The organism is Promicromonospora soli (genome assembly GCF_014653785.1).
GTDB lineage: Bacteria > Actinomycetota > Actinomycetes > Actinomycetales > Cellulomonadaceae > Promicromonospora > Promicromonospora soli.
In genome coordinates this window covers 344693-401903 of sequence record NZ_BNAS01000001.1, presented here as the reverse complement: position 1 = coordinate 401903, position 57211 = coordinate 344693, and the positions used below count along the sequence as shown (strand labels likewise).

General features: G+C 72.5%; 52 protein-coding genes (2 of these 52 cut by a window edge). 29 read left to right on the top strand and 23 right to left on the bottom strand.

From position 1 onward, the window contains the following. The 3 genes in view from IE250_RS01800 to IE250_RS24760 are tightly spaced (at most 32 nt apart) and all read right to left on the bottom strand, a layout consistent with a single transcriptional unit that may run on beyond the window. Positions 1-919, bottom strand: the 5' portion of a protein-coding gene (locus tag IE250_RS01800) for an FAD-binding oxidoreductase (protein WP_189667550.1). The gene continues 497 nt to the left of window position 1, outside the view; only the first 919 of its 1416 coding nucleotides appear in the window; its start codon is at positions 917-919; its stop codon lies beyond the left edge, outside the window. 32 nt (positions 920-951) lie between these two features. Beyond that, positions 952-1653 (bottom strand): Crp/Fnr family transcriptional regulator, encoded by a 702-nt coding sequence (locus tag IE250_RS01795; protein ID WP_189667549.1) that lies wholly within the window; start codon positions 1651-1653, stop codon positions 952-954. A 27-nt stretch (positions 1654-1680) separates the two neighbouring features. Next, complete coding sequence (locus tag IE250_RS24760) at positions 1681-1803, bottom strand: hypothetical protein (protein ID WP_268247765.1); 123 nt, start codon at positions 1801-1803, stop codon at positions 1681-1683. Between the two features lie 453 nt (positions 1804-2256). On the opposite strand from IE250_RS24760, the gene IE250_RS01790 reads away from it, so the two are divergent. Next, positions 2257-3540 carry an MFS transporter gene (locus tag IE250_RS01790; RefSeq protein ID WP_229872048.1) on the top strand — a complete coding sequence of 428 codons (1284 nt, stop codon included), beginning with the start codon at positions 2257-2259 and terminating at the stop codon, positions 3538-3540. A 93-nt stretch (positions 3541-3633) separates the two neighbouring features. On the opposite strand, the gene IE250_RS01785 is transcribed toward IE250_RS01790, so the two are convergent. Then, the gene (locus IE250_RS01785) at positions 3634-4638 is read right to left on the bottom strand and encodes a PDR/VanB family oxidoreductase (protein WP_189667548.1); all 1005 of its coding nucleotides are present in this window, start codon (positions 4636-4638) and stop codon (positions 3634-3636) included. Further along, positions 4635-5765: an aromatic ring-hydroxylating dioxygenase subunit alpha gene (locus tag IE250_RS01780; protein WP_189667547.1), complete on the bottom strand. Its 1131-nt coding sequence runs from the start codon at positions 5763-5765 to the stop codon at positions 4635-4637. Before IE250_RS01780 ends, IE250_RS01785 begins: the two co-directional genes overlap by 4 nt. A 251-nt stretch (positions 5766-6016) precedes the next feature. On the opposite strand from IE250_RS01780, the gene IE250_RS01775 reads away from it, so the two are divergent. After that, positions 6017-6532, top strand: coding sequence for a hypothetical protein (locus IE250_RS01775; RefSeq protein WP_189667546.1), 516 nt, complete (start codon positions 6017-6019; stop codon positions 6530-6532). 272 nt (positions 6533-6804) lie between these two features. Here IE250_RS01775 and metH read toward each other — a convergent pair whose 3' ends face one another. Beyond that, a complete protein-coding gene (metH, locus tag IE250_RS01770) occupies positions 6805-10332 on the bottom strand; it encodes a methionine synthase (protein WP_229872171.1) in 3528 nt (1175 codons plus the stop codon). Between the two features lie 155 nt (positions 10333-10487). Between metH and IE250_RS01765 the strand changes: the two genes are divergently transcribed. From IE250_RS01765 to IE250_RS01750, 4 genes are all read left to right on the top strand, one after another. Next, positions 10488-11267, top strand: coding sequence for an SDR family NAD(P)-dependent oxidoreductase (locus IE250_RS01765; RefSeq protein ID WP_189667544.1), 780 nt, complete (start codon positions 10488-10490; stop codon positions 11265-11267). A gap of 36 nt (positions 11268-11303) precedes the next feature. After that, a complete protein-coding gene (locus IE250_RS01760; protein ID WP_189667543.1) occupies positions 11304-12113 on the top strand; it encodes a DUF554 domain-containing protein in 810 nt (269 codons plus the stop codon). Positions 12114-12336: 223 nt separating this feature from the next. Next, positions 12337-13473 carry a GNAT family N-acetyltransferase gene (locus tag IE250_RS01755; protein ID WP_189667542.1) on the top strand — a complete coding sequence of 379 codons (1137 nt, stop codon included), beginning with the start codon at positions 12337-12339 and terminating at the stop codon, positions 13471-13473. Between the two features lie 10 nt (positions 13474-13483). Next, positions 13484-14611, top strand: coding sequence for a GNAT family N-acetyltransferase (locus IE250_RS01750; RefSeq protein ID WP_189667541.1), 1128 nt, complete (start codon positions 13484-13486; stop codon positions 14609-14611). A 7-nt stretch (positions 14612-14618) separates the two neighbouring features. Here the strand turns inward: IE250_RS01750 and IE250_RS01745 are convergent, their stop codons facing one another. Both IE250_RS01745 and IE250_RS01740 read right to left on the bottom strand, forming a co-directional pair. Then, complete coding sequence (locus IE250_RS01745) at positions 14619-15431, bottom strand: TrmH family RNA methyltransferase (protein ID WP_189667540.1); 813 nt, start codon at positions 15429-15431, stop codon at positions 14619-14621. A gap of 37 nt (positions 15432-15468) precedes the next feature. Continuing rightward, the gene (locus IE250_RS01740; protein ID WP_189667539.1) at positions 15469-16239 is read right to left on the bottom strand and encodes an enoyl-CoA hydratase-related protein; all 771 of its coding nucleotides are present in this window, start codon (positions 16237-16239) and stop codon (positions 15469-15471) included. A gap of 67 nt (positions 16240-16306) precedes the next feature. Here IE250_RS01740 and IE250_RS01735 point away from each other — a divergent pair, with 67 nt between their 5' ends. Further along, the gene (locus tag IE250_RS01735; protein WP_189667538.1) at positions 16307-17476 is read left to right on the top strand and encodes an acyl-CoA dehydrogenase family protein; all 1170 of its coding nucleotides are present in this window, start codon (positions 16307-16309) and stop codon (positions 17474-17476) included. 1 nt (position 17477) lies between these two features. Here IE250_RS01735 and IE250_RS01730 read toward each other — a convergent pair whose 3' ends face one another. Then, entirely contained in the window at positions 17478-18062 is a 585-nt protein-coding gene (locus tag IE250_RS01730; RefSeq protein WP_189667537.1) for a TetR/AcrR family transcriptional regulator, read from the bottom strand. Positions 18063-18106: 44 nt separating this feature from the next. After that, entirely contained in the window at positions 18107-19495 is a 1389-nt protein-coding gene (gene melA / locus IE250_RS01725) for an alpha-galactosidase (RefSeq protein WP_189667536.1), read from the bottom strand. 207 nt (positions 19496-19702) lie between these two features. On the opposite strand from melA, the gene IE250_RS01720 reads away from it, so the two are divergent. From IE250_RS01720 to fgd, 5 genes are all read left to right on the top strand, one after another. Then, positions 19703-21343, top strand: coding sequence for a fucose isomerase (locus IE250_RS01720; RefSeq protein WP_189667535.1), 1641 nt, complete (start codon positions 19703-19705; stop codon positions 21341-21343). A 47-nt stretch (positions 21344-21390) separates the two neighbouring features. Further along, entirely contained in the window at positions 21391-22950 is a 1560-nt protein-coding gene (locus IE250_RS01715; protein ID WP_308434101.1) for a carboxyl transferase domain-containing protein, read from the top strand. Between the two features lie 5 nt (positions 22951-22955). Further along, complete coding sequence (locus IE250_RS01710; RefSeq protein WP_189667533.1) at positions 22956-25001, top strand: ATP-binding protein; 2046 nt, start codon at positions 22956-22958, stop codon at positions 24999-25001. Continuing rightward, entirely contained in the window at positions 24994-25968 is a 975-nt protein-coding gene (locus tag IE250_RS01705; RefSeq protein WP_189667532.1) for a hydroxymethylglutaryl-CoA lyase, read from the top strand. The genes IE250_RS01710 and IE250_RS01705 overlap by 8 nt, the downstream gene beginning before the upstream one ends. 83 nt (positions 25969-26051) lie before the next feature. After that, positions 26052-27053 carry a glucose-6-phosphate dehydrogenase (coenzyme-F420) gene (fgd, locus tag IE250_RS01700; RefSeq protein WP_189667531.1) on the top strand — a complete coding sequence of 334 codons (1002 nt, stop codon included), beginning with the start codon at positions 26052-26054 and terminating at the stop codon, positions 27051-27053. On the opposite strand, the gene IE250_RS01695 is transcribed toward fgd, so the two are convergent. Further along, on the bottom strand, positions 27040-27696 hold the full coding sequence (locus tag IE250_RS01695; protein WP_189667530.1) for a response regulator: 657 nt from the start codon (positions 27694-27696) through the stop codon (positions 27040-27042). The genes fgd and IE250_RS01695 overlap by 14 nt on opposite strands. A gap of 10 nt (positions 27697-27706) precedes the next feature. Beyond that, positions 27707-28885, bottom strand: a complete 1179-nt coding sequence (locus tag IE250_RS01690; protein WP_189667529.1) for a sensor histidine kinase — start codon at positions 28883-28885, stop codon at positions 27707-27709. A 132-nt stretch (positions 28886-29017) separates the two neighbouring features. Between IE250_RS01690 and IE250_RS01685 the strand changes: the two genes are divergently transcribed. The 4 genes from IE250_RS01685 to IE250_RS01670 are packed head-to-tail and all read left to right on the top strand — an operon-like array spanning position 29018 to position 32205. Further along, complete coding sequence (locus IE250_RS01685) at positions 29018-29449, top strand: hypothetical protein (protein WP_189667528.1); 432 nt, start codon at positions 29018-29020, stop codon at positions 29447-29449. After that, a complete protein-coding gene (locus IE250_RS01680) occupies positions 29446-30981 on the top strand; it encodes a multicopper oxidase family protein (RefSeq protein WP_189667527.1) in 1536 nt (511 codons plus the stop codon). Before IE250_RS01685 ends, IE250_RS01680 begins: the two co-directional genes overlap by 4 nt. Positions 30982-31001: 20 nt before the next feature. Beyond that, positions 31002-31691: an HAD hydrolase-like protein gene (locus IE250_RS01675; protein ID WP_229872047.1), complete on the top strand. Its 690-nt coding sequence runs from the start codon at positions 31002-31004 to the stop codon at positions 31689-31691. A gap of 13 nt (positions 31692-31704) precedes the next feature. Then, positions 31705-32205 carry a GNAT family N-acetyltransferase gene (locus tag IE250_RS01670; RefSeq protein ID WP_229872046.1) on the top strand — a complete coding sequence of 167 codons (501 nt, stop codon included), beginning with the start codon at positions 31705-31707 and terminating at the stop codon, positions 32203-32205. A 76-nt stretch (positions 32206-32281) separates the two neighbouring features. Here IE250_RS01670 and IE250_RS01665 read toward each other — a convergent pair whose 3' ends face one another. The 5 genes from IE250_RS01665 to IE250_RS01645 all read right to left on the bottom strand — a co-directional run bounded on the left by IE250_RS01665 (position 32282) and on the right by IE250_RS01645 (position 37601). After that, positions 32282-32809, bottom strand: a complete 528-nt coding sequence (locus tag IE250_RS01665) for an O-acetyl-ADP-ribose deacetylase (RefSeq protein WP_189667526.1) — start codon at positions 32807-32809, stop codon at positions 32282-32284. After that, the gene (locus IE250_RS01660) at positions 32806-33228 is read right to left on the bottom strand and encodes a GNAT family N-acetyltransferase (RefSeq protein ID WP_189667525.1); all 423 of its coding nucleotides are present in this window, start codon (positions 33226-33228) and stop codon (positions 32806-32808) included. Before IE250_RS01660 ends, IE250_RS01665 begins: the two co-directional genes overlap by 4 nt. A 174-nt stretch (positions 33229-33402) precedes the next feature. Further along, positions 33403-34638, bottom strand: coding sequence for a DUF6596 domain-containing protein (locus IE250_RS01655; RefSeq protein WP_189667524.1), 1236 nt, complete (start codon positions 34636-34638; stop codon positions 33403-33405). A 14-nt stretch (positions 34639-34652) separates the two neighbouring features. Next, a complete protein-coding gene (locus tag IE250_RS01650) occupies positions 34653-35033 on the bottom strand; it encodes a YciI family protein (protein WP_189667523.1) in 381 nt (126 codons plus the stop codon). 87 nt (positions 35034-35120) lie between these two features. After that, positions 35121-37601 (bottom strand): DNA gyrase/topoisomerase IV subunit A, encoded by a 2481-nt coding sequence (locus IE250_RS01645; protein ID WP_189667522.1) that lies wholly within the window; start codon positions 37599-37601, stop codon positions 35121-35123. 139 nt (positions 37602-37740) lie between these two features. On the opposite strand from IE250_RS01645, the gene IE250_RS01640 reads away from it, so the two are divergent. Further along, positions 37741-38196 (top strand): hypothetical protein, encoded by a 456-nt coding sequence (locus tag IE250_RS01640; RefSeq protein WP_189667521.1) that lies wholly within the window; start codon positions 37741-37743, stop codon positions 38194-38196. A 39-nt stretch (positions 38197-38235) separates the two neighbouring features. Beyond that, positions 38236-41040, top strand: coding sequence for a bifunctional acetate--CoA ligase family protein/GNAT family N-acetyltransferase (locus IE250_RS01635; protein ID WP_229872045.1), 2805 nt, complete (start codon positions 38236-38238; stop codon positions 41038-41040). A gap of 15 nt (positions 41041-41055) precedes the next feature. Here IE250_RS01635 and IE250_RS01630 read toward each other — a convergent pair whose 3' ends face one another. Together IE250_RS01630 and IE250_RS01625 are read right to left on the bottom strand one after the other, a co-directional pair. Further along, positions 41056-43572, bottom strand: a complete 2517-nt coding sequence (locus tag IE250_RS01630) for a substrate-binding domain-containing protein (RefSeq protein WP_189667520.1) — start codon at positions 43570-43572, stop codon at positions 41056-41058. Beyond that, a complete protein-coding gene (locus tag IE250_RS01625; protein WP_189667519.1) occupies positions 43572-43901 on the bottom strand; it encodes a CU044_2847 family protein in 330 nt (109 codons plus the stop codon). The genes IE250_RS01630 and IE250_RS01625 overlap by 1 nt, the downstream gene beginning before the upstream one ends. A 123-nt stretch (positions 43902-44024) precedes the next feature. On the opposite strand from IE250_RS01625, the gene IE250_RS01620 reads away from it, so the two are divergent. From IE250_RS01620 to IE250_RS01610, 3 genes are read left to right on the top strand one after another with little or no spacing between them, the layout of a single operon-like run. Continuing rightward, complete coding sequence (locus IE250_RS01620) at positions 44025-44603, top strand: DUF5998 family protein (RefSeq protein WP_229872044.1); 579 nt, start codon at positions 44025-44027, stop codon at positions 44601-44603. After that, positions 44600-45793, top strand: a complete 1194-nt coding sequence (locus IE250_RS01615; RefSeq protein ID WP_189667517.1) for an alkaline phosphatase family protein — start codon at positions 44600-44602, stop codon at positions 45791-45793. The genes IE250_RS01620 and IE250_RS01615 overlap by 4 nt, the downstream gene beginning before the upstream one ends. Positions 45794-45802: 9 nt before the next feature. Then, the gene (locus tag IE250_RS01610; protein WP_189667516.1) at positions 45803-46435 is read left to right on the top strand and encodes a thymidine kinase; all 633 of its coding nucleotides are present in this window, start codon (positions 45803-45805) and stop codon (positions 46433-46435) included. Positions 46436-46442: 7 nt separating this feature from the next. On the opposite strand, the gene sepH is transcribed toward IE250_RS01610, so the two are convergent. After that, positions 46443-47669 carry a septation protein SepH gene (gene sepH / locus IE250_RS01605; RefSeq protein WP_189667515.1) on the bottom strand — a complete coding sequence of 409 codons (1227 nt, stop codon included), beginning with the start codon at positions 47667-47669 and terminating at the stop codon, positions 46443-46445. 120 nt (positions 47670-47789) lie between these two features. Here sepH and IE250_RS01600 point away from each other — a divergent pair, with 120 nt between their 5' ends. Together IE250_RS01600 and IE250_RS01595 are read left to right on the top strand one after the other, a co-directional pair. Beyond that, the gene (locus IE250_RS01600) at positions 47790-48653 is read left to right on the top strand and encodes an inositol monophosphatase family protein (protein ID WP_189667514.1); all 864 of its coding nucleotides are present in this window, start codon (positions 47790-47792) and stop codon (positions 48651-48653) included. Between the two features lie 307 nt (positions 48654-48960). Next, on the top strand, positions 48961-49260 hold the full coding sequence (locus IE250_RS01595) for a DUF4193 domain-containing protein (protein WP_116675819.1): 300 nt from the start codon (positions 48961-48963) through the stop codon (positions 49258-49260). A 92-nt stretch (positions 49261-49352) separates the two neighbouring features. Here the strand turns inward: IE250_RS01595 and IE250_RS01590 are convergent, their stop codons facing one another. Further along, entirely contained in the window at positions 49353-49796 is a 444-nt protein-coding gene (locus IE250_RS01590) for a DUF3093 domain-containing protein (protein WP_189667513.1), read from the bottom strand. Positions 49797-49874: 78 nt separating this feature from the next. Here IE250_RS01590 and dut point away from each other — a divergent pair, with 78 nt between their 5' ends. From dut to IE250_RS01570, 4 genes are all read left to right on the top strand, one after another. Then, positions 49875-50351, top strand: a complete 477-nt coding sequence (gene dut / locus IE250_RS01585; protein WP_229872043.1) for a dUTP diphosphatase — start codon at positions 49875-49877, stop codon at positions 50349-50351. 130 nt (positions 50352-50481) lie between these two features. Further along, the gene (locus IE250_RS01580) at positions 50482-51207 is read left to right on the top strand and encodes a DUF3710 domain-containing protein (RefSeq protein WP_189667512.1); all 726 of its coding nucleotides are present in this window, start codon (positions 50482-50484) and stop codon (positions 51205-51207) included. A gap of 15 nt (positions 51208-51222) precedes the next feature. Then, entirely contained in the window at positions 51223-51603 is a 381-nt protein-coding gene (locus IE250_RS01575) for an OB-fold nucleic acid binding domain-containing protein (RefSeq protein WP_189667511.1), read from the top strand. Positions 51604-51658: 55 nt separating this feature from the next. Next, positions 51659-52426, top strand: a complete 768-nt coding sequence (locus tag IE250_RS01570) for a DUF3159 domain-containing protein (protein WP_189667510.1) — start codon at positions 51659-51661, stop codon at positions 52424-52426. On the opposite strand, the gene IE250_RS01565 is transcribed toward IE250_RS01570, so the two are convergent. Together IE250_RS01565 and IE250_RS01560 are read right to left on the bottom strand one after the other, a co-directional pair. Continuing rightward, positions 52423-53088 carry a potassium channel family protein gene (locus IE250_RS01565; RefSeq protein ID WP_189667509.1) on the bottom strand — a complete coding sequence of 222 codons (666 nt, stop codon included), beginning with the start codon at positions 53086-53088 and terminating at the stop codon, positions 52423-52425. The genes IE250_RS01570 and IE250_RS01565 overlap by 4 nt on opposite strands. Then, on the bottom strand, positions 53088-53741 hold the full coding sequence (locus IE250_RS01560; protein WP_189668275.1) for a potassium channel family protein: 654 nt from the start codon (positions 53739-53741) through the stop codon (positions 53088-53090). The genes IE250_RS01565 and IE250_RS01560 overlap by 1 nt, the downstream gene beginning before the upstream one ends. An 87-nt stretch (positions 53742-53828) precedes the next feature. Between IE250_RS01560 and IE250_RS01555 the strand changes: the two genes are divergently transcribed. Both IE250_RS01555 and IE250_RS01550 read left to right on the top strand, forming a co-directional pair. Continuing rightward, entirely contained in the window at positions 53829-55826 is a 1998-nt protein-coding gene (locus tag IE250_RS01555; RefSeq protein WP_189667508.1) for an APC family permease, read from the top strand. A 48-nt stretch (positions 55827-55874) separates the two neighbouring features. Then, positions 55875-57211, top strand: partial view of a class I SAM-dependent RNA methyltransferase gene (locus IE250_RS01550; protein WP_189667507.1) — the 5' portion only. It continues 64 nt past the right edge of the window; only the first 1337 of its 1401 coding nucleotides appear in the window; its start codon is at positions 55875-55877; its stop codon lies off the right edge, out of view.

Below are 57211 nucleotides of genomic sequence, written 5' to 3'. Positions count from 1 at the left end.
GGTCGAGCAGAGGCCGGCCGAACGACGTGAGCGGGCGCATGACCCGTTCGCCGTCGTCCACGGTGCCTGCGTGACAGACCACCACGGCGATCAGGTGTCGGCCGACCAGCTCGTCGGGTACGACCGGAAGCGCCGGAGCCCGCCGCTGCACGACGATCGTCGTGAGCTCGTCCGGGCTGTCGGCGATCCAGTCGCGGTAGAAGCGCAGCACCTCCGGCGCATCCTCCATCGCCCAGAAGATCGGTCCCGCGAAGACCTCAGGTCCGACCGGATGCAGCCGAAACTCGAACTCGGTCACGATCCCGAAGTTGCCACCGCCTCCGCGGACGCCCCAGAAGAGGTCGGTGTTGTGTGTTTCCCCGGCGGTCACGAACTCGCCGTCGGCGGTGACGAGGTCGACCGACAGCAGGTTGTCGATCGTGAGTCCGTACTTGCGCTGGATCCAGCCGAGGCCCCCGCCGAGCGTCAGGCCAGCGACGCCGGTGTGAGTGACGATGCCGGCGGTGACCGCCAGGCCGAACTCCTGAGTCTCCCGGTCGAGCTCGCCGAGGAGCACGCCGGCCTGGACCCGAGCGGTGCGCGCGTCGGGGTCGACCCGGATTCCCTTCATCAGGGACAGGTCGATCACCATGCCGGCGTCACAGACCGAGTAGCCGGGGAAGCTGTGCCCGCCGCCTCGTACGGCAACCAGCAGCCCATGCTCCCGGGCGAACCGGATCGAGGACCTGACGTCCGCGACGCCGGCGCAGCGGGCGACAAGCCCGGGGTGCCGGTCGACCGAGCCGTTCCACACCCTGCGGTGTTGCTCGTATCCTGGCTCGCCGGGCCGGGTGAGCTCGCCGCGAAGGGACGTCGCGAGCTCGTCGACCGCGAGCGGATCAAGGGAGCCCTGCTTAGCGTGCCTGGTCAAGATGGTCATGTCTTGGAGTGTTGCCCCGGGGGCCGCCGCTGTCAGGAACCTGGGTTCCATCCCTGCCCAGGGACGAGCCGGGCCGGGTCGAGGATCACGATCCGGTCGCGCTCGGTCCGTAGCACGCCCTCCTGGCGGAGCTCCCGCAGCACGCGTACCACGACCTCCCGCACCGTCCCCGCCGCGTCTGCCAGCTCGTGCTGGCTGACCGTCACGACGATCTCGCTTCCGCCGTCACGCCCCGGTTCCCGCTGCGCAGCGAGCTCGAGCAGGTGCCGGGCCACCCGCTGCCGCACGGTTGCGAAGGCGCTGCCAGGGATCTCGTCGATGAAGCTCAGGACCCTCTCGCTGAGCTCGCGGAGAAAGACCGCAGCGACGCGGGTGTCCCTGGCGACTGCCTGACGAGCGACGGCCGGAGACATCCTCAGCAGTTCGGCGTCCACCAGGGCCTGCACCGTCGCCGGCATGATGAAGCGATCCGCGAACAGTGACACAACACCCAGGAGGGCGCCGGGCCTGCAGTAGCGGACGGTCATCGTGCGCCCGTCAGGGGCAGTGACGAAGACCCGTACGACGCCGGCGACAACCAGCTCGAGGTGCGGAGCGGGCTCGCCTTCCCGGTGGGTGACCCAACCGGCAGGTGTCTTGGCGCGCACCGCGCCGGCCAGCAGCCCGTCGAGGACGTCGGGCGGCAGGGCGTGCAGGTGCGACTTGACGACGGCCGCGCGCACGTCAGCGTCCACGCTCCGAACGATACGGACCTCAGATCCTCAGGGCCATGTGCGCTGCTGCGTCTCGCTCAGCGAGGCGATCGTCAGTCGCTCCAGCTCGGCCCAGGCGTCGGCGACCTTCGTACGCAGGGCGAGGCTCGCCTCGGTCGCCTCGATGATCACGGCACGGCGGTCTGTCGGCGACGGCGCGCCAGACGAGTCCGGCCCTCTCCAGGCGGGCGATGCTGCGCGCCATGGTCGGGGCGTCCGCACGATCGGCGCGGTCCTGACAAGGGCCACTGACCGCCCGGGCGCGCCACAGACCGCCCCTCCCACCCGGCCGACGCCGAACCCACCCCGTCACCCCCAGCCCCTCCGTTTTCCGACTGCCGGGCTGTTGGCTCCCGGCCCCCGGCCGTCCGGTTCCGGCCGCGCGCGCCCTCGGTCCCTGACCCTGGGCCTTTCGCTCTTGGCTATTGGCTGTTGGCTCCTGGTTGCCCGGGCCGTCCGCTGCTGGCCGCCAGGGTCCCCCGTGTGGCCGTCGGTGTCCTTCGGCGGGTCGGTCCGGAGTTCTACGGTTGCTCCAATTCGCGCACGCCGGCCCGTCCACGGTCCGTGACAGGAAGAGGGTCTCCCATGACCGCATCCGTCGGAGCGACGGCTCCGCCCCGGTCCGCGAGCGGCGGCTCGCTCGCGGGAGCCCGTCGGGTCACGGCCACCGTGTTCGCCGCCCAGGGCGTGGCGGTGGCCGCCGTTTCCACCACTGTGCCCGCCGTGGCGAACCATCTGCGGCTGTCGTCCCTGGAGATGACCGCCCTCACGATCGCCCTGACGCTGGCCGCGGGCGCTGGCAGCTTCGCGGGTCTGGCCGCCGTACGCCGCTCGGGTCCCGTCGCCGTCATGCGCGCGGCGGTGTTGACCGCGGCCGCGACCCTGCTGTCCGTGGCGTGGGCACCCGGCCGGGCCGCCGCCTCGGCGGCCTACGTCCTCTTCGGGCTGGCGCTGGGCGCCATCGACGTGTCCGTCAATACCCGCGCGGCCACCGTCGAACGGCACTACGGGCGCAGCATCCTCTCCTCCTTCTACGCCGCATGGAGCGCCGCGGGCGTGGCAGCCGCGCTGCTGACGGCGGGCGTCTCCCAGCTGGGCTGGCCTGTCCAGTACGTCCTGACCGCGCACGCCGTACTCGTGGCCCTCCTGGCGCTGACCGTCCGGCCCCAGGCCCTCGCGCCCGTGCCCTCCTCATCCAGCGACCGACCGGCGCCGGACGACGAGATCCAGGGTCGGCGGGTGTGGTCGCGGCTCGTCCCCTTCGGTGTCGTTCTGCTCGTCGCCTACGTCGTCGACTCCACGGTCTCGGCCTGGTCGACGGCCTACCTTCACCAGACGCTCGGTGCGTCCCTGGCCGCCGCGCCGCTCGCGTACGCGGCCTACCAGGCGGGCACGGTGACCGGCAGGGCGGGCGCCGACCTCATGGTGCGCCGGGTGGGGCAGGTGGCGGTGGTCCGCGCCGCCGCCCTGCTCACGGCCGCCGCCCTGGCCTCCCTGGCAGCGGCCCGGAGCTGGCCGTACGCGGTCGTCGCGGCATGCTGCGCGGGCCTCGGAGTCGCCGCCCTCACCCCGCTGTGCGTCGCCGCCGCCAGCCGGCTGCGACCCGGCGCCCCCGAGACGGTGCTGGCCCGGCTCAACGTCTTCAACTACGTCGGCGTGCTCGTCGGAGCCGGCGCGAGCGGGGGACTGGGGGCTACGGGCCACTTCCGCATCGCCTACGCGATACCCGCCGCCCTCGCCCTGGCCCTGGTGACCACCGCATGCTTCTTCCGCCCGACGGCACCCGGGCCGCCGCATGCGTGGACAACCCGCCGCCCGGGCTCGGCCCACGTCCTCCCCGTGGCCGTGGACAGAGGTCGTAGGCCCTGACCGCGATTTCCCGCCCGGCCGGACGTTCCCGGACGCTACGCGCCTCGACTCGGTTGATGGTAGGCGCTAACTCACCCTTTCTCGTCGCGCTTGTCATGGAAGCGTTAGTGACACCCGCGGCCCGTTCGGCGAGCCCTCTCTGGCCACGACCCGCGAGACGCAGGTGGAGATCGTCCGTCCGTCGGCTTTCTGGGTGGTGCTGAGAAAGACGTCGCGGTGGTCGAGGGCGCCGTCGACCGCCTCGACGTCGAGAAGGCACAGTCCGCACTCACCCTTGCGGCAGTCGTACATCAGGTCGATGCCGGCGCGGGTCAGTGCCCCGAGTATGGTCTCGTCGCTGCGGACGGTCGCCTCCACCGCTCGTTCGGGGATGGTGACCACGAACTCCTCGGGCTGGAACCAGCCGCTGCTGCCGAAGGTCTCGTAGCGCAGGTTGACCAGCGGCAGGGCCGCACTCTCCCAGGCCCGGCGCACGGCGTCCATCAGCCGGATCGGCCCGCACATGTAGAGCTCGGTGGCCCCGCTCCGCGGATGCCGGCCGATCGAGCCCACCAGCTCGGCCACGTCCAGGGGCGTCTGCTCGGCATCGATGTGGACGACCAGCCGGTCTCCGTGGAGGCCGGCCAGCTCGTCGAGGTACGCCATCCGCTCCCGGCTGCGGCCGGCGTAGACCAGCGTGTAGTCGTCACCCGCGCGACGCAGCGCCTGCGCCATCGCCGCCACCGCGGTGATGCCGATGCCTCCGGCCAGCAGCACGTGTCGTGCGGCGGCCACGCTGAGCGGGAAGTTCTGCAGCGGCTGCGTCACTGGGAGCTCGTCGCCCGGGACGAGGGTGTGCATGAAGGCCGAGCCGCCGCGGGACTGCGGCACCCGGAGCACGCTGATGGTCAGCTGGGAGCCGTCGTCGTCGGACTCGACGATGGAGTAGGACCGGACGTCGGTCGTGTCACCGACCGGCACCCGGACGTCGAGGTGGCTGCCCGGCGCTGCGCGGCCGCGTGCGGGGCGCTGGATGGTGATCCGCTGGACGTCCGCTGCCACCGGGGCGGTGGCGAGGACCCGGCCAGTGCTCCAGTCGGGCTGGGCGCTGGTGGTCATGGTGCCGACCCGACTGCCGACCCGGCTGCCGACCGGACGGGGGCGCGGTCCTCGGCCTCGAGCATCCGGTCGAGGATCCGCCGCACCCACATGCCGCCGGCGTCGATGTTGAGGCTGTAGAACTCGTGGTCGGGGTTGGCGTCGATCGCCGCCTGCTGTGCGGCCAGCATCGCCTCGTCCTCGGCGAACACGTTCCGCACGCTCTCGCGCAGCTGCGTGGTGATCAGCTGGCTGTCGAGCCGGTAGTTGCGCATGAAGGCCCAGAAGTAGTGGGACGTCCGGTCGGTCTCTGGGGTGATCGTGTTCATGACGTAGCCGTTGACGCCGTGGCTGCGGTCGCCCTCGGGCGCGCCGGTGCCGGCGGGGGCTACGCCGACGTCGATGCAGATCGTCGAGGGCGCGTAGTAGTGGATGATCTGCCAGCGGTCGACCCGACCTTCGAAGTCCGGGAACCGGTCGCGGATGTTCTTGCGCCAGAACGGCGGCGGCTCGACGTCGAGCATCCAGCGCTCGACGGTCACGCTGCCGTCGGACTCGAGCCGGGTCCGGAACTCCGACTCGCTGAGCTCCTCCTGGCCGATGCTGCTGCCGTGCACGAACTCCTCGTGCGTGAGGTCCATCAGGTTGTCGAGGATCAGCTGGTAGTTGCAGGGTGCGTGGATGGTCAGCCCATCGCCCGCCCACTCCGGGTGGTCCATCTGGTGCATGTCCGGGATCAGGTCCGGGTCGGCCAGGGTGCTGTCACCCGGCCAGACCCAGACGTAGCGGTAGCGCTCGACCGTCGGGTACGACGGCACCATCGCGCTCGGGTTGACCGTCTCCTGGGCGGGCATCGCCGTGCAGCGACCGGCGGAGTTGTAGCGCAGCCCGTGGTAGGGGCACTGCACCTCGTCGTCGCCGACGAGCTTGCCCATCGACAGCGGTGCGAGCCGGTGCCAGCACGCGTCGGCGAGGGCGACCGGCCGGCCGTCCCTGGTCCGGTAGAGCGCCATGGGCCGGCCGGCGACGGTGCGCGACATCAGGGCCTTGCCGGTCACCTCGTGGTCCCATGCGACGGCGTACCAGGCGTTCAGCGGGTGCGGGAAGATCTTGGCTGTCACCTTCCCGCTTGGCATCAGGTCGGCCATCAGGGGCTCCTTAGTCGGTGTGGCTGTCGTGCACCACTGTGCGAGCCGCACCACCATCAGGGAAGAACAGATTGATGATCACCCCCATCCAGGAGGTTTATGGTGATGGGGTGACCGGGCCGACCCTCCGCCACCTCGACGTCTACCTGCTTCCGACGCTGGCTCGGCCTTCATGCACACCCTCGTCCCGGGCGACGAGCTCCCAGTGACACAGCCGCCGCAGAACTTCCCGCTCAGCGTGGCCGCTGGCCTTGGCCGGCGTCGTGCTGGGCGTCGTCAAAGCGACGCCGCACGTCAAGCGCTGGTGGAGCGAGACAGCGGTGCCCGCCGGGAAGTCTGCTTGGAAGCGTGTCACCGGGCCGCGCGGGGCGAGTGGCCAGGTCGCTGCTGCCGCGTCATTCCCTGTGAGCCAGGCGACGCTCGTGGCCTCCGCCGCTGGGGTGGAAGTCGCGCTCGCAGAATCCAAGATCAGCATGAGCCGAGCCGAGTGGGAGCACCGCTTCCACGCGATGCTCGCGGCCGGGGCATTCAAGGACGAACAGCAGCGCATCCTGGCCAACGCTCGAATCGAAGACGATGACACCGCCATGGACGCGTCGAGCGCGATCGAGGAGCTGACCCCTCAGCAGTTTGCCGAGCGCCTCAAGCTGATGCTTGAGGCCAATCCCTCGTTGCTCGACGAGGAGACTTCGGCCGAGTTGGTAAGAGTCTTCGGCCCGCGGTCAATGCCATCCGACGACCCGGGCCTCCTGGAACTGGGGCGCTGACGACGCGTCGGTACGGCAGCCTGCGGTGTCGATGCCCCTCTACGTCGTCCGAAACACCCGCATGATCGTCGAATCGCTCACGTCGAACAGCGCCATCAGCTCGTGTCGGGCTGCCCGTCCGCGAACAGGCGTGCCTCGACCTTCTGCTCCTCGCCCTCGACCGTCCCGATGCCGTCCGGCGATCAGGTTCCAGTACTCGTCCTCCAGATCGAGCCACCGCTTCCTCCCTGCGGGTCGTGGTCGAGCAGAGGGCGACGAAGCGGAAGCGCACCTCACACCGAGAAGTACTTAGCCTCCGGGTGATGGAACACAAACGCATCCGTTGACTGCTCCGGATGCAGCTGTAGTTCGTCCGACAGCGTCACCCCGACCCGCTCCGGCCGCAGCAGCTCCACCACCTTGCGCCGGTCCTCCATCTCGGGGCATGCGGGATACCCGAGAGAGAACCGCGCCCCCCGGTACTCCAGCTTGAACATCCCCTCGACTCCGGCAGGTTCCTCGGAAGCAAACCCCAGCTCCGACCGCACCCGCGCGTGCCAGAACTCGGCAAGCGCCTCGGTGAGCTGCACCGACAGCCCGTGCAGCTCCATGTACTCCCGGTACTTGTTCGCCTCGAATAGCCGACCGGTGTGAGCAGACACCGAGTCCCCGACAGTCACCAGCTGCACCGGCAGCACATCAAACCGCCCGGTCTCCTCAACCCATGACCGAGGCCGCACGAAGTCAGCCAGACACAGATGCCGGTCCCGCCGCTGCCGCGGGAAGTGGAACCGCAGCCGTTCGGTCCCGGCAGCACCACCAGAGCCGCCATCGGGCGCCCCGATCCCCGCCAGGTCGCCGTGGTGCGCCACAACAACGTCGTCGCCGTCAGACCACACGGGGAAGTACCCGTAGACCACCGTCGGGTCCATGATCTGGTCGGTGAGGATCCGGTCCATCCACTCCGCCAGCCGCGGCCGCCCCTCGGTCTCGACCAGTTCCTCATACGAAGCCCCGTCCTCCGAGCGTCCAGGCTTCAGCCCCCACTGCCCCATGAACGTCGCCCGCTCGTCCAGGAACGCCGCGTACTCGCCGAGCTGCACGCCCTTCACGATCCGCGTACCCCAGAACGGCGGCTCCGGCACGGGGTTGTCAGCAGCGACGTCCGACCGCGCCGGCAGGTCCTCCTCAGCCGTCTGTGTAACCGTCACCACGCCATGCCGCCGCTTCCGCAGGGCCGGCAGCCCGACCTCGTCCGGCGACTCGCCCCGGGCAACGCGCACCAGCGGCTCCATGAGCCGCAGGCCCTCGAAGGCGTCCTTCGCGTACCGCACCACCCCAGGGAACGCCCCGGCGAGATCGTCCTCGACATACGTCCGGGTCAGCGCGGCCCCGCCCAGCAGCACCGGCCACCTCTTCTCCAGCCCCCGGGAGACCAGCTCCTCCAGGTTCTCCTTCATCACCACTGTCGACTTCACCAGCAGCCCCGACATGCCGATGACGTCGGCGTCGTGCTCGAGAGCGGCGTCGATCATGGCGCTCACCGGCTGCTTGATGCCGATGTTCACCACCTTGTAGCCGTTGTTCGTGAGGATGATGTCGACGAGGTTCTTGCCGATGTCGTGCACGTCGCCGCGCACGGTCGCCAGCACGATCGTGCCCTTGGTCTGGTCGCCCTCGACCTTCTCCATGTGCGGCTCCAGCAGCGCGACGGCGGCCTTCATCACCTCCGCCGACTGCAGCACGAACGGCAGCTGCATCTCGCCCTTGCCGAACAGCTCGCCCACCACCTTCATGCCCTCCAGCAGGTGGTCGTTGACGATGTCGAGCGCCTTCATCCCGCCGCCCAGCGCCTGCTCCAGGTCCGGCTCCAGGCCCTTGCGAGCGCCGTCGATGATGCGCCGGGCCAGGCGCTCGCCGATCGGCAGCGCGGCGAGCTCGGCTGCCCGCTGGTCCCGGATCGCCGCGGCGTCCACGCCCTCGAACAGGTCCAGCAGCTTGGCGAGCGGGTCGTAGACGAGGTTGCCCTCGTCGTCCCAGATCCGCTTGTCCCACACGAGGTCCAGCGCGGTCTGCCGCTGCTCGTCGGGGATCGAGGAGAGCGGCAGGATCTTCGCCGCGTGCACGATCGCCGAGTCCAGCCCCGCCTCGGTGGCCTCGTGCAGGAACACCGAGTTCAGCACCGCGCGGGCCGCCGGGTTGAGGCCGAAGGACACGTTCGAGACGCCGAGCGTGGTGTGCACGCCGGGGTAGCGGCGCGTGAGCTCGCGGATCGCCTCGATGGTCTCGATGGCGTCGCGCCGCGTCTCCTCCTGCCCGGTGGCGATCGGGAAGGTCAGGGTGTCGACGATGATGTCGTCCACGCGCATGCCCCAGTCGTTCACCAGGGTGTCGATCAGCCGGGACGCGATGGCGACCTTGTGGTCCGCGGTGCGCGCCTGGCCCTCCTCGTCGATCGTCAGGGCGACGACGGCGGCGCCGTGCTCCACCACAGCGGGCATGATCCGCCCGAATCGCGACGTCGGCCCGTCGCCGTCCTCGAAGTTCACCGAGTTCACCACGCCGCGCCCGCCCAGCAGCTCCAGGCCCGCGCGGATCACCGCGGGTTCGGTGGAGTCGATGACGAGGGGCAGAGTCGAGGCCGAGGCCAGCCGCGAGACCACCGCGCGCACGTCCTCGACGCCGTCGCGCCCCACGTAGTCCACGCACACGTCGAGCAGGTGCGCGCCGTCGCGGGTCTGGGCGCGGGCGATGTCGACGACGTCGTCCCAGCGGCTCTCCAGCATCGCCTCGCGGAACGCCTTGGAGCCGTTCGCGTTGGTGCGCTCGCCGATGGCTAGGAAGCTCGTCTCCTGGCGCAGGTCCGTGGACGAGTACAGCGAGGCGACGGCGTTCTCCCGCACCGGTTCGCGCGGTGCCACCGGAAGACCGTGCACGGCCTCGACCACCAGGCGCATGTGCTCCGGCGTCGTGCCGCAGCAGCCGCCCACCAGGCCAAGGCCGAACTCGCGCGCGAACTGCGTGTGCGCGGCCGCGAGCTCCTCCGGCGTCAGCGGGTAGGAGGCGCCGTTGGGCCCGAGGACCGGGAGGCCCGCGTTCGGCATGCACGTCACCGGGATCTCGGCGTGGTGCGAGAGGTGCCGCAGGTGCTCGCTCATCTGCTCCGGGCCGGTGGCGCAGTTCATGCCGATCGCGTCGATGTCCAGCGCCTGCAGCGCCACCAGCGCGGCGCCGATCTCCGAGCCCATCAGCATGGTCCCGGTGGTCTCCACGGTGACGGACACGATGATCGCGACCCGCTGCCCGACGTCGGCCATCGCCTGCCGGCAGCCCGTCACGGCGGCCTTGGCCTGCAGCAGGTCCTGGCTGGTCTCGATCATCAGCGCGTCCGCGCCGCCCTCGATCAGGCCGGCCGCCTGCTCCGCGAACGTGTCCCGCAGGTGCGCGTACGTGGTGTGCCCCAGCGACGGCAGCTTGGTGCCCGGGCCCATCGAACCCAGCACCCAGCGCGGCCGGTCCGGCGTCGTGTACGCGTCCGCGCGGGCGCGGGCGATCGCCGCGCCCTCCCGCGCAAGCTCGCGGATCCGGTCGTCGATGCCGTAGTCCGACAGGTTCGACCAGTTGGCCCCGAACGTGTTCGACTCGATGGCGTCCACGCCGACCTCGAGGAACGCGTCGTGCACCCCGGCGATCATGTCCGGGCGCGAGACCGTCAGGATCTCGTTGCAGCCCTCCAGGCCCTGATAGTCGTCCAGGGTCGGGTTCGCCTCCTGGATCATCGTGCCCATCGCGCCGTCGGCCACGACCACGCGCGTGCGCATGGCCTCCAGCAGGGCGGCGGAGCGTTCGCCGAGAGCGGGCAGGGCGGCGGGAAGAGCGGTCACACCGGCAGCGTAAGCCTTGCCCGGACGACGGCGCCGCGCCTGCCCGGAGGTCGGTACCGAGGGCGGCGTCGAAGATAGGTATCGTCCCCGCCATGACAACGCGCGACTACCTGGCCTCCCTGTTCTCCCTGGAGGGCCGCACGGCGGTCGTGACCGGCGGCAGCTCGGGCATCGGGCGGGCCATCGCCGAGGCGCTGGCGCAGGCCGGGGCGCGCACGGTGCTCGTGGCGCGCGGCGCCGAACGGCTCGATGAGGTGACGACAAGCCTGCGCGAGCGCGGCTGCGCGGTCGAGCCCGTGGTCGCGGACCTCTCCACCCGCGACGGCATCCGCGCCGCCGCCGACGGGATCGTCGCGGCCGCCGGCGAGCCCGACATCCTCGTGAACAGCGCGGGCATCAACCTGCGCCCCCACATGAACCAGCTCGACGAGGCCGTCTGGGACACCACCATGACCGTCAACCTCGAGGCACCGTTCCTGCTCGGCCAGCGGTTCGGGCCCGGCATGGCGGATCGGGGCTTCGGCCGCATGATCCACATCTCGTCGCAGCAGGCGCACCGGTCGTTCGTCGACAGCGGCGCCTACGGCGTCTCCAAGGGCGGGCTCGAATCGCTCGCCCGCTCCCAGTCCGAGGCCTGGTCGGCGCGCGGCGTCACCGCCAACACCCTCGTGCCCGGCTTCGTGCTCACCCCCCTGAACCAGCGGCTCCAGGACGACGCCGAGAAGGTCGCGGCGCTCGCGGCCCGCACCACGGTGGGCCGCAACGGCGTGCCCGAGGACTTCGCGACCGCCGCGATCTTCCTGGCGAGCGCCGCCTCCGGCTACGTCACGGGCCACTCGCTGTTCGTGGACGGCGGCTTCTCGGTGCACTGACCCTGCCGGCCGCTGTGCGGTGGGTAGGCTCGCGCGGTGAGCGCTGATTTCCCGGGACTGGGCACCATCATCAATGTCGGGGCGATCGTCGTCGGTTCGCTCCTCGGAATGGTCGTGGGGCACCGGCTGCCCCAGCGCACCCATGCAGTGGTGACCGACATCCTCGGCCTCGTGACCCTGCTCGTCGCCGCGCTGTCGGCTGTCGCGGTCACGGACGCCGCATTCGTCGCCGCGACAGGCTCCGGCGCCCCCGTGCTGATCGTGCTCGGGTCCCTGCTGATCGGCGGCATCGCCGGCTCGTTGCTGCGGGTCGAGGCACGCCTGGAGGGTCTGGCCGGCACGATCCAGGGCTGGCTGGCCAGACGCTCCGGCGCGCGCGCCTCTCGACACCATCTGCTGATCGACGAGACCGAGACGGGGCAGGACCACGCGGCCCGCGAGCGCTTCATCGAGGGGTGGCTCACCGCGTCGCTGCTGTTCTGCGTGGGGCCGCTCGCCATCCTCGGGTCGCTGTCGGACGGGCTCGGTCGCGGCATCGACCAGCTCCTGCTGAAGTCCGTCCTCGACGGCTTCGCGGCGCTGGCGTTCGCGTCCTCGTTCGGCGTCGGCGTGCTGCTGTCCGCGGTGTCGGTCGCCGTCGTCCAGGGTCTGGTGACGCTGGCGGGGGTGCTGCTCGGGTCGGTGCTGCCGGACGCGCACATCGCCGCGCTGACGGCGACCGGCGGCCTGCTGCTGGTGGGCATCGGCCTGCGGCTCCTGCACATCAAGCAGGTCCCCGTGGGCGACCTGCTGCCGGCACTCCTCGTGGCGCCATTCCTGACCCAGCTGGTGATCGCGTTGCGTTGACCTCAGGGGGTAAGACCTACGCAGCCGGGTAGGTAACGGAGACGTAGCAATGCTCCCTGTCCGTTACCCACCCGGCTGCGTAGGTCTTACCCCCGACGAGTCGAGCGGCCGGACGGTTCCCGGCGAATGGCAGCGCCCGATGGCGGTCGGGCTTGTACCAGCACCGAGAGCATCACCCGCAAAATCCCGTGCCCGACGGCGCCCCCGCGCATAGCGTGGCGGTATGTCCAAGCCTGTGTCCGGCCTGTTCGCCGTGTCCGAGTCGCCGCGACCGTCGATCGCCGAGCGCGCTGCGGCACCCAGCACCCTGCCCGTCCCGAGGGCGGGCGGCCTCACCTGGCGCGCCTGGACCCGCCAGGACGTCCCCGCGCTGGCGGCGCTCATGCACGCGGCCGAGCAGGCGGACGGCCGCGACTGGTTCACGTCGCCCGGCGAGGTAGCCGAGACGTTCGACGCCCCGATGTTCGACGCCGCCGCCGACACGCTCGTGGGCCTGGACAGTGACAGTGTGATGCGGGCGTACGCCCACGCCGAGCGGTTCCCCACCGACGGCGTCACTCTCCTGCGTGCCGCCCTGTCCGGCGGCGTGCACCCAAGCCGCCGCGGTGAGGGCATCGGCACCGAGCTGCTCGCCTGGGCGACTGGACGCGCGCGGCAGGCGCTCGCTGCGGCGGACGCTGATCCGCGGCTGAGCCGCCTGCCCGGGCGGATCTCCGCGCACATCGAGGACGGCGACCCTGCCGAGCGCCGCGACCTGCTGCGCGCCGGCGGGTTCGAGCCCATCCGGTACTTCGCCAACCTGATGCGCGACCTGAGCGTGCCGGTGCCAGCGATCGGCCTGGAACCGCCGCTGCGCCTGGTGCCGTGGTCGGACCCCCTGGAGGATGCCGCACGACTGGCCCGGAACGACGCCTTCCGCGACCACTGGGGCAGCCAGCCCCGCACGCCCGAGTCGTGGCGGGCGTTCCGCAGCTCGTTCGCGCCGCAGTGGTCGTTCCTGGTGGTCGACGAGTCGGTCGAGTACGAGGGGTCCGAGCAGGAACAGCCCGGGGACGGGACCGTCCCGCCCGGCACGCAGTACGTCGTGGGGCTGCACCGGGCCGGACGGTACGAGCACGACTGGGAGTCGCAGGGGTACACCGCGGGCTACACCGACCTGCTGGGCGTGCGCCGCGCCTACCGCGGCCGCCGTATAGCGGCGGCGCTGCTGACCCACGCGATGCACGCCTTCGCCCACGACGGAATGCAGCACGCCGAGCTCGACGTCGACACGGACAACCCGACGGGGGCGCCGGCCCTGTACGCGCGGCTGGGCTACACGAAGAACGCCGGCTCCGCCGCTTACACGATCGAGCTCTGAGGAATAACCCATGACTGCCGAGACCAACACCCTTCCCCCGATCACCGAGCGCGCCGCCCCGCCGGCGACGCTCACCGTCCCGACGGCGGGCGGCCTCACCTGGCGCGGCGCCACCCGCGACGACGTGCCGGTGTGGCTGGCGCTGCGTCACCACATCGCCCGGGCCGACGCCGAGCCGTACGTCGAGACGTTCGAGGAGATCGACGAGCTGTTCGACGGGGAGTGGCGCGACATGTCCACGGACTCGCTGCTCGGGTTCTCCACCGATCCGGCGGACGACGGCGCGCTCGTCGCCTGGGCCCAGATCGAGTGCCCGCCGGGCGACGTGACCGAGGTCCGCGCCTTCTGCTGGGGCGGCGTGCGTCCGGACCGTCGCGGCGAGGGCATCGGCCGCGAGCTGCTGGCCTGGGAGATCGGCCGCGCCCGGCAGATGCTGGCGGCGTCGGGCAAGGACGTGCCCGGGCGGGTAGCCGTGTTCGCCGAGGACGACGCGCCCGCCTCCAAGCACCGGCTGTACGAGCGGGCCGGGCTCGAGGTGCGCCGCTACTACTCCGACCTGGCGCGGCCGCTCACCGGTCCGGGCGCGCAGCCGGTGCCGGACGTGCCGCTGGCCGGGTCGCTCCGGCTCGTGCCGTGGTCCACGGACCTGGACGAGGCCACGCGTCTGGCGCACAACGACGCCTTCCGGGACCACTGGGGCAGCCAGCCGCAGACCCACGAGCAGTGGACGCAGCGCGCCGGCTTCGCGCCGGAGTGGTCCACTCTCGTGATCGACTCCGCCCCCGACGTCGACGCGCTCCTGGCCTCGCCGGACACCGACGACGCGACGGCCGCGGCCCTGCGCGCGGGCGAGCCGCTCGTGGTGGGCTACCAGATCGCGGCCCGGTACACCGAGGACTTCGCGGTGCGCGGGTACTCGTTCGGGTACACGGACATTCTCGGCGCGCGCCGCGCGTACCGGGGTCGCAAGGCGGCCCTCGCGACGCTCGCCGCCGGCATGCGGGCCTTCGCGGCCGACGGTATGGAGTACGCGGTGCTCGACGTCGACACGGCCAACCCGAGCGGCGCCAACGGCCTGTACGCGAGCCTGGGCTACACCAAGACGACGGGTTCGAGGATGTACTCGATCGAGCTCTGAGCCCGTTCTACTTCGCCAGGCGCTGGCGGCGGGCCTCGTAGAGCACCACCGTCGCCGCGTTCGCGGCGTTGAGCGAGCTCGCCGAGCCCGACATCGGGATGCTCAGCGAGACGTCGGCGACCTCGCGCCACGCGTGGGTCAGGCCGCCGGTCTCGTTGCCGACCAGGAGCAGGACCGGCTGGGTGAGGTCGTAGCCCGAGACGTCGGCGTCGCCGCCCTCGTCCGTGGCGACGACGACAACGGGGACGCCGGCGGCGCGGCGCGCGTCGACCCACGCCATGACCTCGGCCGAGGAGGGGGTCCGCACGACCGGCATCGCGAAGAACGAGCCCGTCGTGGCCCGCACGGACTTGGGGTCGTAGGCGTCGGCGGCGTGCCCGGTCACGATCACGCCGTCGGCGCCGAACGCGTCGGCGGAACGCACTATCGCGCCGATGTTGCCCGGCTGGGTGGGGCGGTCGAACACGACGCCGAGGAAGTCCGGGCCCGCCTCGATGCGGTCCAGGTCGTCGGGCCGCATGGCGATGACGGCGAGCAGCTCGGTGTCGTCCTTCTCGGCGAGCTCCGCCAGGAGGTCGGGCGCCATCTTCACGTGCTCCACGTGCGGGTAGGCCGCGAGCAGGTCCCTGGCCCACCGCGAGAGGTGGCGCTCGGCGTCGTACAGGAGGGCGCGGACCTCCCAGCCGTGCTCCACGGCCATGGTGATCGGGCGCACCCCCTGGACGATGAACTCGGCGGCCCGGAACCGCTTGTTGCGGTTGGTGAGCAGGGTCTGCAACTGCTGGAAGCGCGCGTTGCGCGCGGAGATCCGGATGGCCACACCCCTATCCAACACCGTTCCCGCCCGGCGGCGCGGCTCAGTGCGCCAGCAGCTTCTCCATCGCCGCGCGGGCGCGCTCCGAGCCGAACAGCTTGGCCGACATGGCGACGGCGTCGTCCACGCGCTCGTCGAAGCGGGCCAGGGCGTCCGCGTTGAGCAGCTCCTTGGTGGCGGCCAGCCCCTGCGGGTCGCCCGTGGCGAGGCCGCCCAGCACGGTCGTGACCTCCTTGTCGAGGTCGTCGAGCGGGACGGTCTGGGTCACCAGGCCCCAGGCGGCGGCCTCGGCCGCCGTGAACGGCGCCCCCGTGAGGAACGTGCGCGACGCCGCCCGCGGCGTCATCCGCGGCAGCACCGCCAGCGAGATGACGGCGGGCGCGAGCGCGAGGCGGGCCTCGGTGAAGGCGTAGGTGATCTTGTCGGCGCTGATCGCGACGTCGCACGCGGCGACCAGCCCGATCCCACCGGCCCGGACCGGCGCGTGCACGCGCGCCACCACGGGCTTTGGCAGGGCGAGGATCGTGCGCAGCACGTTCGCGAGCTTGCGTGCGGACTCGGTCATCCCGTCGGCCAGGGCCTCGGTGAGGTCGGCGCCGGAGCAGAACGCGGTCCCGTTGGCTGCGAGAACCACGGCGCGGACGTCGTCGTGCGCGGCGCGGTCGAGGGCGGCCTGAAGCTCGTCGAGCAGGGCGAGCGAGAGCGCATTGCGCCGCCGGGGCGAATCGAGCGTGATCCGGGCGTAGGGCGCGGACGGCGCGTCGGGCCGCTCGAGCGCGACGACGTCGTACGCGACCTGTTTCTGGCTGGGCATCGGGAAGTCCTCCGTGGGGCCTGGCGCTGCAAGGTTAATGGTGGTTAACCTCAGTGATATGCGCAACATGCATACCTCACCAGAGAACCCCGAGCACACCAAGCTCCGGGACGCGGTACGGGAGTTCGCCGACCGCGAGATCGCGCCCCACATCGCCGGATGGGACAGGGACCAGCGCCTGCCCGTCCAGGTGGTGCACCAGATGGGGGAGCTGGGCCTGTTCGGCCTGACTGCCCCGGAGGAATACGGAGGGTCCGACGTCGGGCTCACCGGACTCAGCATCGCCGTCGAAGAGATCGGCCGCGTGGACCAGTCCGTCGGCATCACGCTCGCGGCCGGCGTCGGCCTCGGGATCGGAACCCTGCTCGCCTTCGGTACCGACGACCAGAAGGACACCTGGCTGCCGGATCTCGTGGCGGGGCGCCGCCTCGGCTCGTTCGGCCTCACCGAACCCGGCGCGGGCAGCGACGCCAACGCAATGACCACCACCGCGGACCTGGTCGACGGCGAGTGGGTCATCAACGGCGCCAAGCAGTTCATCACCAACTCGGGAACGCCCATCACCAGCGTCTGCGCCGTCGCCGCGCGGACCGGCACCCGGCCGGACGGCAGCCCCGAGCTCAGCGCCATCCTGGTCCCCAACGACACCCCGGGGTTCGTCGTCGAGCCCCTGCACGACAAGATGAGCTGGCGCGCCTGCGACGTCCACCCGCTGCGCTTCGAGAACGTGCACGTCCCTGAGGCGAACTTGCTGGGCGAGCGGGGCAACGGGTTCAAGCAGCTCATGATCTCCCTCAACACGGGCCGCGTGGCGGTGGCGGCGCTCGCGACCGGCTGCATCCAGGCGATGCTGGAACGATGCGTGGAGCACGCCGGTGTGCGCCCGACGTTCGGCGGGCCGATCGGCCGCAAGCAGGGCGTCGCGTTCCAGATCGCCGACATCGAGGTCATGCTCCAGGCGAGCCGCGCGCTCACCTACCGGGCGGCCGCGCTGAAGGACGGCGGGGCCCCGCTCGACGAGTTCCGGAGGGCGTCGTCGGTCGCCAAGCTCTACGCCACGGAGTCCGCCGTGACGGCCACGCGCATGGCGGCGCAGGTGTTCGGCGGCTACGGCGTCATGGAGGACGGGCCGATCGCCCGCTTCTACCGGGACGCGAAGGTGCTGGAGATCGGGGAGGGCACCTCGGAGCTCCAGCGCATGCTCATCGCCCGGGGGCTGGGCCTCCCCGTCGAATAGGTCAGGGGAGCAGGGCCGCGCGCGCCATGCGGGTCAGGAGGGACCGCATGGCGTCGCGGCCGATGCGCGCGCTGTGAGGGGTCGAGTTCAGCAGGCCGAACGCCGCCTGCACCGCCGCCCGGGCCTGCCCCGCCGACAAGTCCGGGCGCAACGGCCGCAGCGCGTCGCACCACACCTCGATGTAGGCGAGCTGCCGCTTGCGGACCTGCGCGCGGGTGTCGGCGCCGAGCGCGCCCCACTCCCGCTCCTGCACGACGATCAGGGCGGGGTTGTCGAGCGCGAAGTCGGCGTGCCGGGCGATGAGGGCCTCCAGGGCGCCCTCGGGCACGGCGTCCTCCAATCCCGGCCCGACGGCGGAGCTCATCCCGCCGTCGGACAGCAGCTCCCGCGCCCCGGCCAGGAGCTGGTCGGAGGCGTGCATCAGGCACTGCCCGAGGATGTCCTCCTTGCCCGCGAAATGCTTGTACAGAGCGGGACCGGAGACGCCGACGGCCGCGCCGATGTCACCCATGGAGACGCCGTGGAAGCCACGGGCGGCGAACAGGTCGGCTGCCGTGCTCAGGATCTGCTGCCTGCGCGGAGTCACGGGAAGCAGTCTAGGAGTGTGGTCGGCCGGGGCGCCGCCCGCGCTCAGCGGGCCAGGGCAGGCTTCCGCAGGGCGGCGGGCAGCAGCGCCGCGTGCGCGTCGAACAGCTCGTCGGTCATCGCGCGGATCTGCTCCAGCGTGCAGTGCGCGGAGGTGAGCGGGTCCATCGCCACGGCATGGTGCACGTGCTCGACGTCGCCGGTGAGCGCCGCGCGGACGGCGAGCGTCTGCACGTTGACGTTGGTGCGGTTGAGCGCCGCGAGCTGCGGGGGAAGGTCCCCGACGCTGGTGGGCTGGATGCCGTTGGCGTCGACCAGGCACGCCACCTCGACGCACGCGTCGTCGGGCAGGTTCGTCACGACCCGCCCGGCGTTGGGCACGTTGCCGTACACGACGGCGGGCACGCCCGTGACGACGGCGTTGACTATCGACGCCCCGTACTCGACGGACGGGCTCAGGTCCGCCTTGAGGCGCTCGAGCTGCTCGTCGACGTCGCCCTGCTCGTCGTGCGCGGCACAGATCTCGTAGTAGTCCCAGCGCTCCGGGATGTACTCCGCGGTCGTCACGGCGTCCTTGCGGAAGTACGGCACGTACTCCGACGCGTGATGGCTCGACTCCGTCTCGAAGTAGCCGAAGTGGTTCATAAGCGTCGTGCGCACCTGCTCGTTGCCGCCCTCGTAGTTGCTGGCCGCCAGGGCCTCCTCGGAATGGTCGCCGTCGTCGGCCAGGAGGTCCGCCGCCGCGCGGCCCGGCCGGTGCCGGTCCGCCATCACCTCGCGCAGCCGCGGGTAGAGGTCCTCCGTGCCGCGGCGGAACTCCAGGACCCATGCCTGGTGGTTGATGCCCGCGCAGCGAAAGGACACCTCGTCGTACGGCACGCCGAGCGTGCGCGCGAGCATCCGGGTGGTGCCCTGCACGCTGTGGCAGAGCCCCACGCAGCGCAGCCCCAGCGCGTTGAGGTACGCCGTCGCCATGGCCATCGGGTTGGCGTAGTTGATGAATTGAGCGTCCGGGCACACGTCCAGGGCGTCGGCGGCGATGCCCTGGTAAGCGGTGACCGAGCGCAGGAAGCGGAACACGCCGCCCGGCCCCACCGTGTCGCCCACGGTCTGGTCGACGCCGTAGCGACGCGGGATCTCGACATCGTGCCGGTAGGACTCGACGCCGCCGACCTGGAACGTGATGATCACGAAGTCGGCGCCACGCAGGGCCTCGCGCCGGTCGGTCGTCTGCTCCACGACCGTCGGTAGGCCGTGGTGGGCCACCAGCTCGCGGGTGGCCGTCGCCACCCGGTCCAGGCGCGCGCCGTCGACGTCCATGAGGCTGAGGGTGGCGCCGCGCAGCGACGGAAAGCTGAGCAGGTCGCCGATGAGGCGGAGCGGGAAGACGAAGCCACCGGCGCCGATGATGGTGATCTTGGGGGAGGAAGCCATGCTGCGACGTTAGGTCCGAGGATGGCGGCGAAACCTCCGGCTGCGTGCCCCGACTCTCCGGGATCCTTAGGCCTGCGCTCGGGGCGACCAGACCCTCCTTGTTGTGGGCGCGACCGTTGCGCCTAAAACGGGCATGAAGTCGCAACGATCCCGCCCACAACAAAGTCTGCGAGGCTGGAGATTCACGACCGGATGAAGGAGTGCGACATGTCCTACAACCTTCCCGCAGTGACCCCTCGCCCGGAGGTGGCGCCGAAGACGGCTTACCTGGTGGCCAGCGGCGACCTGCGCGAGTCGGCGAACCAGGCGGGCTGGCCCACGCAGGCCGCGATGGAGGCCGACGTCACGGCCGCGTTTGCCGAGCTCGGCTGGAGCGTCGTGCGCGCCAACGGGGTGGACCCCGCCACGGGGCACGGGTTCATCAGCTCACAGCGGATGGGCCTCGAAGTGTTCCGGTCGATCCCGCCGGACGCGCCGCTGATCGTGGCCGAGGCGGTCTGGCAGTACAGCCACCACGTGCTGGCGGGGCTGCGTACCCATGAGGGCCCGATCCTGACCGTCGCGAACTTCGTGGGGGACCGGCCCGGCCTGGTGGGCATGCTCGGCCTCAACGCCGGCCTGGTCAAGATGGGCAAGCCCTACTCGACGATCTGGAGCGTCGACTTCACCGACGCGTGGTTCCGGGACGGCATCCGCCAGTGGCTGGAGACGGGCCGGATCGAGCACGACGCCTCGCACGTCACCGACTCGCCCGCGCTGCCCGCGGGCCCGCAGGCCGACCTCGGGCGTGCGCTGGCCGCCCAGCTGCTGCGCGACAAGGCGATCGTCGGCGTCTTCGACGAGGGCTGCATGGGCATGTACAACGCGATCATCGACGACGAGCTGCTCAACCCGATCGGCATCTACAAGGAGCGCCTCAGCCAGTCCGCGCTGTGGGCGGAGATGCAGCAGGTGCCGGACGCCGAGGCGGCCGCGGTCCAGGCCTGGCTCGAGGAGGCCGGCATGACGTTCCGCCTCGGCGAGGACGAGGCCACGGAGCTCACCGCAGCGCAGCTGGCCTGGCAGCACAAGATGTATATCGCCGCGCTGCGCATCGCCGACGACTTCGGGCTGGACGCCGTCGGCATCCAGTACCAGCAGGGGCTGAAGGACCTCAGCCCGGCCTCGGACCTGGCCGAGGGCCTGCTCAACAACGTGGTCCGGCCCCCGGTCACCTCGCGCGACGGCGCGCGCGTGCTGTGGGACGGCAAGGCCCTGCCGCACTTCAACGAGGCCGACGAGGGCGTCGCCGTCGACGCGCTGGTCACCAACCGGCTGTGGACCGCGATGCGCCTGGACCCGGCCACGACCCTGCACGACGTGCGCTGGGGCGAGGACTTCGACGGCCGGTTCGTGTGGGTCTTCGAGATCTCGGGCTCCGTGCCGCCGTCGCACCTGGAGGGCGGGTACGCGGGCGCCCAGGGGTGGCGGCAGAACCCTGTCTACTTCCCGCTCGGCGGCTCCACCATCAAGGGGGTCTCCAGGCCCGGGGAGATCGTCTGGTCCCGCGTCTACATCGCCGGAGGCCGGCTCCACGTCGACCTCGGGCGGGCCTCGGCAGTCGCTCTGCCCGACGCCGAGACCGAGCGCCGCTGGCAGGCGACCAACCCGGAGTGGCCGATCATGCACGCCGTGCTGCACGGCATCTCGCGCGACCAGTTCATGGCCCGCCACAGGGCCAACCACCTCAGCGTTGCCTACGCGCCGGACGCCGCGACCGCCGACGACGCGCTCGTCGCCAAGGCTGCGCTCTTCCAGGAGCTCGGCGTCGAGGTGCACGTGTGCGGTGACGTGGCGGCGCTCGCCTGAGACCGCTGGGGTTAACGATCGTTAACCGGCGGACTATGCTGCCTGACATGGCCACCGACGTTGGTGTTGGAACGGATCTGCGCACCCTGACCGCGCAGCTGAGGGAGCGGATGGCACGCGTGCGCCAGGGCGGATCGCCCGAGGCGCGCGCACGTCATACCGGGCGCGGCAAGCTGCTCGCCCGCGACCGCGTGGACCGGCTGCTCGACCCGGGCAGCGCCTTCCTGGAGATCGGGGCCCTGGCGGCCTACGACATGTACGGCGGCGAGTGGGCGGTGCCCAGCGCGGGCATCGTCACGGGGATCGGCCGGGTGGCGGGGCGCGAGTGCGTGGTCGTCGCCAACGACGCCACCGTCAAGGGCGGCACCTACTACCCGGTGACGGTGAAGAAGCACCTGCGCGCGCAGCAGGTGGCCGCCGAGAACAACCTGCCGTGCGTCTACCTCGTCGACTCCGGCGGCGCGTACCTGCCGATGCAGGACGAGGTGTTCCCCGACCGCGAGCACTTCGGACGCATCTTCTACAACCAGGCGAACCTGTCCGCGCGGGGCATCCCACAGGTAGCGGCTGTCATGGGCTCCTGCACCGCGGGCGGCGCGTACGTGCCGGCCATGAGCGACGAGGCGGTCATCGTGCGGGACCAGGGCACCATCTTCCTCGGCGGCCCGCCCCTGGTGCAGGCCGCGACGGGCGAGGTGGTCACGGCCGAGGAGCTCGGCGGTGGCCTGGTGCACACCACGACGTCGGGCGTGGCGGACCACCTGGCCGACGACGACGCGCACGCCCTGCGCATCGTGCGCGAGATCATCGGCACCACCCGGGCCGCCCCGCCGAGCCTGGACCGCGCCCAGTCCGAGGAGCCCGAGCTGGACCCCGACGGGCTCTACGACGTCCCCTCCGACCCGCGCACCCCCTACGACGTGCGCGACGTGATCCGGCGGATCGTCGACGGCTCCCAGCTCGCCGAGTTCAAGGCCCGGTACGGCGAGACGCTGGTGTGCGGGTTCGCCCGCATCGACGGCTACCAGGTCGGGATCATCGCGAACAACGGCATCCTGTTCTCGGAGTCGGCGCTCAAGGGCGCGCACTTCGTGCAGCTGTGCGACCAGCGGCGCATACCGCTGGTGTTCCTGCAGAACATCGCCGGGTTCATGGTCGGCAAGGAGTACGAGAACCGCGGCATCGCGAAGGACGGCGCCAAGCTCGTCACCGCCGTGGCCTGCACCTCCGTCCCGCGGTTCACCGTGGTGCTCGGCGGTTCGTTCGGCGCCGGGAACTACGGGATGAGCGGCCGCGCCTACGACCCCAGGTTCCTGTGGATGTGGCCGGGCGCCCGCATCTCCGTCATGGGCGGCGAGCAGGCGGCGTCGGTCCTCGCGACCGTGCGCCGGGAGCTCGCCGACGCCCCCGCCGCCGAGGTGGAGGCGTTCAAGGACCCGATCCGGGCCCAGTACGAGGCCCAGGGCAACCCCTACTACGCCACCGCCCGCCTCTGGGACGACGGCGTCATCGACCCCGCCGACACCCGCCGCGTCCTCGCGCTCGGCCTGGCCGCCGCTGCCGGCGCCCCGATCCCCGAGCCGTCCTACGGCATCTTCCGGATGTGATCGAGATGCGCACCCCGATACACACCTTGCTTGTCGCCAACCGCGGCGAGATCGCCCTGCGGATCATCCGCACCGCCCGTCGCCTCGGCCTGCGCACCGTCGCGGTCTACTCCGACGCCGACCGGGCCGCCCCGCACACCCGGGCCGCCGACGTCGCCGTGCGCCTCGGACCGACGTCGGCTGCCGAGTCCTATCTGTCGATCCCCGCGATGATCGCGGCCGCGAAGGAGACCGGCGCCGACGCCGTCCACCCCGGTTACGGGTTCCTGTCCGAGCAGGCCGATTTCGCTCGCGCCGTCATCGGCGCCGGGCTGACCTGGGTGGGGCCGCCGCCAAAGGCGATGGACGCCATGGGCCGCAAGGACACGGCGCGGAGGATCGCCGTGGCCGCGGGAGTGCCGGTCCTTTCGCAGGTTGCCCTTCGACAGGCTCAGGACCCGCTCGAGACCGGGGTCTCGACAGACGCGACCAGCGGGGAGGGCTCGATAGGCGGGGGGTTCCCCCTGCTCGTCAAAGCCGCGGCCGGCGGCGGGGGCAAGGGCATGCGCATCGTGCGCAGCCAGGACGAGCTCGGCCCCGCCGTCGCGGCCGCCCGCCGTGAGGCAGCGGCCGCGTTCGGCGACGACACCGTGCTGCTGGAGCGTTACATCGAGCGGGGCCGCCATGTCGAGGTGCAGATCCTCGCCGACGAGCACGGGAACGTGCTCCACCTCCACGAGCGGGACTGCTCCGCCCAGCGCCGGCACCAGAAGGTCCTGGAGGAGGCGCCGGCGCCCGATCTCGACCCCGTCGTGCGCGAGTCGCTGTACAAGTGGGCCGTCCGCCTGGCCCAGGAGGTCGGGTACACCGGCGTCGGGACGGCGGAGTTCCTGGTGGAGGCAGGCTCGACCCCCGAGGGCGCCTGGTTCCTCGAGATGAACACCCGCCTCCAGGTCGAGCACCCCGTCACCGAGGAGGTCGTCCGGGTGCGCGGCGAACGGATCGACCTCGTCGAGCAGCAGCTCCGGGTGGCGGCCGGGGAGGAGCTGGACTTCGCGCAGGACGACGTCGTCGTCGTCGGCCACGCGATCGAGGCGCGGATCTATGCAGAGGACGCGTTCGGCGGGTTCCTGCCGCAGGCCGGGACCGCCACCCGCGTGCGGTGGCCGGCGGCTACGGGAACGGCTGGCTCGACAGGCTCGACCACCGGGACCAATGGGAGCACCGTGCGGGTGGAGGCCGGCATCGAGGACGGCACGGTCGTGCCTGCCGCGTACGACCCCATGGTCGGCAAGGTCATCGCCCGCGGCGCCGACCGGGAGGCCGCCCGACGCGGCCTCGTGGACGCGCTCGACGCGACCGCGATCGGCGGCCTGGTCACCAACACCGGGTTCGTCCGGGCGCTCGCGGACTCCGACGCGTTCCGCGACGGCGAGGTGCACACCGCGTGGCTGGACACGCATCCGCTGCCCGCTCCGGACCCGGGGCCCGCGCTCGTCGCGGCGGCCTGGGCGATCGCGGCGGCAGCAGCGCGAGACGGAGGCGACGGGTGGCGGCTCGGCGGGCCGCCCGCCGACACGTGGGTCGAGCTCGACGACGCGGTGCTCCGGGTGAGCATCGGCAGGGGCGAGGTGCGCCGCGACGGCGAGACTCCGACGTCGTGCCGCGCCGTGGGCGGAGCGGACGGTGAGGGCCTGCTGGAGCTGGACGGAGTCGCCGCACGGTTCGCGATCGACGTCCGTCCGCGGTCCGTGGAGGTGAGCACCCGCGGGCACACGTTCCGGTTCGTCCGGCCGGGCGCGTCGAGCGTCGCGGGGGCCGAGCTGTCCGACGGCGTGGTGGTCGCCGCGATGCCCGGCTCGCTGGCCCGTGTCGAGGTGCGCGACGGCGAGCAGGTGACCGCCGGGCAGTCGCTCGGCGTGCTGGAGGCGATGAAGATGGAGGTGTCGCTCGTGGCGCCGTCGGCCGGTGTGGTGCGCGTGCGCGCTGCGGCGGGGGAGCAGGTGGCGGCGCGGCAGGTGCTCTTCGAGATCGAGGCGACCCCGGACGAGAAGGAGGCTTCCGATGTCTGAGCAGGTCCGCAGGCCCCAGGTGGTGCCCGACCCGAGCCTGCCCGACCGCGTCACCATCTACGAGGTGGGCCCGCGCGACGGGCTGCAGAACGAGAAGGCCGTGGTCCCGACCGCGGTGAAGGTCGACCTGGTCGAGCGGCTGCTCGACGCCGGCCTGCCGTACGTGGAGGCCACGAGCCTCGTGCACCCGCGCTGGGTGCCCCAGCTGGCCGACGCCGAGGAGGTGGTGGCCGCCCTGGTGCGGCGCCTCGGCGACCGCGCCTACGACCTGCCGGTGCTCGTGCCGAACGAGCGCGGCCTGGAACGCGCCTACGACCTGGGGCTGCGGCACATCGCGGTCTTCGCCAGCGCTACCGACTCGTTCGCGCGCCGGAACCTGAACCGGTCCCTGGACGAGCAGTACGCGATGTTCGAGCCGGTGGTGGCGCGGGCGCGGGCGGCCGGGATGCGGGTGCGGGCGTACGTCTCGATGTGCTTCGGCGACCCGTGGGAGGGCGACGTCCCGCTGGACCAGGTGGTCGCGGCAGGCAAGCGGCTCATGGACCTCGGGGCGGAACAGCTCTCGCTCGGGGACACGATCGGCGTCGGGACGCCGGGGCATGTCGTGGCACTCCTGGACGCGCTGAACGAGGCGGGCCTGCCCGACGACGTTCTCGCGCTGCACGCACACGACACCTACGGTCAGGCGCTCGGCAACGTCGCCGCGGCGCTGCGGCACGGGGTGACGACGTTCGACACGTCCGCGGGCGGGCTCGGCGGGTGCCCGTACGCGGAGTCGGCCACAGGGAACCTCGCCACGGAGGACCTGCTCTGGATGCTGGAGGGACTCGGGATCCGCACCGGCGTCTCCCTGCCGCGGCTGGTGGAGACCAGCGCCTGGCTGGAGCCTCACCTGGACCACGCGCCGGTCAGCCGCGCCTACCAGGCGTTGCGGGGTACTCCAGCTCAGCCCGCCGCCCGCCGGTGACCGTCTGACACGTTGACCTGGCCGGATGTGATCTGCGCGACCACCGGGTTTGTGTGTCGGTGATCGAGCGTAGGGTCTGAGGCGTGACTCTGAAGATCGGTTACAAGGCGTCCGCCGAGCAGTTCGGGCCGCGCGAGCTGGTTGAGCTCGCAGTACGCGCCGAGGAGGTGGGACTGGACAGCGCGATGGTCTCCGACCACTTCCTGCCGTGGCGGCACGAGGGGGGCCATGCGCCGTCGGCCCTCGCCTGGCTCGCCGCGGCGGGCGAGCGCACCTCCCGCATCCAGCTCGGCACGAGCGTGCTGACCCCCACCTTCCGCTACAACCCCGCGGTGATCGCGCAGACGTTCGCGAGCCTCGCCCTGCTCACCGATAACCGCGTGATCCTCGGCGTCGGGACGGGCGAGGCGCTCAACGAGATAGCCGTCTCGGGCCGCGAGTGGCCCGAGTTCAAGGAGCGGTTCGCGCGCCTGCGCGAGGCCGTGGAACTCATGCGGGCCCTCTGGACCGAGGACAGCGTGGACTTCAAGGGCGACTACTACGAGCTGGTCGGCGCCCAGATCTACGACCGGCCGGAGAACCCCGTGCCCGTCTACATCGCGGCGGGCGGCCCGCTCGTGGCCAGGTACGCGGGGCGCGCGGGCGACGGCTTCATCTGCACGTCCGGCAAGGGCATGGACCTGTACACGGAGAAGCTGCTGCCCGCCGTCGCGGAGGGCGCCGCCAAGGCGGAGCGCGACGCTGCCGACATCGACAAGATGATCGAGATCAAGATCTCCTACGACCGCGACGCCGCCACCGCGCTGGAGAACACGCGGTTCTGGGCGCCGCTGTCGCTGACGCCGGAGCAGAAGCACAGCGTCCACTCGGCGACGGAGATGGAACGCCTGGCGGACGAGCTGCCGATCGAGCAGGTCGCGAAGCGCTGGATCGTCGCGTCCGACCCGGAGCAGGCCGTCGAGATGATCAAGCCCTATGTCGACGCCGGCCTGAACCACCTCGTGGTGCACGGCCCCGGCCACGACCAGGAGCGGTTCCTCACGCAGTTCAGCGAGGACGTCCTGCCACGCCTCAAGGCGCTCTGACGAGCCCCGTCTCGTAGGCGAGGATCACCAGCGCCGCGCGGTCCCGCGCGCCGAGCTTGGCCAGCAGCCGGCTCACATAGGTGCGTGCGGTGGCTGGGCTGAGGTAGAGCTCGCGGGCGATCTCGTCGTTCGTCAGCCCTCGGCCCAGCTGCTGCAGCACCTCGCGTTCGCGCTCGGTGAGGCCGGCGAGCCGGTCGTCAGCGGACCGGGGTGCCGGGCTCGCGGCGACGGCCCGCAGCACCGTGGCGGTGACCGCCGGGTCGAGCAGCGCGTCGCCCGCCGCGACCACGCGGACGGCGCGGCGCAGCTCGGCCGGCGCGACGTCCTTGAGCAGGTAGCCGGCCGCCCCGGACCGGACGGCCTCGAAGACGTGCTCGTCCTCGTCGAACGTGGTCAGGATGAGCACCCGGGTTCCGGCCAGGCCCGGGTCGGCGACGATCTCCCGGGTGGCGGCCAGGCCGTCCAGGTTCGGCATCCGGATGTCCATGAGGACGACGTCGGGCCGCAGCTCCCGCACGCGCGACACCCCGGAGCGCCCGTCCGCCGCCTCGCCGACGACGGTGATGTCGCCCTCGCTCTCCGCGAGGGCGCGCAGGCCCGTCCGCACGAGCTCCTGGTCGTCGACCAGCACTATCCGGATCATGGGACCAGTCTCACGCTTCCAGCCGGAGGGGCAGGTCGGCGGCCACGCGGAACCCGCGGCCCGGCGCGTCGCCCGCGGTCAGGCTGCCGCCGAGCAGGGCGACCCGCTCGCGCATCCCCGAGAGGCCGGAGCCGGGGACGAGGCCCGCGCCGGCCCCGCGGCCGTCGTCGGACACCCGAAGCACGAGGCGACCGTCGGTGACCCGGACGGAGACCGCCACGTGCGTTGCGGCGGCATGCCGCAGCACGTTGGTCAGGGACTCCTGCACTATCCGGTAGGCGGCCGCGTCGATGGCGCCGTCGAGCAGTCCGGGCGGCACGTCGAGCGTGACGTCGACGCCGAGGCCCGCCGCCTGCGCCGACCGCACCAGGGCGCCGACGCCGGCCAGGCCGGTCGGTGCGGGTGCCTCGGACGAGGCGGAACCGCCCGCCGAACCGCCCGCCGGACCGCCCGCCGAGCCGCCCGGCGAACCGCGTAGCAGCCGGACGGTCGACCGGAGCTCGTGCAGCGTGCCCGACGCCGCCTCCCGCACGTGTTCGAGCGCGCCCCGGGCGGCGTCGTCGTCCCGGCCCACTGCCTCGGCGGCCACCCCGGAGTGCAGGGCGATCACCGACAGGTTGTGCCCGATGACGTCGTGCAGGTCCCGGGCGATGCGCAGGCGCTCGGCCTGCAGCCGCTGCTCGGCGGCGCGCGCCTCGTGCACTCGTGCCTCGCGGGACAGCCGAACCGCCACGCCGAGCGCGATCGCCGCCGCGACCAGCGCCAGGTTCGTGACCAGGTCGTACGGCGTCAGCTGCTCCTCGGGAGTATTGCCCACGGTCCGGTAGTAGGTCGCGACGGCCACCAGCGTGGCGCCCGCGCCGACCGCCCAGCCGGTGCGCCGCAGCTCCGCCGCCGAGTACAGCGCCGCGACCGCGGGCAAGGCCATGCCGATCGGCGCGAACTGCAAGGTGTAGTAGGCGAACACGGCAAGCACCGTGACCACGAGCACCGTGCGCGGCGCCCTGCGCCGCAGCAGGACCAGCGCCCCGAAACCCGCCGCGAACAGGTACGCTCCCGGGCCGGCGTGCTGCTCGGCGTCGGGGTCCGCGGCGATGACCACGGCGACCACCAGGGCCATGGCCAGTGCCAGGACAACGTCGGTGACGCGCGGGTCGACGGTCCGCGGGACCGCACTCTGCTCGGGCACACGGCCACCCTACGGACGGGAAGTCCCTGAGGCATCAGCCCGTGGGAGTCAGGGTGGTGTCGCTCGCAGGCGACATCAGGAGACGATCCGGGGCCGATGTGGGACAGGTGCCCCAGCGGGCACCGTCGAGGCATGACATCACGACAGCTACCGCTCCAGCCGACGCCGCAGCCCCCGCCCACCGCGGCGGCCGTCCCGTGGGGGGTCGTCGCCGGACTCTCCACGATGGCCCTGCTCTGGCCGCTGACCGGCCTGACCGGCGTCCTCGGCACCGGGGCACCCCGCGCGTTCGTCGTCATCGGCATCACCGCCGTCGTCTGGATCGGGGTGGTCGGCCTTGGCCGGGTGCCCCGGCCCGTGCTCACCCTCACGCTCACCGGCGTCGCCTACGGGCTCGTCGCTACGACGCTCGGGCTGCTGGTCCCCGTCCTCGCGGGCTTCGGCGGTCCCGGCGGCGGCCCGGCGTGGACCATCGTCCCGGCGCTGCTCTTCGACGCGATGTGGGGTGCGATCGCCGGCCTCGCCGCGGCAGGCGTGCAGCGGCTGCGAGGGACGGTCCGATGAGCCGCCGTCCTGCCTTGGGCCGCGGACGTGCGAACCTGCGGACCGCCGTCGGCTCGCTCGTCGCCGGTCTCGCCGCGCTCGCGCTCGCGGGCTGCGGCGCGATCCCGGGCTCGGTCACCCCGGTGGACGAGGCCGAGTTCACCAACGAGCTCGCCATCCCGCCGCTGGCGCCGTCCCGCGTCGTGGACGGCACACGCGTCTTCTCCCTGACCGCGCAGGAGGGCGCCACGGAGTTCCTGCCCGGCGTCCAGACCGAGACGTGGGGTTTCGACGGCTCCTACCTCGGGCCGACGCTGCGCGCCGAGCGCGGCGAGCGGGTCGCCGTCGAGGTCACCAACGACCTCGGCGAGCCGACCAGCGTGCACTGGCACGGCATGCACCTGCCCGCCGCGATGGACGGCGGGCCGCACCAGGAGGTCGCCCCCGGCGCCACGTGGCGCCCCACCTGGGAGATCGACCAGCCCGCGGCCACCCTCTGGTACCACCCGCACCCGCACGGCGCCACGGAGGAGCACGTCTACCGCGGCCTGGCGGGAATGTTCCTCCTGGACGACGACGCCTCGCGCGCCGCCGCTCTGCCGCAGGAGTACGGGGTCGACGACGTGCCGGTGATCGTGCAGGACAAGGCGCTCGACGACGACGGGCAGCTCGAGCCGGGGAACGGCGGCGAGCCGGGCATTCTGGGCGACGTCGTCATGACGAACGGAACGGTGGGCGCTTATCAGGAGGTGACCACCGAACGGGTGCGCCTGCGCCTGCTCAACGGGTCGACGGCACGCACCTACCAGCTCGGCTTCGAGGACCTGGACATGGACCTCGTGGCGACTGACGGCGGCCTGCTCGACGCCCCCGTCCGGCTCGACAACGTGCGGCTCGCCCCGGGCGAGCGGGCCGAGGTGGTCGTGGAGATGGAGCCGGGGGAGACCACTCGGCTGCGCTCCGTCGAGGCCGACCTGGGCAACGTCGCAGTGCCGTTCGCGATGGGTGGCAACGACGCGTTCGACGTGCTCGAGCTGCGCGCAGCCGACACGCTGGCGCCGTCGCCCGAACCCGGATGGGACGCCTCGGAGCACGCTGCGGGGGACGAGCTGGACGAGGCAGACGCCTCGGTGACCCGCACGTTCGAGCTGGACGACAGCAGGATCAACCGCCAGCGGATGGACATGGGCCGCATCGACGAGGTGGCCACGGTCGGCAGCACCGAGGTGTGGGAGGTGCGCAACACCGTCCCGATTCCCCACAGCTTCCACGTGCACGACGTTCAGTTCCGCGTGCTCAGCATCGACGGCGAGGCGCCGCCGCCGGAGCTGGCGGGCCGCAAGGACACCATCTACGTGGAGCCCGGCAAGGACTATCGGTTCCTGATGCGGTTCGACGACTACGCCGACCCCGACATGCCCTACATGTTCCACTGCCACATGCTCATGCACGAGGACGACGGGATGATGGGACAGTTCGTCGTCGTCGAACCGGGGCAGGACGCAGGAACCGTGCCGGGTGGCGGGGCGGACGGGCATCAAAGCCACCACTGAACCTGTGGCACGCTCACGTGGTGACCCTCTCTCTTCCCCGCCGCATCACGCACGTCCTGCTCGACCTCGACGGCACCCTCACCGACTCCGCGCCCGGCATCATCGCGTCCCTGCGCACGGGCTTCACGGATGCCGGCTTCGACGTCCCCTCCGACGAGGTCCTGCGGACCTTCGTCGGCCCGCCCCTGGGGGCGAGCCTGACCCGCATGGGCCTGTCCGCCGCCGACGCCGCCACCACGATCGCCGCCTACCGGCGCGACTTCGAGGCGTACGGCATGTTCGACAACTCGGTGTTCGGCGGCGTCCCGGAGGCGCTCGCGGGGCTGCGTGAGACCGGGGTGAGGCTCCTGGTCGCCACGGCCAAGCCCGAGCGCTACGCGCGGCAGATCGTCGCGCACTTCGGGCTGGACGGTTACCTCACCGGAGGGCTCGACGGCGTCCACGGCGCCGCCGACTACGAGGCAGGCGAGGCGCAGGGCAAGGAGGTGGTGGTCGAGCGCGCCGTGGCGCACGCGGTGGCTCTCGGGGCCGACGCCGGGCAGATCGTCATGGTGGGCGACCGCGAGCACGACGTGCACGCGGCCGCCCACCACGGCGTGCCGACCGTCGGCGTGACCTGGGGATACGCCGCGCCCGGCGAGCTGGAGGCCGCCGGCGCGGCGGCGATCGCGACGACGCCCGAGGAGCTGCGCAAGCTCCTCACGAGCTGAGCCGGCCGCGACAGTGACCACGTACGACACCTGGACCGTCGCCCCGGAGCCGTTCGACTCGCCCGACGCCGCCGCCCTCTGGCGGGAGTGCTACACCCACATGAGCGACAGCTGGTACCTGCTCAAGGAGGACCGCCGCACCGACCCGCACGAGCTGGAGCGGGAGATCGCCGCGAACCCGGGCACCGAGCTCGCGGCGCCCGGCGGATCGCTGGTCGTGGCCCGCCACGACGGCGCGGCGGCAGGCATGGCCGGCGTCCGGCTGCTCGACGACGAGCGGGCCGAGCTGAAGCGCGTGTACCTGCGCCCGGCGTTCCGGGGCACGGGCGGTGCCGCGCTCATCGTCCGCGCGGCCGAGGACCAGGCCCGGCTGCTCGGGGCGAGCCGGATGGTCCTCGAGACGAGGTCGGACTTCGTCGCGGCCCGGGCCCTCTACAAGCGCCTGGGCTACGACGAGATCGAGCCGTACACCTTCACCCCGTATTCGGAGCACTGGTTCGGCAAGGAGCTCTGAGCGGCGGCCCGGCGCGTGGCACAGCACTGGTTGGGCCGGGCGCTCGGCCCGGGCGGGGCGTGGCGGGGTCCGCTCGTCAGGCCATGCCGATGGCGTCCTCGAACGCGTCCCGGATGCGCTCGTCGACGACCACGAACCGCACCTCCTGCGGGCTCCCGTCGGGATGTTCGGCGAGCCAGCCCCGGCAGGTCGTGACGGCGATGCGGGCGACGTCGGGCACCGGCCAGCCGTAGGCGCCCGCGCTCACCGCGGGGAACGCGACCGATCGCGCATCGAGCTCGGCGGCGACGTCGAGCGACCGGGCGAAGCACGAGGCGAGCAGGGCCGGATCGTCCTGGCCGCGGTGCAGGTTCGGCCCGACCGTATGGATCACCCAGGACGCCGGCAGGTCGAACGCCGGGGTGGCGACCGCGTCGCCGACGTCGAGGCCGCCGCGGTGGGTGGTGTTCCGGAGGCGTCGGCAGGCCTCGAGCAGGCGCGGCCCGGCCGCCGCGTGGATGGCGCCGTCGACGCCGCCGCCACCCAGGAGCGTGGAGTTGGCGGCGTTGACTATGGCGTCCGCCTCGACCTGGGTGAGGTCCCCGATCTCGACCGAGATGCTCATACGCTCAAGCGTTCCATCCACTTGTACTCCTCGGCGACCGGTGTCCAGCCGAACTGTCCGTAGAGGCCGTGGGCGTCGGCGGTCGCGAGGAGGATGCGGCGCAGGCCGAGCGGCTCGACGTCGGCGACCACGCCCGCGACCAAGAGCTTGCCGATGCTGCGCCCGCGCAGGCTCGGGTCCACGACAACGTCGGCCAGCCAGGCGAACGTCACGCCGTCGGTCACCACGCGCGCGAACGCGACCTGCTCACCGGTGTCCGTGCCGTAGACGCCGTAGGGCCGCGAGCCCGCGATCGCCGCGTCCATCACCTCGCGCGACCGGTCCTTGGCCCAGTAGGTCTGCGTGATGAGCTCGTGCACGCGCGCGGCGTCGATGCGGGTGGGGTCGGCGGAGAACTCGTAGGGCGAGGTGTCGTTCATGGTCCGGAGTCAATCACTGGGTGGTGGCGCTGTCCGAGGGAAATACGCGTGCGCTGTGTGAGTTCGGTCCCACGGTTGACCGAACTGAAGTGACTCCGGTCCGTTGCACTGAGACCAGTCAATTAGCCGACCGATCTCAGGGCAACGGACCGACCTCATCTGGAGGGCTCGGTGCTAGGGGCTCCCGGCGTATCGGCGGCAGAACTCGCGCAGCGGGCCGGCGGGGATCACGTCCAGCAGCTCGCGGTAGCGGCCGGCCGCCTCGTCGGCGCGTCCGGTGCGCCGGGCGAGGTCGGCCAGGGCGAGGCTCGCATCCCGCGCGGCATACGGCGGGCCGTCGGCGAGCAGGTCCTCGAGCTCGCGCTCGATCGGGGCGAGGTCGCCGCCGTCGTGCAACGCGACCCGGCCGAGCACGACGAGGCGCGCGACCCGCGTCGCCGGCGACGGCCAGACGTGCAGCAACGCGTCGTAGAGCTGCGCCAGCCGGGGCCAGTCGGTGCTCGCCGCGTCGCGAGCCGTGGCGTGCACGCCCGAGATCGCGGCCTCCAGCACGAAGCGGCCGGGGCGTCCCGGCGTCTCGACGCGGGCGAGTGCCGCCGTGGCGTCGTCCAGGCCGGCGGACAGCAGGCGCCCGTCCCACGCCGAGCGGTCCACCTCGTCGAGGGGCAGCGCTACGCCGTCGCGCACCCGTCCGGGGCGCCGGGCCAGCCCGAGGCGGCACACGGCGCGCAGGCCGAGCACCTCGGGATCGTCCGGGTACTCCGCGACGAGGGCCTCAGCGAGCGTCGAAGCGTCGCGGGCCGGGTCCTGCGTGGCGTCGGCGGGCTGCAAACCGTCCCGCTGTCCCACCGTGAACAGGCCGGCCACGCAGGCGAGCACTACCGGCAACCGTGCCGCTCGCGCGGCGCCGTCGGGCACCGCGAACTCGCCGCGGGCGCGGGCCAGCGCCGACTTGGCCCGTGTGAGCCGCGCGGCCGCGGTCGCTTCGGCGACGCCGAGGTGTCCCGCGATCTGCCGGATCGAGAGGCCGCAGACCACCCGCATGGCGAGGACCAGCTGTGCGCCGGGGGCGAGTGCGTCGTCGCAGGCGACGAAGAGCAGCGCGAGGCGGTCGTCGAGGTCGTCGGAGGGCTCGGGCGGCACGTCCACGTCGGCCACCTCCGGGCGGGCGAGCTGGGGCTGGAGCCGGGCGAACACCGCCTGATGACGCACCGTGTCGAGCCACGTCCGGCGTCCGACCCGGACGCACCAGCCGACCAGGTCCTCGATCGCCCCGTCCGGCTGTGCCGCGGCCCGCGCGAACGCCTCGGCGGCGTACTCCTCACCGCTGTCCAGGCTGCGCGTCGACACGGCGAGCGACCGCACCACCTGGGGCCAGGCGGTGCGGAACGCCGCGGGGTCGATCGGCACTGAGCGGTCTGCGGCTAGGAATCGAAGCTGATGACCTTGCGCCACTCGACCGCATTGCCGCTGGGCACGAGCGCCGCGAGCTTGCGCGCGGTCGCCTCGTCGCACTCGACCTGGTAGAAGCCCGTGATCACCTCGTTGGTGTCGGTGAACGGGGCATCGGTGTAGACGGGCTCGTCGCCGTCCTTGCCGGGCGCCACCCAACCGCCGTACTTGGCGTTCTGCAGGGCGGCGGCACCGGTGAGCTTGGCGCTCAGGTCGGTGATGGCCTCCTGGAAGCGCCCGTGGGCGGCCAAGCTCATGTCCTCGGAGGGGTCGCGGCCCTGCAGGTTCTCCGGGAGGTAGGCGTCCGAGTCCCAGTCGGACTCGCGGATCAGGAATACCCAGGTGTCAGTCATGTCGAGCTCCTCGTTCATGGAATGTTGACACGCCTTGGACGGGCGAGCGACGCCAGAATCGACAGCCTCGACAAAACTGGTCAGGCCTCAGCCGATCACCGCGACCGGCGCAGCGATCGGAGTACCGGAACCGTCGCGGCGCTGGTCCACCTCGGGCAGCTCGACCGGCTGGCCGCCGGCGCCGAGCGCGCGCGGGGGAGCGGCGCCGACCCAGGCCAGGATGAGGCCGTCCTCGCCCTTCAGGAGCCGCTGCGACCGCACACCACCGGTGGCCCGGCCCTTGCCCGGGTACAGCTCGAACGGCGTCACCTTGCCCGAGCCGGCCTCCACGCCAGGCAGCGAGTCGGCCATACCCGCGATGGTCACGACGGTGGCGTCCACCCCGGCGGGGACGGCGCCGAAGAACACGGCCCGCCGGTCCGCGGCGAGCTTGATGCCCGCCATACCTCCGGCGGCACGGCCCTGCGGCCGGACGGCGGAGGCGGGGAAGTGGAGCAGCGACGAGTCGTCGGCCACGAAGACCAGCTCGTCGTCGTCGCGCACGACGGCGGCACCAACGACGGTGTCGCCCTCCCTGAGCGCGATCACCGGCCACTCGTCGCCCTTGGCGGGAGCGTCCGACGGCGCGATGCGCTTGACGATGCCCTGCGCGGTGCCGACGGCGATGGTCGGCGCGTCGGGACCGAGCCCGGTCACCGTCCGCACGGTCTCGCCGTGCTCCAGCTCCACGAGCTCGCTGACCGGGATCCCGCCGGACAGCGACGGCGCGCCGTCGGTCGGCGGGAGCGAGGGCAGGTCCAGCACGGAGATGCGGAGCATGCGGCCGGCCGACGTCACGAGACCCACCTGGCCGCGGGTGGTCGCGGCGGCGTCGCCCCGCAGGGCGTCGTGCGCTGCGCGGTTGCCGTCGCGCGGCACCGGGACGTCGTCCGGGAGCCGGGCCAGCAGGCCCGTCGCGGACAGCACCACGCGGGTGGGCAGGTCCTTGATCTGCAGGTCGATGGGCTCGACGACCTTCTTGCGCCCGTTCGCCGGGGCGACGGCGGCCAGCGAGCCGACGGAGCCGCCCGCGGCGTCGAGCAGCACGGTGCGGCGCGGCGTGCCGTAGGTCCGGGCCACCTCGCCCATCTCGGTGCTGACGAGGCGGCGCAGCAGCTTCTCGTCGCCGAGGATCTCCTCGAGCTCCGCGATCTCGCGGCGCAGCTCCTCGGCCTCCTTCTCCAGCTCGATGCGCGAGAACCGGGTGAGGCGGCGCAGCTGCAGGTCGAGGATGTACGACGCCTGCGGCTCGGACAGTTCGAAGATCTCGCGCAGGCGGTCGCGCGCGATACCGGCGTCGTCGGACGACCGGATCACCTGGATGACCTCGTCGATGTCGACGATCGCGACGAGCAGGCCGTCCACCAGGTGCAGCCGCTCGACGCGCTTGTCCAGGCGGTGCTGCGACCGGCGCCGGACCACCGAGATGCGGTGGTCCACCCACACGCGCAGCATCTCGACCAGGCCGAGCGTGCGCGGCTGGCCGTCGACCAGGGCCACGTTGTTGATGCCGAACGAGTCCTCGAGCGGCGTGACGCGGTACAGCTGCTCCAGCACGGCGTCGGGGTCGAAGCCGGTCTTGACCTCGATGACGAGCCGCAGCCCGTGCGTGCGGTCGGTGAGGTCCTGGACGTTGGTCACGCCCTGGATGCGCTTGGCCTTGACGCCGTCGGCGATCTTCTCGATCACCTTCTCCGGGCCCACGAGGTACGGCAGCTCGGTGACGACGATGCCCTTGCGGCGCGGGGTCACGTTCTCGATCCGCGCGGTGGCGCGGGTCCGGAAGCTGCCGCGGCCGGTGCGGTACGCGTCGCGGACGCCGTCCAGCCCGACGATCTTGCCGCCCGTGGGCAGGTCCGGGCCGGGCACGAACCGCTGGAGGTCCTCGAGCGTCGCCTCCGGGTTCTTGATCAGGTGCTGCGCCGCGGAGACGACCTCGACGAGGTTGTGCGGCGCCATGTTCGTGGCCATGCCGACCGCGATGCCGGACGCGCCGTTGACCAGCAGGTTCGGGATCGCGGAGGGCAGCACCTCGGGCTGGGTGAGCTTGTTGTCGTAGTTCGGGACGAAGTTCACGACGTTCTCGTCGAGGCCCGTGGTCATCGCCATCGACGACGCCGCGAGGCGCGCCTCCGTGTAACGGGGGGCGGCGGGGCCGTCGTCGAGCGAGCCGAAGTTGCCGTGCCCGTCCACGAGTGGCAGCCGCAGCGAGAAGTCCTGCGCGAGACGCACGAGCGCGTCATAGATCGGGGCGTCACCGTGCGGGTGCAGCTTTCCCATGACCTCGCCCACCACGCGCGACGACTTCACGTGCGCGCGGTCGGGGCGCAGCCCCATGTCCGACATCATGTAGAGGATGCGGCGCTGTACCGGCTTGAGGCCGTCGCGCGCGTCCGGGAGGGCCCGCGAGTAGATGACGGAGTAGGCGTACTCGAGGAACGAGGCCTCCATCTCCGAGGCGACGTCGATGTCCACGACCTTCTCGTGGATCTCGCTCTCATCGAGCGGCTGCGACGGCTTGCGCGCCATGGTTCTGGGGCTCCTGAAATCTGGGGCGGATTCGGACAGGCAAACCGTACCCCGCGCCGCCGACACTCCCGTGGCACCGCGCGAGGGTCACCCGCTGAGGCATGTGCACTTTTCACGTATCACCTGGCACTATTCGCGTATGCCCGAAATGCCGTTGCTCAGCAGGTCGACCGGCCTGCCGGGCTGGCTGGTCCGCGTCGGGCTCGCCTACGGCGTCGTCGGGCTCAGCGTGCTGCCGATCCTGGTGCTCGGCGCGCTGGTGACCTGGTGGATGCAGTCCTGGCAGTGCGCCGAGCAGGAGTGGGGCTGCCTGGAGGAGGGCATCACCATGTGGGCCGGCCTGGCGGTGCTCGCCGCCGTGCTCCACGTGGTCGTCTCGATGCGCGTGGGGCTCGGAGTGGTGCACGGCGTGGTGGTCGTCGTGGTCGCCGCCGTGTCCGCGAACGTCGCCCCGGCGCTCGGCGCCTGGCTCCTGCTCGCGGCAGGCCCCGCGATAGCGGCCATCCTCACGGCGTCCGGCCCGAGCCGCCGACAGCGGCTGGTGCTCGTGGGCTTCGGCGTGATGCTGCTCGTCGGCATGGTGCTGGTGCGCTGAGTGCTGGTGCGCTGACTGCCGGTGGCTAGCCTTGGTCCCGTGGACGAGCCAGCACGGGTCGGCAGCGTGCGCCTGCCGTACTCGACCGAGTACCCGGTCGAGTGGGAGGCCGACGTGGTGCTGCGCGACGGTTCCACCACGCACGTACGCCCGATCCGGCCCGACGACGCCGACGCGCTCCAGCGGTTCCACATGACCCAGTCGGAGCGTTCCACCTACCTCCGGTTCTTCGCCGCCCTGCAGCGCATCCCCGACCGCATGCTCACCCAGTTCGTCACGGTGGACCACGTGCGCCGGGCGGCGCTGGTCGCGGTCCGGCCGGCCCAGGAGCCGGGTCCGGACCAGGCCCAGGGCCAGGACGGGCCCGGCCGCGAGGACATCGTCGGGGTGGCCCGCTACGACGTGACCGACGACCGGCCGGGACGCCGCACCGCCGAGGTCGCGTTCAACATCGCGGACGCGCTCCAGGGCCAGGGCCTCGGGTCGGTCCTGCTGGAGCACATCGCCGCCGCCGCACGCGAGCGGGGCGTGCACCGGTTCATCGCCGAGGTGCTGCCCCAGAACCGCGCGATGCTCGGCGTGTTCCGGGAGGCGGGCTACGCCGTCGAGCAGCACCTGGACGACGGCGTCGTGTCCGTCTCGGTCGACCTCGACCCCACGGACCGGTCCCGCGAGGTCATGGCGGACCGCGAGCACCGCACCGAGGCCCGCTCGATGCAGGGGCTGCTCTCCGCGAAGCGGGTGCTGCTGGTCGGCCCGGCGCAGGGCGGCACCGTCGACGAGCTCCTCGCCGCCCGGGTCCGCGAGGCCCACGCGGCCGACCCCGGCGACACCGAGCTCCTGGTGCTCGGAACGGAAGTGACCTGGGCGGACCTCGGCCAGGTCGGGCTGGGCGGGGAAAGGGCTGCCGGGGAAGGCACAGCCGGGGACGAGACCGCCGAGATCGACCTCGCCGTGATCGCCGCGCCGCCGGAGGAGGTGCTCGACGCCGTCCGGCGCCTGCGCGGCACCGGCGCCCGCGGCGTCGTCGTGCTGTCGGCCGGCTGGGCCGAGGCGGGGCCGGACGGCGTCGCCCGCCGCCGCGAGCTGCTCCGCACCGCCCACACCGAGGGCATGCGGGTGGTGGGCCCGGCGAGCTACGGCCTGCTGACCAACGTCCCGGGCGCGCGCCTGCGCGCGAGCCTCGCGCTCACGGCCCCGCGACCGGGCCGCGTCGGCCTGTTCAGCCAGAGCGCGCCCGCCGCCGTCACGGCGGCAGCCACCGTGAACCGCCGCGGCCTGGGCCTGTCCACGATGGTCTCCGCCGGGCACCGGGCGGACGTGTCGGGCAACGACGTGATGCAGTACTGGCAGGACGACCCGCACACGGACGTCGTGTGCCTCTACCTCGAGACGCTCGGCAACCCCCGCAAGTTCTCGCGTATCGCCCGGCGCCTGGCGCAGGTGAAGCCCGTGATCGTGGTCGTGGCGGGCCGCCACGGGAGCGTGGTGCCGCCCGGGCACGCGGTGCGCGCCACGCGCGCGCCGCGGCGGATGCTCGACGAGGTGCTGCGGCAGTCCGGCGTGATCCGCGCGGAGAACACGCACCAGCTCATGGACGTCGCCCAGGTGCTGGCGCACCAGCCGCTCCCGGCGGGTGGCCGGGTCGGGATCCTCGCGAGCTCACCGTCGCTGGCGGCGCTCGTGGCCGACGCCGTCGCCGCGGCGGGCCTCACCGTCGTCGGGCCGCCGGAGCCGCTCTCGGCCAGTGCCCCCGACGACGAGATCGCCGCCGCCGTCGACGCCCTCTACGCGCCCGGCGCGTGCGACGCCGTCGTGGTGGTCTCCGTGCCCGTGGTCCTGCCGCGCACCGACGCGATAGCCCGCGCCGTGGCCCAGGCCGCCGCCCGCACCGGTCGCACCACCGTCGTCAGCGCGCTGGGGCTGCACGGCATGCCCGACGAGCTCGCCGCCGGCGAGATCCGCATCCCCGCCTTCTCCACGCCCGAGGACGCGGTCTGGGCCCTCGGGGAGGTGGTGCGCTACGCGCAGTGGCGCACACAGAACCACGGCACCCCGGTCCGCCCGGCGCTGCGGGAGGGCGTGTCCGACGGCGCGGCGAGGGCGCAGGCGCGCACGCTGGTCGAGTCGCTGCTGGGCCAGGACCCCGACGGCACGGTGCTGGACCAGGCCGCCGCCACCGAGCTGCTGGCCTGCTACGGCCTGGCCCTGTGGGGCTCCCGGACCGTCCGCACACCCGACGATGCGGTGGCCGCCGCCGAGGAGCTGGGCTGGCCGGTGGCGCTCAAGATCGCCGCGCCCGCCCTGCGCCACCGCGCCGACCTGGGCGGCGTGCGCCTCGACATCGCCGACGCCGAGGACCTGCGCGAGGACGCCGAGCGGATGCTCACCGCGGCGTCGTCCCTGCTGCCGGCGCCCGACCCGGCGCTGGAGGTGCAGGCCATGGCGCCCACCGGCGTGGCATGCGTGGTGCGGTCGGTGGAGGACGAGCTGTTCGGGCCCGTGGTGTCGTTCGGGGTGGCGGGCGACGCCGTCGACCTGCTCGACGACGTGACGCACGGCGTGCCGCCGCTCACCGACGTGGACGTGTCGCGCATGGTGCGCGGCGTCCGGGCAGCCCCGCGCTTGTTCGGCTACCAGGGCGCGCCCGCCGCCGACGTCGACGCGCTCGAGGACGTGCTCGCCCGGGTGTCGGTCATGGCGGAGGACCTGCCGGAGCTCGCGTCGCTGGAGCTGTACCCCGTGGCGGTCGCGGAGCGGGGCGCCTCGGTGCTGCACGCGACGATCCGGCTCCGTCCGGCGGAACGCCGGACCGATGCCCTGCGCAGGGCGCTGCCGGGCTGAGGGCGCCGGCGACCGTCAGGACGGCGAGTCCGGGTCGTCGCCGCCGAAGTTCGCGAACACGTCGGTCATGACCTTGCCGATGTCCTGAGCGCTGGTCGCGTCGTAGAACGTGCCGCCGGTGGCGGTGGCGATGTCCTGGAGCGCTCCGGTGGCGTTCTCGGCGTCGGCCCCGTAGGCCACCGTGTACACCTGGACGCGGTGGTCGTCGTTGTTCAGGGCTGGGTCCCGCAGGTGCGTCAGCAGGTCGTCGAGCCCGCCAGGGTTCTTGGTCTCCTCGCCGTCGCTCAGCACCACCACCGCGTTGATGCGGTCGGCCTCGTGGCTGCTGTGCGCCTGGTCGAACGCCGTGCCGACGGCCTCGTAGAGGGCGGTGTTCCCGCGCGGAACGAGCGCGTCGACCACGCAGCCGCGCAGGGCCGCGGCCGGCGCGTCGTCGCAGTCCGCGTCGACGCAGGCGCCCGTCTGGCCCGCCGCGCACGGCGGCAGCATGCCCGCCGCGCGCAGGTCCGTGAGGGGCAGGACATCGCGGACGGTGTCGGAGAACACGGTGATCCCGAGCCGGTCCTCCGGGGTCAGCATGCCGAGCCCCAGCGTCGCGGCGTCCTGGGCGAGCGCGATCTTCGTGCTGCCGCCCGGGCCGGCCGAGTCGCCCATCGAGCCGGAGACGTCGAGGGCGAGCGTCACGTTGGCGCGGCGCTGGATCCCGACCCAGGTGTCGAGCATCCGCCGCAGGACGTCGGCGGGCGGCGTGGGCAGCACGTCCTGCTCCTGACCGGGCAGGATCGCGAGCGAGCTCTCCAGGGTGGGCGTCGGGTGGGCGAAGTCGTCCGCCTCGCGGAAGCCGAGCTCCACAAACTTCGCCTGTGCCTCCTCCCCGCGCAGGTACTCGTAGAACGCCTCGGCGGCGGCGCGCGTCTCGCCGTTCGGCGGCGTCTGCCCGAGGAGGACGAAGGGGTGGTCCAGGGCGAGAGAGCCTTCCGCGGGGTACACCGCGGTCAGGGGCAGCTCGGGCGGGTCGTCGCACTGGAGCTGGCCGATCTGCCCACCCTCCGGCGCGTTGCAGTTGTACAGGTGGATGAGCTGCTCCTGGACGACGACGGCGTTCACGGGCCGCTCGCCGTCGGGGCCGCCTCGCTGGCCCTCGTCGTAGATCTCCTGCATGAACCCGGTGGCCTCGAGGCCGTAGCGCTGCACCGACTGCTCGATGCCGTGCACGAAGCGGCCGACCGCCGGGTCGTCCACGAGGCCCTGGACCGCCGCCCAGTCCGGGTCCGGGCCGAGCACGTCGCCGTGACCGGCCGACGTCATCCCCGCGTAGTAGGCGGCGACGGTCGCAGCGAGCCCCGACGTCGAGTTGTGCGGGTTGTCGCGGCCGAGCACGAACCCCGGGTCGGCGGACAGCTCGCGCAGCCGGTCCCAGTTCTCCTCACCCTCCGGGAACAGCTCGTCCTTGTCGGCCGCCGGTACGGCGATCGCCAGGACGCTGCTCGTCACGGTTCCGAGCCGCCCGTCGTCGGGCACCATCTCGGGCGACGCCGCGGCCACCTGCTCCACCGACATGCTCGACGTCGGCAGCCAGAGGTCCGGCCGGTTCCCGACGGTGACGGCGGGGTCGTCGTACTGCCAGTCGTTCGCGATGGCGGCTGCGGCGACCCCGGAGGTCAGCCCGGTGACCCGCACGTCGATGCACTGCTGGCCCACGCCGAGGCCGTTCTCGAAGTCGTCCGCGAGTTCCGCGACGAGCTCGTCCTTCTCCGTGGACACCGTCGCGTTCAGCACCACACAGTCCCCTGGGGCGGGCCACCACGGGACCCCACCCGTGAGCAACGACGTGGCGGCGACGGCGAGCAGCGCCGTCGCGAACACGCCAACGACCGCCCGCCAGCGCCGCGTGAACAGGGCGGCGACGCGGGCCCGGAAGGCCCGTGCCCTGGGTTCGAGGCGGTCGCGCAGCGGGACGGGCGGCAGCAGCGCCTTGATCGTCCTGGCCGGGACCGCCCGGGCGTTGCCATGCTCGCCCGTGTCCGCGGTCTCTACGAGCATCCCCATGACGTGCCCGGTGCCCGATTCGATGACGGGAGTGCCGCTGAAGCCCGGCTGGAGCGGCGTGCCGCCCTGCGAGTTGAGCTGCAGGCGGTCCCGGTCGTCATAGTCCGCGACGGTGGACTCGTTCCATGACCCGTGGGGCCGGTCCGTCGGGTAGCCGAACAGGTCGACCTGGGCACGGTTCCGGGGCCGGGTCAGCCGCATCGTGTGCACGTTCTTCGGCAGGACCGCCCGACGCGGGATGTGCAGCACCACGACGTCCAGGCGTGCGTTGTCGACGACGACGTCGGCCGTGCGGGTCCGGTCGTCCGCGAAGAAGGTGACGGAGACCTGAGAGCCCTCCGCCACCACACCGGGCAGCCTTTCGAAGAGGTGGTGGCACGTCACAACCGTGCGGGGGCCGACCACGAAGCCGATGCCGACCGGTCCGTCCGGACCGTTGACCGTGACCAGGCCGTTGACCAGACCGTCGCGGAGCTCCGGCATCACCGCCCACCGCCCGACCAGGTGAGCCGGACCGTGAAGTTCACCTCGGCCGAGCCGCTGGCCACGATCACGGACGTCCCGCCCGTGAGCTTGAGCCCGAACTCGACCTCCGCCGTGTCCGGTCCGGCCGACCTGGCCCACTCGGCCAGCGAGCCGAGCACGGGCCGCAGCTCGCTCAGCGCCGCGTCGAGCGTCGCACCGGCGCGGCCCACGACCGCCCCCGGCCGCGCCGCGGGGACCAGCCCGGCTGTGGTGGGCCGGGACACCTCGACGAGAAACGAATCACCGTCTTCGAGCGGGATCTCGATGACCTGCACCTGACTCGACATTTCCGACATGCCCCCATGCGGTCGTTTTGGAGCACTGTAGTGCTCACCAGGGATTTCGTCCCGCGAGAAGGTTCCTCCGCATCATGTGGACCGGACCTCCGCGCGGATGGGATGATTCTCTTTGTGCCCCATGCCCCTACCGATGCCCGTGACGACCTGACCGCCCACCTGCACCGGGCCGGCTACTACCCGGAGCTCGTCGAGGACGTGCTCGACGTGGCGCTGGCCGGCGAGGAGGTGGTGGCTCACCTGGTGCAGGCCGAGACCACCTTCGACTCGGAGGTGCGCCGTCACCTCACGGTCCTGGTGCTGACGCCGACCCGCCTGGTCACCGCGCACGTGGACGACCACGCGGGGGACGACCCGGCCCGGCCCGGCTCGGCGTCGGCCACCACCGAGGTGGTGCCGGTGCGCGAGATCCGTTCCGTGGCGCTCACGCACGTGATCGCGGACCCGGAGCGGTACCCGCGGCGCGCGGCGACGCGCGAGGTCACGCTCGCGGTGGGCTGGGGCGCGGTGTCGCGCATCGACCTGGAGCCCGCCACCTGCGTGGACCCGAACTGCACGGCGGACCACGGCCTGACCGGCCAGATGACGCCCGACGACGTGGTGGTCCGGGTCTCCGGCGAGGCCGAGGGCGACGCCGCGGTCCGGGCCGCCGTCGACTTCGCGCGCGCACTGTCGCGGGCCACGACTGCGTGACCGCACCGGCACTCCCCGACGGCCTCGTCGCACCGTCCTACGACACCGCCAGCCTGGCCGCCGTGATGCCGGCCGCGGCGGGCGCCCTGGGCCACGACCTCACCACGGCGACCGGCCTCACGGCGGCCGCCTGCCGTGCGGCCTTCGGCCTGCCCGACGCCGACCGCGTGGTCGTCGTCCTGGTGGACGGGCTCGGCATCCGCAACCTCGCCGAGCGCGGGGGGCACGCGCCGTTCCTGCGCGGGCTCCTGCGTGAGCAGGGCGAGGAGGCCGCCACGCTGACCTCCAGCTTTCCGTCCACCACGGCCGCGGGCCTGAGCACCTTCGGCACGGGCACCGCCCCCGGCCGGACCGGCATGCTGGGCTATACGCAGCGCAACCCGGCGACGAACCGGCTGGCCTCCGTGGTGCAGTGGCGGGAGCTCGGCGACCCCGCCGACGTGCAGCGCGAGCCGACGGTCTTCGAGGCGCTCGCCGCGGCCGGCACGCAGGTCACGTCACCCGGCCCGCGGAAGTTCGCCGGGTCCGGCATGACCCAGGCCGCGCTGCGCGGCCCGGCCTATGTCGCCGCGGAGACGTTCGAGCAGCGGGTGGACGCCACGGTCACGGCGCTGCGGCAGCCGGGTGGCGGGCAGCGCCTGGTCTACCTGTACCAGGGCGACGTCGACAAGACCGGGCACGGCTACGGCTGGGACTCCTGGCAGTGGGGCGACGCGCTGGAGTCGACCGACCGCGAGCTGCGCCGCCTGCTGCGCAGCGTCCCGCGCGGCACGCTCGTGCTCGTCACGGCGGACCACGGCCAGATCAAGGCAGACCTGAGCACCCAGTGGGACGTCGCGTTCGACCCGGCGCTGAAGCCGGGCGTATCGATGGTCGGCGGCGAGCCGCGCGCCCTGCACGTCTACGCGGACGAGGACGTCGACCCGGCCGACGTCGCGCGGCGGTGGGCCGAGCGCCTGGGCGACCACGCCGTCGTCGTGCTGCGGGAGCGGGCGATCGCTGCAGGCTGGTTCGGGCCGGTCGCCGAGCACGTCCTGCCCACGATCGGGGACGTGGTGGTGGCGATGACCGGCGGCGCGACCGTGGTGGACTCGCGGGTGCACTCCGCGGACGCCCGGGGGCTGCCCGGCGTGCACGGCTCGTTCACCCCGCACGAGATGCTGGTGCCCCTTCTCACGGCAGTCGCGTAAGGAGTTCCCGTGGCCGAGCTCGTCTTCTTCTCCGGGACCATGGACTCCGGAAAGTCCACCCTGGCCCTCCAGACGGACCACAACTACCGCGCCCGCGGGCGCGAGGGGCTCATCTTCAGCCGCGGCGACCGGGCGGGCCCGGCCCGGGTGTCCAGCCGGCTGGGGCTCGAGGTGGCCGCCCTCGACGTGGCGGACGACACCGACTTCTGGGCCGAGATCAGCGGCCGGCGGTCGAGCGGCGAGGCCGTCGACTACCTCGTGTGCGACGAGGCGCAGTTCTACTCGCCCGCGCAGGTGGAGCAGCTCGCCCGCCTCGTCGACGAGATGGAGATCGACATCTTCGCGTTCGGCATCACCACCGACTTCCGAACCCGGCTCTTCCCCGGCTCGGCCCGCCTCATCGAGCTCGCCGACCGCATCGAGGTGCTCCAGGTCCAGTCGCTGTGCTGGTGCGGGGCGCGCGCCACGCACAACGCCCGCACCGTCGACGGCGTGATGGTCACCGAGGGCGAGCAGGTGGTGATCGGCGACGTCGGCCTCGCCGAGGTCGCGTACGAGGTGCTGTGCCGCCGCCACCACATGCGGCGCATGACCGCGCTGACCGCGCGCCGCCGGTCGGCCCACGAGTCGCTCTGGGGCTGAGCCCGGGCTAGACCTCCGGGCGTGAGCCGAACACGATCTCGTCCCAGCTCGGCACCTGCGCGCGCGACTTGCGGCCGCGCTTCGGTGCCGGCCGCTTGGCGGCGGCGGGCTCGGCCGGCGGTTTCTCCGGCTCGGGCTCCGGCTTCGGGGCGGGTTCGGGTTCCGGCCTGCTCTCGGCGCCCGACGCCGCGCCCGACGCCGGGCCCGACGCAGTATCGGACGTCGTATCCGGCGCCGGGCCCGTGATCTCCCACTGGCTCGGCGCCTCCCACTCGAGGTCGGCGGGGGAGTCCGGCACCTTGACCCTCGGCATCTTCGGGCGGGCCCCGCTGCGCCGCGCGCCGAGGTCGACGACCGAGGCGGGCTCCGTCGCGGGCTCGCTGGGGGCGTCGTCCGGGCCGGAACCCGGCCCCGACCCGGGCTCCGGCCAGGGCGGGCGCCCGTCGGGCCCGTCCATGTCGTCGAGCTCCATGTCGTCGAGCTCCATCAGGTCAGGCCGCTCCGGGTCCGGGGTCGAGCGGCGCGAGGGCCGCTGGCCGCGCCGCTCCGACAGGTTGTCGAGCAGCAGGTCGGTGTCGTCGGGCTCGGGCGGCGTCGTCCGGAACGACCGCTGGTTGCTCCGCTGCGGCGGCAGGGCGGACACCCCGGCGAGGGCCGGGACGCCGTCATCCTCCGGGAGGCCGAGCCAGCGCGCCTCGTCGTCGAGCGCCGTCACGAAGCCGCCGCGCGGGTCGAGGGACCAGCTGGCGGTACGCGTCCGCTCGCCGGCCTCGAACTCGACCCGCACGATCCACGGGTGGCTGCCCTGCCGGGTGGCGCTCCAGCCGGCGTCGTCGGGCCGCACGCCGCGCGAGCGCAGCCGCTCGTCGGCGACCTCGCCGAGCGTGGTGGCGCCGTCGTCGTCCGTCAGGACGGCCTTGGCGCGCACCCGCGCGATCGAGTGCTCCCGCTCGGAGATGACCGCGTACTCGAAGCGCCGCACGTGCTCGATCGGCAGGCCCGAGGCCTCGGCGAGCTGCTCGCACGTCTCGCCCGCCCGGAGGCGGGCCTGGATCTCGCGGGGACGCAGGGTGGACTCCTCCTGGGCGCGGATCGACTCCAGGCGCGGGCGGTCACCACGGATGGCGGCGCGCAGGGCGTCGGTGATGGGCAGGGTGCTCTGGGCGCCGTCGCGCGCAGCAAGGACGAGTCGTTCACCGTCCTCGTGCAGCCGTACCAGCTCCAGCTCGTCCATGCCAGTCCTCCCGGGGTAGTCCTGTGGGCCGAGCCTGCCATCGCGGGGCGGCAGTGCGGCGCAGGCGCGTCGGTGTGCCGCGGGATCGTACGCCGCTGGCGGTTGCGGCAGGATGGGTACGTGATCTCACCCGCACTGCCCGAGCTGCCCGACGGCGCCACAGTCACTTCTCTCCGCGATCTCGCCGTCCGTCTCGCGACGGCCGCAGGCGCCCTGGTGCGTGAGGGCAGACCGGAGCGCGTCGTGGTCGCCGCCACCAAGTCGAGCGACGTGGACCCCGTCACCGTCATGGACCAGGCCTCGGAGGAGCTTCTGCGCGAGATGATCGCCGCGGAGCGCCCCCACGACGCCATCCTCGGCGAGGAGGGCGACGACGTGGCCGGCACCAGCGGCCTGACCTGGGTCCTGGACCCGATCGACGGCACGGTGAACTACCTGTACGGCGTCGCGTCATGGGCGGTGTCAGTGGCTGTGGTCGCCGGCCCGCCGGAGCCCGCCTCGTGGACGATCCTGGCCGGGTGCGTGCACAGCATCGCCGACGGGCGCACCTGGTCGGCCGGGCTCGGCGAGGGCGCCACCCGGGACGGCGTGCCCGTCCGGGTGGGTGCCCCCGCCTCCCTCGGCACCTCGCTGGTGGGCACGGGCTTCGGGTACGACGCCGGACGCCGCGCCCACCAGGCCCAGGTCCTCACGCAGGTGCTGCCGAAGATCCGGGACATCCGGCGGCTCGGCTCGGCGGCGATCGACCTGTGCCTGCTCGCGGACGGCTCGATCGACCTGTACTACGAGCGGGGCCTCAACCCGTGGGACATGGCGGCCGGCGCGATAGTGGCCACCGAGGCGGGGGCGGTGGTGACGGGTCTGCGCGGCGGGCCCGCCGGGAACGCGATGACGGTGGCGGGCCCGCCCGACCTCGTCGCGCAGCTCACCGCGATTCTCGAGGCGGCGGACGCCGACGGCGCGGGGTCCCTCGAACGAGGGTGACGTCTTTATGTGACGCGCCCACGGGCAGTGATCACGGTGAACCCGCCCAAAGCCGAATATCCAAGCGTTGTTGCAGGTCAGGGCATACGTGACCTCGGTTACACGTGCAAATGTAGCGCGCCTGCCGGAAATGGTGCACAATCCGTGGGCCGACTCGGGAACAAAACCGGGGCCGTGTGCATTATCTGCGCGTACACCCGTAACGGACGCCGTTCGACGGCGCTTGCGGTGACCCGGCCGGGGTGGCGTCGAACCCCCGGATGACCCGAACCTCCCGGCATGACCACCTACTCACGGAGAACACCACATGGCAACTGACTACGACGCCCCACGCAAGACCGATGAGGATGTCGAGCAGGATTCGATCCAGGAGCTGCAGGCCCGTCGTTCTGACAAGTCATCGGGCGTTGTGGACGAGGACGAGACCGAAGCGGCCGAGGGCTTTGAGCTCCCGGGCGCCGATCTGTCCGGCGAGGAGCTCGCAGTACGTGTGCTGCCGCGGCAGGCGGACGAGTTCACGTGCTCCAGCTGTTTCCTTGTGCACCACCGCAGCCAGCTGGCCTACGAGAAGGCCGGCCAGATGATCTGCACGGAGTGCGCCGCCTGATCCACCAGGCCTTCGGCACCGACGACACGACCGGGCTGTCATGCAAGTGCGTGGCAGCCTTCGTCGTGTCCGGGGTCGGGCCGGCATCCGGCTCAGCCCTGCAGGGCCTGCACCAGGAGCTCCGGGCGGCGCGTGGAGATGAGCCAGTAGGGGGTGGGGTCGGCCGGGTCGTCGAGCGCGACCCGCACCCCGGTCCTGGCCCACGCGCGGAGGCACACGTACGCGCGCGCGTCCAGGCCGGGGCCGAGCTCGTGCCGCATGGCAGCGACGTCCAGGGCCTCGGCAGCGCCGAGCAGACCGACCGGGATACGGGCGCTCCCGGCACGCAGGACGCCGTCGGACACCTCCACGACGGGCGAGGTCGCCCCCAGGGCGACCGCCGATCCCACGCACACCAGCAGCCCGGCGACGACTGCCGCCGCCGCTTGCACCGGCCACAGCGCGATCGCCGCGATGGCGCCCAGACCGACCGTGCCGAGCCAGCCACCGGGACCAGGCAGAAGACGCTCGTGGAAGGTGAGGGTGGTCGCCGTCATGGGGACATCATCCCAGGCCCGCACGCCTGGCAGGGCACTCTTGCGGCGCCACGCGCCGAGGTGGCGTACTCTTCCGGCGTGCCCACCCCTGTGCCATCCGACGACGGCAGCACGGTCGACGTGCTCATCCGCCTCCTCGACGACGTTCCCGTCCCCTCCTACGCGCACCCCGGCGACGCCGGGGCCGACCTGGTGACGACGGTCGACGTCGAGATCCCGCCGCAGGGCCGGGTGGTGGTCCCCACGGGGGTCTCGATAGCGCTGCCGGACGGCTACGCGGCGTTCGTGCACCCCAGGTCGGGACTGGCCGCGAAGCACGGGGTCACCATCGTGAACGCGCCGGGCACCGTGGACGCGGGCTACCGCGGCGAGATCAAGGTCACGCTGCTCAACACCGACACCACCGAGGCCGTCAAGCTGGCCCGTGGCGACCGGGTGGCGCAGCTCGTGATCCAGAAGGTCGAGCGGGCGCGGTTCCTGGCCGCCGAGACGCTGCCCGGATCGCAGCGGGGCGACGGCGGCTTCGGCTCCAGCGGCGGTTTCGCCGGGCGCTGAACGCCCGGCGCCACGCTGTCCCGGCTTCCGTCCCGACTCCGCCCTGGACGGGTCTAGTCTGTAAATAACGAGCGGATAACGACGCCCGGCGAAGCAATCGCGGGCGCCCGAACTACGAAGGAGCGTGGCTGTGGGTCTGTTCAGCCGACGAGGCACGGCGAATGAGCCCGCATCGGTCGAGTGGGCGTCGGTGGAGGCCGAGCAGCAGAAGCGGCCGCACGGACCGTTCGACCGGTCGCAGGTGGAGGAGATGGGCCCCCGTGTCGACCTCGGTGCGATCTGGCTGCCGGTGATGCCCGGCCTCGAGCTCCGCATGGAGATCGACAAGAAGACGCAGAAGGTGACCGGCGTGACGGCCGCGCTGGAGGGGTCGAACCTCCAGATCCAGGCCTTCGCCGCGCCCCGCACCGAGGGCATCTGGGACGAGATCCGGCACGAGATCGCCCAGTCCGTGAGCGGGCAGGGCGGGATCGTGGACGACGTGCCCGGCGTGTTCGGCCGCGAGCTGCTGGTCCGCATGCCCGTGACCGGCCCGGACGGGCAGTCCGGCCAGCGGCCCGCGCGGTTCGTCGGGGTGGACGGCCCGCGCTGGTTCATCCGCGGCGTCCTCGCGGGCAAGGCGGCGCTCGACGCCGAGGCGGCCAAGCCGCTGGAGTCGGTGTTCGCGAACATCGTGGTGGTGCGCGACCAGAGCCCGCGCCCGCCTCGTGACCTGCTGCCCCTGGCGCTGCCGAAGTCGGCGCGGAAGGATGGTGCCCAGCCGGCCGCATCCGCTGCCGGCCCGGAGGACGCCGTACCGCAGGTTCCGGACCTCGGCCCGCTGCGCCGCGGCCCCGAGATCACCCAGATCGGCTGACGAGGTGAACCACTGATGTCGCTGCGGTCGGCACTCAAGTCCCGCATCGCTGAGACGCTGGCGTCCAACGAGCAGGTCCAGAACATCGAGGAACGCTCCGACGCCTCCAAGAACGTGGGCTGCAAGGCCGTCGCGTCGCTGCCCGTCCGCACCCGCGGCAAGGTAGCCGGCGTGCTGCGCTCGGTGGTGCTGCGCCCGCGCGAGGGCGTGCCCACCACGGAGGCGGAGCTCTTCGACGGGTCCGGCGCCCTTGACCTCGTGTGGCTTGGCCGGCGCACCATCGACGGCATCGAGCCGGGCCGCCGGATCCGCGTCGAGGGCATGGTGTGCGACGTCGATGGGCGCCGCACCATGTTCAACCCGCGCTACGAGCTCCGGCCGCGGCCGGGCGAGTGACCGTGCGCGTGGTCGGGTGAATCAGCACCCAGGCGAGCACGGCACAATGAGTCCCATGAGCGAACCAGCACGTCGCGACGTGCCCCAGCAGTCGTCAGACACCCCAGCGGACGCTCCTGCGCGCGGCGTCCGTGCCCTCGCGGGCGAGGAGTTCTCCGCAGCCCAGGCGATCGGCGGCGTACGCGGCCTGGTGGAGGCCGTGCTGCCCGGCCTGGTGTTCGTGGTCGCGTTCGTGATCTTCACCCCCGACCTGATGATCCCGCTCGTCGCATCGGTCGTGGCCGCGCTGGTGCTCGTCGTGGCGCGCCTGGTACAGCGCACGCCCGTCACGCAGGCACTGGGCGGCCTGCTCGGCATCGCCATCGGCGTGCTGTGGGCCTGGCGGTCCGGCGAGGCGGAGAACTACTACGCGGGCGGCCTGCTGCTCAACGCCGGTTACCTCGTGGTGCTGCTCGGCACGATCGTCGCGCGCCGCCCCGCCGTCGGCTACGTCGTCGAGGGCCTACGCGCCGGCCTGACGCCCGAGGCCGTGAAGGCGGAGGCCAACCGCGCCGCCGACGGCGAGGAGAGGAAGGACGACCAGCCCTCGCCCTTCGCCGCCCTGACGGCCTGGCGGGACGACCCGGCGAAGATGCGCATGTACGCGATAGCCACCTGGCTCTGGGTGGGGCTGTTCGCCCTGCGCCTCGCGGTGAAGACGCCGCTCTACTTCGCCGGTGACATCGCGTGGCTGGGGACGTTCCACCTGCTGCTGGGCGTGCCGCTCTGGGCGCTCGTGCTGTACCTGACCTGGTACGTCGTGCGCCGGCGGCCCGAGCGCTAGCCCTTCGGGACCAGCAGCTTCTGGAGCGCGTCCGTGTCGGCGTCCGCGCCGGCGACCAGCAGCAGCTCGTCGCCGGCCTCCAGGGTGTCGTCGGGGCTGGGCGCCAGCGGCCGGCCGTCGCGCACGATGGTCGCGAGCGTGACGTCGGCCGGCCACACCACCTGGCCCACGCGCGTCCCGGCGACGCGGGAGTCCGCGGGCAGCGTGAGCTCCAGGATGTCGGCGGCGGAGTGGCTGAAGCTGAAGATCTTCACGAGGTCGCCCACGGCGACGGCCTCCTCGACCATCGCGGTCATGATGCGGGGCGTCGAGACCGCGACGTCCACGCCCCAGGACTGGTCGAACATCCACTCGTTCTTCGGGTTGTTCACGCGCGCGACCGTGCGCGGCACGCCGAACTCCGTCTTGCCCAGCAGGGAGAACACGAGGTTCACCTTGTCGTCGCCGGTGGCGCCCACGACGACGTCGGCCTGCTCCAGCTCGGAGGCCTCGAGCGCGGGGAGCTCGCAGGCGTCGGCGAGCACCCACTCCGCCTCGGGGACCTGCGAGACCCGCATGGCCGAGGGGTTCTTGTCGATGATGGTGACCTCGTGGTCGTGGCTGAGCAGCTCCCGGGCGATCGAGCGGCCCACGGAGCCGGCCCCGGCGATGACTACGCGCATCAGTCCTCCTCGACGGGCGGGGCGGCGGTGAGCATCCGCTCCACGACGGCGGTGCTGTCGGTCGTCATGAGCAGGTGCAGCACGTCGTTCTCCTGGAGCACTGTGTCGGGTGTGGGCAGCACCGCCGTCGTGTACCGGATCACGAAAGCGACGCGCGCTCCGGTGGCGGCCTCGAGGCTGAGCAGCGTGCGGCCCACCCAGCGGCGGTGGTAGTCGATCTGCGCCAGCCGGACGGTGCCGGACGGGTCGACGTACTCGTCGGTGGCACCCAGCGGGAGCATCCGGCGCAGCACCTGGTCCGCGGTCCAGCGCACGGTGGCGACCGTGGGGATGCCCAGACGCTGGTAGATCTCGGCGCGGTGCGGGTCGTAGATGCGGGCCACCACGTTGTCCACGCCGTAGGTCTCGCGCACCACGCGGGCCGCCAGGATGTTGGAGTTGTCTCCGTCGGACACCGCGGCGAACGCGTACGTGTCCTCGATCCCCGCCTGGACCAGGGTGTCGCGGTCGAAACCGACCCCGGTCACCTTCTTGCCGGAAAAGTCTGCGGGCAGGCGCCGAAACGCGTCCGGGTTCTGGTCGATGACGGCCACGGAGTGCCCGCGGCCCTCGATCTCCTGCGCGAGGCTGGAGCCCACGCGGCCGCAGCCCATGATCACGAAGTGCACGGACGGAACGCTACCGCGCCGGTGACGCCTTTGGTGCGCTACCGACCATCAACGGGCATAGAGTCTTCCAACGTGTCGGACATTGTCGATGCGGCCAAACGACTGCTCGTCGGCCGCCCTATGCGCAGCGAGAGCTTGGGGCACACGCTGCTGCCCAAGCGGATCGCCCTGCCCGTGTTCGCCTCCGACGCCCTGTCGTCCGTCGCGTACGCACCGGACGAGATCCTCCTGACTCTTTCGCTGGCCGGTGTGGCCGCCCTGGCGTTCTCGCCATGGGTCGGCCTCGCGGTGGTAGTGGTGCTGCTCATCGTGGTCGCGTCCTACCGCCAGAACGTGCACGCCTACCCGTCCGGCGGCGGCGACTACGAGGTCGCCACCACCAATCTGGGCCGGTCGGCGGGCATCGGCGTGGCGTCCGCGCTGCTCGTCGACTACGTGCTCACCGTGGCGGTGTCGATCTCGGCGGCCGCCCAGTACGCGTCCGCGGCCATCCCCGCGCTGCGCGGGAACGAGGCGACCGCGGCGGTGATCGCCGTGGCGCTGCTCACCCTGGTCAACCTGCGCGGCGTCAAGGAGTCGGGCACGGCATTCGCGATCCCGACCTACTGCTACATGGCGATCGTCGGGGCCCTGGTGGTCACCGGCGCGTTCCGCTTCTTCTCGGGAAGCCTGCCGAAGGCCCAGAGCGCGGAGTTCGAGCTCTCCGCGGAGGCAGCCTTCGACCAGGGCCTGATCGGCATCGGGGGCGCGTTCCTGCTGGCCCGGGCGTTCGCGTCCGGCTGCGCCGCCCTGACCGGCGTCGAGGCCATCAGCAACGGTGTGCCCGCGTTCCGCAAGCCGAAGTCGCGCAACGCCGCGACCACGCTGCTGCTTCTCGGCACCATCTCCTCGACGATGATCATCTCGATCCTGCTGCTGGCCCAGGCCACGGGCGTCCAGTTCGCCGAGGACCCGCACAGCCAGCTCACGCTGAACGGGGAGCCGGTCTCCGACCACTACGTGCAGATCCCCGTGATCGGCCAGCTCGCCGAGGCCGTGTTCTCCGGCTTCCCGCCCGCCTTCTACGCGGTGTCCGCCGTCACGGGCCTGATCCTGGTGCTCGCCGCGAACACGGCGTTCAACGGGTTCCCGGTGCTGGGCTCGATCCTCGGCCGCGACGGCTACCTGCCGCGCCAGCTGCACACCCGCGGCGACCGCCTCGCGTTCTCGAACGGCATCATCACGCTTGCGATCGCCGCGATAGTCCTGATCATCGCGTTCGACGCCGAGACGACCCGCCTCATCCAGCTCTACATCGTGGGCGTGTTCGTGTCGTTCACGCTGTCCCAGCTCGGCATGCTGCGGCACTGGACGCGCGAGCTGCGCACCGAGCCCAACCCCGAGGTGCGCAGCCGCATGAAGCGCTCGCGGGTGGTCAACGGCATGGGCTTCGCGCTCACTGGCACCGTCCTGATCATCGTGCTGGCCACCAAGTTCACCCACGGCGCCTGGATCACGATCCTCGCCATGGGCGTGCTGTTCGTCCTCATGCAGGGAATCCGCAAGCACTACGACCGGGTGCGCGACGAGCTGGCGCTGGACGACGTCTCCGCCGCCCGCGCACTGCCGAGCCGCGTGCACGCCATCGTGCTGGTCTCCAAGGTGCACAAGCCGACCATGCGCGCCCTCTCCTATGCGCGGGCGGCACGGCCCAACGTGCTGGAGGCGGTCACCGTGGGCGTGGACCGCGAGGACATCGAGGGCCTCGTCGCCCAGTGGGAGGCCCTCGACCTGCCCGTGCCGCTGCGCATCCTCGACTCGCCGTTCCGCGAGATCACCCGGCCCGTGCTCAAGTACGTGCGGTCGGTGCACCGCGAGTCGCCGCGCGACCTCGTGATCGTCTACATCCCCGAGTACGTGGTGGGGCACTGGTGGGAGCAGCTGCTGCACAACCAGTCCGCGCTGCGCCTCAAGGGGAGCCTGCTGTTCACCCCCGGGGTCGTCGTGGCATCCGTGCCGTGGCAGCTCGCCTCGACGCAGGGCCAGACCGGCCTCGAGGGCGACACGTTCATGGACGGCCGCCGGCTCTGAGGCGCAGGTAGGCCACGGGCAGCCGTCCGGGCAGGGGATACTGGGGGCATGCCCCGCAACCCCGACCGTCGCACCGCGCCCGCCGACCCCGAGCAGGGCGGCCGCCCGCGCCGTCGTCCGCAGCGTTCCCCGCGGCCGGGCCGGGCCCGCCGCGTGAGCGACGCCGCGCCCGCGGCCGAGGTGGGCCTCGAGGTCGAGCTGGAGGTCGGTCCCGTCGCGCACGGCGGCCACTGCGTGGCCCGCCTGGACGGCCGCGTCGTCTTCGTCCGCCACACCCTGCCGGGTGAGCGCGTCCGCGCCCGCGTCACCGAGGGCGGCCCGAGCTTCTGGCGGGCCGACGCCGTCGAGGTGCTCCAGGCGTCGCCCGACCGTGTCGAGCCCGCCTGGCCCGCCGCCGGGGCCGACGGCGTGGGCGGTGGCGAGCTGTCGCACGTCGCACTGCCCGCGCAGCGGCGCTGGAAGACCGACGTGCTCGTGGAGCAGCTGCAGCGCCTGGGCCGCATCGACACCGAGTGGCTGGCCCGCGAGGTCACCGTCGAGGCCGCGCCCGGTGACGACGAGCGCCGCGGCCTGCACTACCGCACCCGCATCGACCTGGTGGCCGACGCCGACGGCCGCGCCGGAATGCGCAAGCACCGCTCGCACGACGTCCTCGCGCTGAAGAAGATGCCGCTCGCGACCGCCGAGCTCTCGGCGTTCGCGATCGCCGAGGAGGTGTTCACCCGCACCTGGCAGCCGGGCGCGCAGCTGGCGCTCGTGGCGCCGTCCGAGGGCGACCCGGTGCTGCTGGTCGACGGCGAGCCGTGGCGCCGCGGCAAGCCCGACAGTCGGCCCAACGCCCGCCGCGCGGTGACCGAGACGGTGACCGGGCCGTGGGGCACGCACCGCTACCGCGTGGCCGCCGACGGGTTCTGGCAGGTGCACCGCGAGGCGCCGGCCGTGCTGACCGGCGCGGTGCTGGAGGCGACCGGCGCGACGTCGGGCGAGCTGGCCGGGGCCACCGTGCTGGACCTGTACTCCGGCGCCGGGCTCTTCACGCTGCCGCTCGCGGACGCCGTCGGGCCCGACGGACGGGTGGTCGCGGTCGAGGGCGACACCCAGGCCGCGAAGGACGCCCGCCGCAACGCGCACGCGTTCGGGCAGGTGGAGCTGCAGGTGGGATCCGTGGAGCGGGTGCTGGCGGGCGGCCCGGGCGAGGCCGTCGTGCCGGACGCCGACGTCGTGGTGCTGGACCCGCCGCGGTCCGGTGCCGGGCGAGCAGTCGTGGACGCCGTCGCCGGCCGGGTCCCGCGTCGCGTCGTGTACGTGGCGTGCGACCCGGCGGCGCTCGCGCGCGACGTCGGCTACTTCGCCGGGCACGGTTACACCCTCACAGGCGTGCGCGC

Coding starts and splice junctions, on each gene's coding strand:
- IE250_RS01740 (WP_189667539.1), bottom strand. CDS start 16,239: ATGCCCAGCCAGAAACAGGTCGCGTACGACGTCGTCGCGCTCGAGCGG.
- IE250_RS01685 (WP_189667528.1), top strand. CDS start 29,018: ATGACATCACGACAGCTACCGCTCCAGCCGACGCCGCAGCCCCCGCCC.
- IE250_RS01640 (WP_189667521.1), top strand. CDS start 37,741: ATGCCCGAAATGCCGTTGCTCAGCAGGTCGACCGGCCTGCCGGGCTGG.
- sepH (WP_189667515.1), bottom strand. CDS start 47,669: ATGGACGAGCTGGAGCTGGTACGGCTGCACGAGGACGGTGAACGACTC.
- IE250_RS01720 (WP_189667535.1), top strand. CDS start 19,703: ATGTCCTACAACCTTCCCGCAGTGACCCCTCGCCCGGAGGTGGCGCCG.
- IE250_RS01565 (WP_189667509.1), bottom strand. CDS start 53,088: ATGCGCGTAGTCATCGCCGGGGCCGGCTCCGTGGGCCGCTCGATCGCC.
- IE250_RS01715 (WP_308434101.1), top strand. CDS start 21,391: ATGGCCACCGACGTTGGTGTTGGAACGGATCTGCGCACCCTGACCGCG.
- IE250_RS01790 (WP_229872048.1), top strand. CDS start 2,257: ATGACCGCATCCGTCGGAGCGACGGCTCCGCCCCGGTCCGCGAGCGGC.
- IE250_RS01765 (WP_189667544.1), top strand. CDS start 10,488: ATGACAACGCGCGACTACCTGGCCTCCCTGTTCTCCCTGGAGGGCCGC.
- metH (WP_229872171.1), bottom strand. CDS start 10,332: ATGCGCACGCGCGTGGTCGTGGCCGACGGCGCGATGGGCACGATGATC.
- IE250_RS01650 (WP_189667523.1), bottom strand. CDS start 35,033: ATGACTGACACCTGGGTATTCCTGATCCGCGAGTCCGACTGGGACTCG.
- IE250_RS01750 (WP_189667541.1), top strand. CDS start 13,484: ATGACTGCCGAGACCAACACCCTTCCCCCGATCACCGAGCGCGCCGCC.
- IE250_RS01710 (WP_189667533.1), top strand. CDS start 22,956: ATGCGCACCCCGATACACACCTTGCTTGTCGCCAACCGCGGCGAGATC.
- IE250_RS01590 (WP_189667513.1), bottom strand. CDS start 49,796: ATGACGGCGACCACCCTCACCTTCCACGAGCGTCTTCTGCCTGGTCCC.
- IE250_RS01570 (WP_189667510.1), top strand. CDS start 51,659: ATGAGCGAACCAGCACGTCGCGACGTGCCCCAGCAGTCGTCAGACACC.
- IE250_RS01645 (WP_189667522.1), bottom strand. CDS start 37,601: ATGGCGCGCAAGCCGTCGCAGCCGCTCGATGAGAGCGAGATCCACGAG.
- IE250_RS01630 (WP_189667520.1), bottom strand. CDS start 43,572: ATGCCGGAGCTCCGCGACGGTCTGGTCAACGGCCTGGTCACGGTCAAC.
- IE250_RS01735 (WP_189667538.1), top strand. CDS start 16,307: ATGCATACCTCACCAGAGAACCCCGAGCACACCAAGCTCCGGGACGCG.
- IE250_RS01780 (WP_189667547.1), bottom strand. CDS start 5,765: ATGGCCGACCTGATGCCAAGCGGGAAGGTGACAGCCAAGATCTTCCCG.
- IE250_RS01785 (WP_189667548.1), bottom strand. CDS start 4,638: ATGACCACCAGCGCCCAGCCCGACTGGAGCACTGGCCGGGTCCTCGCC.
- IE250_RS01560 (WP_189668275.1), bottom strand. CDS start 53,741: ATGGGCTGCGGCCGCGTGGGCTCCAGCCTCGCGCAGGAGATCGAGGGC.
- IE250_RS01575 (WP_189667511.1), top strand. CDS start 51,223: ATGTCGCTGCGGTCGGCACTCAAGTCCCGCATCGCTGAGACGCTGGCG.
- IE250_RS01665 (WP_189667526.1), bottom strand. CDS start 32,809: ATGAGCATCTCGGTCGAGATCGGGGACCTCACCCAGGTCGAGGCGGAC.
- IE250_RS01625 (WP_189667519.1), bottom strand. CDS start 43,901: ATGTCGAGTCAGGTGCAGGTCATCGAGATCCCGCTCGAAGACGGTGAT.
- IE250_RS01755 (WP_189667542.1), top strand. CDS start 12,337: ATGTCCAAGCCTGTGTCCGGCCTGTTCGCCGTGTCCGAGTCGCCGCGA.
- IE250_RS01705 (WP_189667532.1), top strand. CDS start 24,994: ATGTCTGAGCAGGTCCGCAGGCCCCAGGTGGTGCCCGACCCGAGCCTG.
- melA (WP_189667536.1), bottom strand. CDS start 19,495: ATGGCTTCCTCCCCCAAGATCACCATCATCGGCGCCGGTGGCTTCGTC.
- IE250_RS01680 (WP_189667527.1), top strand. CDS start 29,446: ATGAGCCGCCGTCCTGCCTTGGGCCGCGGACGTGCGAACCTGCGGACC.
- IE250_RS01660 (WP_189667525.1), bottom strand. CDS start 33,228: ATGAACGACACCTCGCCCTACGAGTTCTCCGCCGACCCCACCCGCATC.
- IE250_RS01695 (WP_189667530.1), bottom strand. CDS start 27,696: ATGATCCGGATAGTGCTGGTCGACGACCAGGAGCTCGTGCGGACGGGC.
- IE250_RS01595 (WP_116675819.1), top strand. CDS start 48,961: ATGGCAACTGACTACGACGCCCCACGCAAGACCGATGAGGATGTCGAG.